This is a genomic window from Arthrobacter sp. Y3223065, from assembly GCF_059090885.1.
Genome location: NZ_JBNHGC010000006.1, coordinates 168,070 through 224,379, shown reverse-complemented (window position 1 = coordinate 224,379; position 56,310 = coordinate 168,070). Strand labels below are relative to the sequence as shown.

Sequence of the window (56,310 nt, the reverse complement as noted above, 5' to 3'; positions counted from 1 at the left end):
GCGAACACCGGTCTTTCGCCGTGTTCTACCTGCCGCCGGGCGGTGGCATCTGGGCGCTGCGGCCGGGCTTCACGAACTACACGGAGAGCGTCAACGGCGGCCCGGAACAGGCGGCCTTGCGCAACGACTCGTTCAAGAAGGCCGTGGCCCACGCCGAAGAGTTCATCTACGGGACTGGCGGGACTGGGACCTAAAGCCGCGACGCGCGTGCCGGAAGGGGACATCAAGCCTAAGTCCGGCAGCAACAATGCCATGCCCACATCGGAGAAAGACCTGGACATCCGGGTTGCCCTTCAAGGATCCGAGCCGGAAATCCGGCGGACGCTGCGCCTGCCGATCGCCCCATTGAACACCCTGCACGAGGCGATCCGGCGGGCGTTTGTTTGGCTGGGAGGACCGGCACTGTACCTGTTCCATCCGGGTGGTCTACGGCACCGTCGGCAGACCCGTCCGGCACTGGTCTGTGAAAAGGCGAATCAGCGCGGCGAACTGCCCCGAGGTGGTCCCGGGGTCTTCGGGGTGCCACTGGACTCCCAGGATCCAGTGTTCCTGGTGTTCGATGGCTTCAATTACCCCGTCCGGGGCCTCCGCGGCGGCGAGCATCCCGGCGCCGAGATCCTGAACTGCCTGATGATGGCCGGAGCGGACCCGTAGGCTTTCCGCGCCCAATGCCGTGGCGAGCAGGGTATCCGGCTTGACCTTGACGTCATGGTCGATCATGCCTGGCGCTTCCGTGTGAACCTGATGAATGGAATCCGGGCCCAAATCCTGAATCAAACTCCCGCCGAAGGCGACGTTGATGACCTGCAGGCCGCGGCAAATTCCCATCACCGGCCGGCCCGAAGCAGCCGCGCTTCGAACCAGCGCAATCTCAACCTCGTCGACGCGTGCATCCACCCCATATCCGGGTGCTGCCGCCGGCTGCTGTCCGTAGAGGGAGGGGTGAATATCCCCGCCTCCTAGAACCAGCAGGCCATCGAACCCGTCGAGACTGGCTGCCGCGTCCATCTCCTGCGAAACAGGAGCCCCGACGTCGAGGAGCAGGAAGTCTGCCTCCTGCATGTTCAGCTCGTGACCGACGTTTCGGGCGTAGTCGGTCAACGATTCGGTCAACCATTGGTCGTTCTTAGGTCCGCTGAGGGAGCAACTGACAAGAATTCGGGGCCGGGCGGATGGCTGGGCAGTCTCGGCATCGGCGGCAGGCTGGGGCACCATGTACTCACGATCTCTGATGAATAAACGTTAAAGCCATATGTTTTTAGATGTTACGTCGGACACATCGGTCTCCGCACTACCGCCTCCCGGTTGTCGGCCGTGTCGTCAAGCTCGGGATACATGCTGCGGCCGAATGTATTGCTTTGAGGCTCTTCTAGAGCAGATTTTGCCGTGCTGATATGGGTGATTGCCCAAGGAAGCGCGCTTTCTCTGCGTGGGCCGGCGCTGGGTGCGGCGTCGATTTCGCTGAAGTGCTTGCCAAACAAATCATTCATTTGTAGGGTTTTTGTGATCGCCCTCACTGTGACGTCGATCACCGCGGGGCGGCAGCTCTTACGGCCCGTTCACCGCACTGACCATTCGTTTTGAAGGAGCGCAATGTCAGCCGAAATGACGAGACCCGCTGGAGGTCCGGACGTCGATGAAGACGCAGAGCACCTTGCCAGCCTTGGCTACTCGTACGAAAAGCAATTCAAGCGCGAAATGACGTTCTGGGGGAACGTCTCCCTTGGGTTCACCTACCTGTCCCCTGTGGTGGGTATTTACTCACTGTTCGCGGCATCGTTGGGAATGGCCGGACCGCCGATGTTCTGGTCCCTGGTGATTGTTGGGATCGGCCAACTGCTGGTTGCCACGGTTTTTGGGGAAGTGGTTTCCAATTACCCCGTGGCCGGCGGCGTCTATCCGTGGTCCCGCCGTCTGTGGGGGCGCAAGTGGGGCTGGATGAACGGGTGGGTCTACCTCTGCGCTTTGCTGGCCACCATTGCCGGCGTTTCCTACGGTGCCGGACCCTTCCTCAGCCTGTTGCTGGGGATGGAAAGCACTGTCGACTCGGTGATCATCTCGGCGCTGGCGGTCATTGCCCTGGCTACCGTATTGAACCTCGGCGGCACCAAGGTGTTGAGCAAGGTCGCCATGCTGGGTTTGCTGGCGGAACTCGGCGGGGCTCTCATCGTCGGCGTCTGGCTGCTGGTCACCGCCCGCGAGCACGACCTCAGCGTGCTGTTCCAGAGCTTCGGGGCGGGTGAAGGCAGCAACTACTTCATCGCCTTTGCCGCTGCCGGCTTGATCGGCATCTACCAGTACTACGGTTTCGAAGCCTGCGGCGACGTGGCCGAAGAGGTTCCGAACCCGGGGCGCCGGATCCCCAAGGCCATGCGGATGACCATCTACATTGGCGGTTTCGCTGCGATGTTCGTGTGCCTGTCGCTGATTTTGGCCGTGCCCGACTTCGGCGCCGTGATCTCCGGGGAGAATTCCGACCCCATCGGCAGCGCCCTGTTGGGTGCCTTCGGACCGTTTGGGTTCAAGGTGGTGCTCGCCGTCGTGCTGATCTCCTTTGTCTCCTGTGCACTGAGCCTGCAGGCGGCGTCCTCTCGGCTGGCCTACTCGATGGCCCGCGACGGGATCCTGCCGGGCAGCAAACTGCTCAGTAAGTTCAGCGAAACCCGTCATGTGCCGCCCTACGCCCTGCTGCTGGCCGGCTTGGTCCCGGCGATCATCGTGGTTGGGTCCAAGGTCTCCGAAGACGCCCTGGTCACCATCATCTCTTTCGCCGCGATGGGCATGTACATGGGCTTCCAGATGGTCGTCCTGGCCTCGTTGCGGGCCCACCTGAAGGGTTGGAAGCCCAAGGGGGCATTCCGGCTCGGGGTCTGGAGCATTCCGGTCAACATCGCAGCTCTCGTGTGGGGCGTGCTGGGCATGGTCAACATGGCTTGGCCGCGGACTCCGGAAGCGGGCTGGTTCGCCAACCACATTGTGCTGATCTCCGCCGTCGGGGTCGTGGTTATCGGCCTGATCTACATGACGTGGAAGAAGCCCTATCTGAAGGGCGACGCACCCGCAGGAGATGCCATACCGTCCGCGTCCCTGTCCGCCTAGCACTACAGTCCGAGCCTTCCAGCCCAGCAATTCACCGATAGCAAGATGAGGAAAAGGTTCCACCCATGAGTACGCCCACTGTTGACATTCCGTACCTGAACATTTCGGATCCGTCGTTCGCTATGCAGTCCGAAGAGCTGCGCAACGCACGCCAGACCAGTTGGTACGCGAGGACCAATTACGGCATCGCCGTGCTGCGGTACGACGAGGTGAGCAAGCTGCTCAAGAGCCCCAAGCTGAAGCAGGGCAGTGCCCAGTGGCCAGCGCACAACGGGGTCCACGGCGGCTTGTTCTACGACTGGTGGACCAAGAATCTGCTGGTGCTGGAAGGCGAAGACCACCACCGCATCCGCCGACTGCTTAACCCGGCATTCTCGCCCCGGTTGATCAAGGACCTGGTGCCCCGGTTCCAAGCCCTGGCCAACGAGTTGATCGACGCATTTATCGACAAGGGTGAGTGTGAGTTCATCCGCGACTTCGCCGAGCCCTATGCCACCCGCGTACTCACCATCCTGTTGGGCATTCCGGAAAGTGAGTGGCCGACGATCGCCAGGCTGGCCTCCACAGTGGGACTGGCCCTCGGCGTGACGTTCAAGCGGGACCTGGACAAGGTGGAGGCGGCAGTCGCGGAGCTCTACGAATACGCCGACGAGCTGATCAAGGACCGCCAGTCAAACCCGGGCGAGGACTTCGTCAGCCGTTTGGTGCTGGCCAGCCGCGACGGAGACCGGCTCAGCGACGAAGAGCTGCGTAACGCCTTGGTGCTGCTGATTTTCGGCGGCATGGACACCACCCGCAATCAGCTGGGGCTGGCGATGCAGTCCTTCATCCGCAACCCGGAGCAGTGGGAGCTGCTAGCGGAGCGCCCGGAACTGGGTGCCAAGGCCGTCGAAGAGGTCATGCGGATTAACCCGACGGTTACCTGGGTCACCCGGGAAGCGGTGGAGGACTTCACCTATCAGGACCTCTTCATCGAAAAGGGCACGACGGTGCACCTTTTCACCCAGTCTTCCGGCACTGACCCGAAGGCCTTCCCCAACCCGGAGATGGATCTGCTCGGCGAGCACGCGCCGCACTACGGCTTCGGCGGCGGTGTGCACCACTGCCTGGGCCACTTCGTCGCACGAGCGGACATGAGCGAGGCCCTGCCGCTGCTGGCCAGCCGCATCGCTGCCCCGTACTTGGCCGGGGGAGACGAGTGGCTGCCCGATTCCGGCAACACCGGGCCCATACGCCTTCCGATCGGCTTCGCCAAGCGCACCTGAACCGCAGACAGCACCACCCAGCACTACAGCAACAACAGAAAGCAGGACCACCATGAAGACCGTTGATGTCGACCGCAGCTTGTGTGACAACCATGGCCAGTGCGCCATCGCCGCGCCGGAAGTCTTCCGTATGAACCCGGACGGAGTCCTCGAATACGAGCCGGCGTTCGACGACTCTCTCCTCGACGAGGTCGAGGAAGCCATCGACGTTTGTCCTGTCCAAGCGATCTTCCTCAAGGACTGATCATGGCCCGCAGAATCGCCATCGCCGGAGCCTCGATGGGAGGTTTGCGCGCCGCTGAACAATTACGGTCGGCCGGCTGGGAGGAGGAGATCCTCGTTATAGGCGGGGAAATCCATCCTCCCTACAACCGGCCGCCGCTCTCGAAGGAACTGCTGAAGTCTCCCGGCTCGATCCAAGAAGCTCTGGCGTCGGTGGCGCTGCGGCAGCGCCGCACCGCCACCGACATCGACTGGAAGCTCGGGGCACCGGTTACTCGCGCAAACCTTGCGCACCGCACCTTGACCCTCGCTACTGGCGAGCAGTTGGGCTACGACGGACTGGTGGTCGCAACCGGGCTGCGGCCGGCGCGCGTCAGGGTTCCCGGGCCATTGCATGGCCGATACGTCATCCGCACTTTGGAGGACACGCTGGGCCTGCACCGGGAATTACGGCCGGATGCCCGGATCGTGGTGGTCGGTGCAGGATTCATCGGCTGTGAGGCAGCTGCCACGGCGACGCTGCTGGGCTGTCGCGTGACGTTGATCGAGGGGAGCAGCGGGCCCATGCAGCACACGCTCGGCCGCGAACTGAGCGACGGCATGCGCAACTTCCTGACCGAACGCGGTGTCGAGTGCATCTCAGGTGAACGCGTCACCTCATTCACCTGGCACGACGACGGCGCTGCCGGGCCGCAGCGATGCACCGGGGTCCGCCTGGCGGGTGGACGCGAGGTGCCGGCCGATGCCGTTATTGAGGCTGTCGGTTCAAAGCCGAACGTCGAGTGGTTGGCCGGCAACGGCCTGGATCTGACTGACGGCGTGCTCTGCGACGCGCACCTGCGCGTGCTCGGGACGGAGCATGTGGTCGCGGTCGGCGATGTGGCCCGCTACCCGGACCGCCGCGCCGGCACCGGACCACGACGCGTTGAGCACTGGGCCACACCTGCCGACACTGCCAAGATCGCAGCCCCGGCCCTGGTCGGCGGACTGAACGGAACCGAAACCCCGGCACCGGCCGCGCCGATGCCCTCCTTCTGGACGGACATTTTCGGTATCCGAGTTCAGGGCGTGGGCAGCCCGGCCGTCGCAGACCGGATCGAGGTCCTGGAAGGGGACCCGTCCCGGCCTTCCGACGGTGCCGCCCTTGCCTACTACCTCGGCGGTCGGCTGATCGGCGCCGTAACCTCCGCACTGCCTGCCGACCGCCAGTTGCATTACCGAAAGCTCGTGACCGAGGCCGGGCTGCCCGCCAGCTCCCAGCTGGCCGCCGTCTGAAAAGAACGGCTCGGCCCTCAAACCGAAGGAAGACTGAGATGACACTAACCCCCGTACGGCCCGATGCGGCCGCCACCGATATGCTGCCGGTATTGAGCGACCGCGATGCCTTCGCCCGCCACCAAGAGCGCAACCTGCGCCCCGAAACGGTGCGCGAACTTGGCCGCAAGATCGAAGAAGCCGGCGTTGAATACGTTTACTATGCGCTGCCTACCATCGGCTCGCGCATGGTGGCGAAGATGGTTCCCGCCAACCACTTCCGCCGCAACCTGGAGAAGGGCATCTGCTTCCACCGCACCGCGCTGTCGGACCTGCAGAACGACCGCCACGGCAACCTGATCGGCGGCGGCATCGAGGCCCGGGAGTTCTGGGCACTACCGGAGCCGGACACTTTCGTGGTCCTGCCTTGGGACACCTCGGTCGCCCGGATTTTTTGTACTGCCTACGAGCCCCCGCACCTGCCGGACGTAGGTGGCCGCCTGCTGCCGATCGACACCCGGTCGCTGCTGATCCGCTCACACGAAGCGTTCACCGCCCACACCGGCTTCGAGGTGCGCTCCGGCACCGAACCGGAGATGACGTGGGAGGGACCCGGCTTGGATGTTGTCAAGAAGCCCGGCACCAGCCCCGCCTATCAGGTGGAGAACCTGGAGCGGATGCGCCCCATCTACAAGCAGTTGGTCACCTACGCCAAGGCCATGGGCCTGGACATGATTGAAGGCGACTACGAGGACGACGGCCAGCTTGAGCTGAACTGGATGTACGACCGCGTGGAAAACACCGCAGACCGGTTGGTGACCTACCGGCAGATCTGCAAGCAGGTGGCCCGGGAATTCGGCGTCACCGCCAGCTTTATGCCCAAGCCATATAACGGCCAGATGGGCAATGGATGTCATCACAACCTGAGCCTTTGGGACGGCGACACTAACGTCACCGAGGACGCCGGCCGGGTGGAACTGCACGTCTCACAGACCGCCAAGTACGCCATCGGGGGCATGCTGGCCCATGCGCCGGGGTCGATGGCCGTGATGGCCTCCACCGTAAACTCCTACAAGCGGTTCTGGGATGCCGGCCAGTTCGCCCCGAGCCTGGCCAACTGGGGGTTGGACAGCCGCGGCTGCCTGATCCGCATCTCTTCGAATGGCCGGATGGAGTACCGCGTGCCGGATGCCGCGGTGAACCCTTACCTATCCCACACATTGCTGATTGCGGCCATGCAGGACGGACTGGACCGGCAGCTTGATCCCGGTATGCCCGACGGCGGTGCTGACGGCCCGGTCGGCGGGCAACTGCCGCTCACACTGGGTGACGCCATCGACGCGTTCGTGTCGGACACTCACCTGACCTCAGCGTTGCCCGAGGACCTGGTGGCGATCTACACGCAGCTGAAGCAGGAGGAGTGGGCCCGCTACTGTGGAGCCATCACCGAATGGGATCGTGAGATGTACTGGGAGACCATCCCGTGAGCGCCGTGAACACTTTGACCCCGGGGATCCTGCGCTTGGCGTGCATCGACTCTGACGCGCCGCCGCTGTTCAATATGGCCGACTCCGGTGGCAACCGCCGCGGATACGAACCGGCGGCCGCCGAACTGGTCGCTTCCGCCATGGGCCTGCGCCTTGAGTGGGCGTGCATGCCCTGGGACGACATGCTCCCGGCAGTACGGGACCACCGGGTCGACGCCGTATGGTGCGGCCAGGGCATCATCCCCGAGCGCCAAGCGTTAGTGGACTTCACCGCGCCGTACGCGGTGTTCGATGAAACCGTCCTGGTCCGGAAGGGCGACCCGGCGCGTTCGCCGCAGGACCTCTCCGGATACCGGGTGGCGGCCATTGAGGGCAGTGCAAATATGCGTCTTGCATCCACTTTTCCCGGGATTATTCCGGTGGCTTTCGGTGCCAGCGACGACGTCTTCGGTGACATGCTCGCGGCGCTGCGCAACGGCGAGGTGGACGCCATGGTGGACGACGACGTCGTGACCGCTCCGCTGGGGGAGGACCCGGCATACGACGTGGCCTTCACCGCCCGGACCGGCAACCGCTGGGGCATCGGCGTGGCGAAGGACAACCCGCAACTGCTCGCCGAGCTCAACGGCGCCCTGGGTGCCGTCGTCGCCGACGGCCAGCTGGAGGCCGTGTGGGCCGAGTGGATGCCGCACCTGCCGTTCCCGCTGACCACGGAGGTCTCGGCATGAGACGACCTTTGATTGGAGTGCCGGGGATGTGGTCCAGCTCCGTCCACGGACTGCGCTACGACGGCGTCGCCGTGGCCGCCGCGGTGTTGCGCTGCATTGTCCGTGCCGGCGGCGAACCTGTGATCATGTTTCCGGGTACCGGCGAGAGCCCGGCGGAACAGCTCGCCCGGCTGGACGGTGTCGTGCTGCCCGGCGGAGCAGACGTGGCGCCGTCCCTGTACGGAGCCGACCCTGACGAGCACTACTGGCCCACCGACTATGACGGACAGGACGCCTACGAGACCGGGATTATTGAAGGCTGCCTTGCCGGGGACGTGCCGTTGCTAGCCATCTGCCGCGGCCTTCAGCTTTTAAACGTCGGTCGGGGCGGAACCCTGATCCAGCATCTAGGGCCCGGGGAGGTGCAGCACAAGGGCACGGTCCATCCGGTCCGGGTCGCCACACGTTCGCTGCTGGCCGAGGTCGTCGGGAGCGAGACGGTCGATGTCTCCTCCTACCACCATCAGGCGATTGGAGTACTGGGCGAAGGCCTGACGGTCACAGCAAGGGCCGCGGACGGCGTGGTGGAAGCGGTGGAAGTTGCAGCAGCGCCGATGCTGGCGGTCCAGTGGCATCCGGAGGACACCGCGGAGACCAATGCCAGCGACCACGCATTGTTCCAGTGGGTGGTCGAAGCAGCGATTCGGCGCCGCGCTGCCGTGAGCGGACTGACCGGGGCGGGTGCTTGGTGACCGGGGAGGGCCTGCGCGTACAGCCCGCAGCCGTGCTGCCAGCCGGGTTTGCCAACCTGCCGGCGGACGCGCCGCGCATCGCCGTCGTCGTTTCCCTCACCTTTCCCGGAATGACGGATCAGACGCTGGCACTCATGGAGCGGTTTACTCGGACAGCATTTGAGACGCTGCTGGCCGTCGGTGCGCGGGGTGAACTGGTGGACAGCGCGGCGACAGAACTGTTGCCGGCCGGGGAGCTTGCCGGCTACGACGGCGTGCTCTTCCTGGGCGGCGGTGACGTGGACGGCAAGCTGTACGGCCACCATGATCCGGTGCCGAACTCCTACGGCGTGGACCGCCGAGCGGACGAGTACTGCTTGGAGCTGATCGAGGGAGTTCTTGAGAGGGACCAGCCGATGCTGGCCATTTGCCGCGGTTCGCAACTGTTGAACGTGGCCTGCGGCGGCACCTTGATTCCGGATCTTGACCCGTGGCACCTGCACCGCGGGGCTCCCGGGCAACCGCTGTTTTTGGACGAATCCATCAGTCTGCTCCCGGGCTCGAAGGTGGCTTCGATCATGGGCTGCGAACGGCTGACAGTGCGGTCGGGCCATCACCAGGCTGTAGGACAGGTGGCCGCCGAACTGACGGTGACAGCCGTTGCCGACGACGGAGTTGTGGAAGGAACCGAGCATCCGGACAAGACCTGGGTGGTCGGCGTGCAGTGGCACCCGGAGGATTCGGGCGGGAATGCGGATGACCGGATGGCGTTGTTTGCCGAGTTCGTCCGCCAAGGCAGAGACGGACAGAACAGGAAGGGAGGAGGCAGGGACACCGGGCGAATGGCTGATCCCGTGAACGCCTGAAGTTGGTCTGCGCGGCTACTCGGTCGCGCAGATCAACCGCAAGTTCAGGTTGGGTACCTCCAACGGAAGGAACCCGAACCCTGCGGGCGCGGACTTGATCCGTTCACCGACGATGAAGCGTCCCGAATTGCCCAGAATCACCCGGTTCTGGTCGTTGAGGAGGGCGGCATCGCCTGGTATGCGGCGGACGATCGGGATCAGCTTGTTTTCCAGGTCCCGGACCCGGATGTCGCATCCCGTGACACCGATGAACGCGCCATGGACATAGGTGGGAACGGCACAGGTGACGATGTATTCGTCGAACCCCAGATAGTCGACATAGGGTCCGGCGATCGATTGCTGTCCTGTTTTAGCGGCAATGGAAAACCAGGGTAGCTTCTCGTAATCGTAGAAACGGTCACCTTCAGGGGCTAGGTCAAAACCGAACTTTTCAATATTTCCGGAATTGTTTCGAATCCACCATTCCAAGACGCCTTGGGCATCCTTGATAGCGGACAGGGAGAATATTTCGCCGGCCCCCACAGCAATGTCGTGCGAATGCAAAAAAGATTCCGCCATTTCGCCGATGCCCACTATCTCGGTGGGCGACATTTTGCTGCCTGGGGAGACACTTTCCTCGAGGCGCTGTCCCACCTTCTTGGACGATGTATGGAGGTCCTGGTAAAGCCCGTTCAGCCATGCCTCGATGGCGGCGGCACTCTCGGCGGCCTGTGAAGTTGCTGGCGCGGTCATGAAATCTCCTGTTCTTCGCCGGCATGGGTGAGGGTCAGCTTGGTGTCGATCAAGTGGTAGGTGTTACGGCGGATGTGTTCCAAGACCAAGCGCTGCGCCCTGTCGGGGTCGTCCTCCCGCACAGCGGACACAATTCCCAAGTGCTCACGCGCCGCGGCCTGAGCGTCGAACACGCCTGCCATCGGAGTCCACAGTAGTTGCCCGACTTCCGATTGCAGCCTGATCTCCTGGCTGGTCAACCGCGGCGACTGGGCTACCACCGCCAATTCGATGTGAAAGCGGCTGTCAGCCCGTGCTTGGACCTCGGGGGTAGCCGCCTGCTCGAGCCCGCGGGCCAGTCGTTCCAACCGGTCCAAGTCCTTGGGATCTGCTCGGTCGCAGGCCAGGCGGGCGGCGGCGGCGGCAACGGCTGTTTGTTCGTCGCCCAGATCGCGAAGGTCGGCGATGGAGGTCTCGCGCAGGTACTGGCGCAGGTTCTCCTCCTGTGTGGCAGGGAACTTCACCACAAAAGTGCCGCCGTTGCGCCCCCGCCTGGTTTCGACCACACCTTGGTCCCGCAGCTCTGCCAAGGCATCCCGAAGCGTTGCGCCAGCGACGCCGAACATTTCTGACAGCTCAGCCTCAACCGGAAGGCGTTCCCCGACCCGCAGCATGCCTAAGGAGATTGCTGTAGAGATCCGGCGGACGATGGCCTCCGAGCGTTCCATGTCCGGCAGCGATCGATAGATTTGAGACTGCAGCGCCATCGGTGAAGCCACGGGTTCTTCTCCTAGGGATTTAATCAAGACGCCGGGATCTCCGGTCTGATCTCGAACATTGATATTCTACCCGCTCGACTCAGGAATGACATTAATTGGTGGCGGTAATGATCGACCGTTGGTCGTGGCGGGGAGTGCTGGAAAACCGAAGTCGATGACGGGTATGCTCAATCTTTATGAGCTACTACAGGACAATTAATCCGGCCACGGGCGAAGTTCTATTCGAAATGCCGGCTGCAAGTGATGAGGATGTCGCCGAGGCAGTGAAGAGTGCTCACGTCGCCTTCGAATCATGGCGCAATACGATGGTGCAGGAACGCGCCGGCGTCCTGCTTCGGGTGGCAGGACTGTACCGGGAGCGCAAAGAAGAGCTCGCACGGATCATCAGCCAGGAGATGGGCAAACCCGTCAGCCAGGCGCGGGGAGAAGTCGGACTCGTGGCAGACATCTACGAGTATTACGCCGTCGAAGGTCCCGGGTTCATGGCCGACGAGCGGCTGACCGTCAAGGGCGGCGGCGAAGCTGTTGTCCGCAGTGCGCCGATCGGAGTGCTGCTGGGCATCATGCCGTGGAATTACCCGTACTATCAAGTGGCTCGCTTTGCCGCGCCGAACCTGATGCTCGGGAACACCATCCTGCTCAAGCATGCCCGGCAGTGCCTGAAGTCCGCAATGGCCATGGAGCAGATCTTCCAGGATGCGGGATTGTTGGACGGCGGCTACATCAACATCTTCGCCACCAACGAACAGATCGCCGAGATCATCGCAGATCCCCGTGTGCAGGGAGTCTCCCTGACTGGCAGCGAGCGCGCCGGTGCCGCCGTCGCCGAAGTCGCCGGCCGAAACCTGAAGAAGTATGTCCTCGAGCTGGGCGGAAGCGACCCCTTCATCGTCCTCGACAGCGACGACCTGGACCAAACAGTGAAGGCGGCCGTTGCCGGCCGGATGAGCAATGCAGGGCAGGCCTGCACTGCATCCAAGCGGTTTTTCGTCGTGGAGGACCTTTACGACGAATTCGTGGAAAAATTCACCACCCGCATGGCGCGGATTAAGCCGGGGGATCCGCTCCAGCCCGAGACGCGGTTCGGGCCGGTGTCTTCAGAGGCCGCTGCCGACGAACTCATCGAGCAGGTCAAGGATGCGGTGTCCAAGGGGGCCAAGCTGCACACCGGAGGCAAGCACGTGGACGGGCCCGGCGCGTTCGTCGAGCCTACGGTTCTGACTGACGTGAAGCCCGGCATGCGGGCGCACCTCGAGGAACTCTTCGGACCCGTTGCTGTTATCTACAAGGTCGCCGATGCGGAGGAAGCCATCGAACTGGCTAATAGTTCACCCTATGGATTAGGCGGCGCGGTCTTCAGCGCGGACGTAGAGAAGGCCAAAGCAGTCGCTGACCGCCTGGACACCGGCATGGTGTTCATCAACTCCACTCCGGACTCTCAAGCCGACTTGCCCTTCGGCGGGGTCAAGCGCTCCGGCGTCGGCCGCGAGCTTGCTCGTTTCGGCATGGACGAATTCGTTAACAAGAAGCTGATCAGGACACCGCTCCAGTAGCAGCACAGGGCAACGGCCGGCAGCGATAGGCCAAACCGCGCCGGCCGTTGCGCTCAGTCGTGGCCCGGGTGCTCGTGCTCCAGGTGGCCGGCCGGTTTCCAGCTGGAAGGTGGAGGGGCTTTGTCAGGACCAAGCGACGACGAGGCGGGCGGCTTGTTGGGGGATGGTCACGTCGATGCCGACTAATTCCGTGAAGCGACGCAGCCGGTTCATCAGGGTGTTGCGGTGGCAGAAGAGCTGGTCTGCGGACTGGGCGATGCTGCCCGTGGAAAGGTAGGACCGTACCGCTTCCACCAGCCGGGCCCGTTCCACCGTTCCGCACCGGGCCAGCGCGGCGTCCACGTCGGCGACAATGGGAACCCCGGTTTCCGAGAGGCGGTGCCGAGCCAGTCTGGCCCAGGCGTTTTGCATGGTGAGGGCCTGCTGATCACTGTCCTCGGCCAAGGACGCCAGGGCGCGGGCGGCTTGGGCGGCGACGCGCAAGTCTGTGAGGCCGCCAACCTGGACGACCAAGCCGCATCGGATGTTCTTGATTTGCTCGGTGGCTTCGCGGGCGGCGCTGCCCGGGCGGTCATCGGCTGCCCAGAAGGCGACCAGTCCGTCGGGCAGGGGGTGGGTGAATATTTCTGTGCCACGGCGGGAAGCCGAGGCAACCTCCACACGAAGCGCGGCGGCGTCGTCAGTTGTGGCTGCCGCGACAACGAGGGGAGCAGATTCGTCGATGCCGAGCTCGTCGGCGATGCGGGTGAGCATTTCGGGCGGAGGGTCGACCTGCCCAAACATTGTGGCGACATGTCCTTGCCGCACCGAAGATTCTTCCTGGGCCATGCGCTGGCGCTCGGCCATATAGATGGCTTGGGTTTGCGCCGCGTAGGAGTCCACCACCTGCCACACCGTTTCGGCCCGGCGCACCAGTAGCTCGGCATCGCCCGGATCCGCCAGTGCCATGAGTTCGCCCCAGATCACGGTGAAGTCGATTCGGATTGCGGTCATCAGGGACTCCACGGGGACGCCGGTCCTCGCACGGGAGACGCCAACGTCCAATGAAATGCCTTGCCGTTCGGCTATGAGGCGTTCACTGTCTTCGCCGGGGCGCAGGCTTTCAATCAGCGCCTGGAACGAGGCCGCCCCTGTGCGGCGGATCTCGCTGGCCGGCAGCACCCCGTCCCGGTAGTCGTCGAGTTGGAGGATGCGTTCGATGAAGAGGTCCGTCAGCTTGTCCACGGACAGCTGGTCCAGCAGGAGGTTCCAACGGGCTGCGGAGGCATCATCGTCGTGCGTTTCCATGAGCGGTGCTTCCATGGCGTTTGTTGACCCCTATCGTGTGCTTTTGCACATCCTAGCCGCGAAAAGCCGCAACGTTTCGTGCGGGTGTGACGCGGCACACTCTGGAATGCTGGTGTGCATATCAGTGCGTTGTGGCGTCCGGCACAACGGAACACCTGAACACTAAACACGGAGGAACCATGTCAGAAACCTTGAATCTCGAGGCCGGGGCTACCCGGCAGATCACGGACAAGGAGGCGATGAAGGTTTCCATCGGTGCCCTCATTGGCACTGCCATGGAGTGGTACGACTTCTTCCTGTTCAGCGCGGCGGCGGCGCTGGTGTTCAATGTCCAGTACTTCGCCAATGAGAACGCAACGGCAGCGGCGCTGGCGTCCTTCGCGACCTTCGGCGTCGGCCTGGTGGCACGTCCGCTGGGTGGCATGTTCTTCGGGGCCATGGGCGACAGGATCGGCCGCCGCAAGACCTTGATGGTCACCATTGTGGGCATCGGTGTGGTGACCGGCCTCATCGGCCTGCTGCCTACGTACGCCGCCATTGGCATGGCCGCTCCGGTGCTGCTGGTGCTGCTGCGCGTGGCCCAAGGGCTGTTTGTGGGCGGCGAGTGGTCCGGTGCAATGACGATTGTGGTGGAGAACGCCCCGCTGGAGCGCCGTGCCCGCTACGCGGCGCTGCCGCAGATCGGTTCACCGATCGGCACCATCCTCTCCTCCGGTGGCTTCTTCTTGATGACATTGTTCTTCTCGCAGGAAACCTTTAACTCCTTTGGCTGGCGCATCCCCTTCCTCGCCGCTATCCCGATGCTGCTGATCGCGCTCTACATTCGCAGCAGGCTGGAAGAGTCCCCGGTCTTCGCCGAGTTGTTGGAGCACGACCAGGTGGAGAAGGCCCCGATCCGCACTACCCTGAGGGAGTCCTGGAAGCACATCATCATCGGCATGGCCGCGGCCCTGCTCGGTGTTGGCGGCTTCTATCTGGTCACCGCGTTTGTGGTCTACTACGGCGTGAATATCCTGGGCTACCCTGCCCGGCTGATGCTGCTGGGCGGCATCATCGCGGCCATCGTCGAAATTCCCGTGCTTATCCTGGGCGGCCGACTGGGCGAGCGGTTCGGCGCCAGCCGCGTAATCCTGGTGGGGGGCATCGCCTCCGCCGTGGCCGCGGTGCCGTCCTTCCTGCTGGTGGACAGCGGCAACCCCGTACTTGTGGTCACCGGCATGGTGCTCGCAGTGGCGACGCTCTCATTCCCGTACGCGGCTTCCGGTACGGTGCTAACCGGTCTGTTCCCGGCACGCACCCGCTACACCGGAGTGGGTTTCGCCTCCAACACTGCCGGCATGCTCTCCGGCTTCGTTCCGCTGCTGGCCACCGGTACCGTGGCCGCCGCCGGAAACCACTGGTGGCCGGCCGCCGCATTGCTGGTGTTCCTCAGCCTGTTCACCGCCGTGGCCGGTGTCGTGGCTCCGCGCATGAGCGTGAACCTGCCCGGCTTCAAGCACTGATCCCAACTTCCGACGACGAATTTCCTGACGAAGGAGCACCACACTATGGCCCAGTCCGCAGGCCACCTGATTGTCCGCCAGTTGGAGGCGCACGGCGTCCGGCGCGTGTATTCGGTACCGGGCGAAAGCTTCCTCGATGTCTTGGACGGGCTGCACGACTCGCCGGTGTCAACGGTGGTTTGCCGCCAGGAGGGCGGCGCCGGGTTCATGGCGCTGGCGGAGGGGCGCAAGACCGGCATCCCGGGCATCGCGATGGTGACCCGGGGGCCGGGCGCGGCGAACGCGATGATTGCCGTGCATACCGCATGGCAGGACGCGACGCCGATGGTGCTCTTTGTCGGCCTGATCCCGGTGGCGGACCGGGGGCGGGACTCGTTCCAAGAGTTCAGCCTTGAGGGCTGGTTCTCGACGACCGCTAAACGCGTGGCGGTGCTCGACGACGAGCACCGCGCCGCGGAAACGGTGGCCGAGGCGATGCAGCTGGCTGTGTCCGGCCGGCCCGGTCCAGTGGTGATCGGCCTGCCTGAGGACGTGCTGGTCCGGGCAACCAACACGGGGGTAGTTCAGCCGCGTGCGTTGGCAGCAGCCGTCCCGTCTCCGGCCGCGATGGAGGAACTGGCCGCCCGGCTGGCCGCTGCCGTCCGTCCGCTGATCATTGCCGGCGGCGAGGGCTGGGGCGACGACGGAGGGAAGCTCGCTGCCTGGGCGGCCCAGGCGCAGGTGCCGGTGGCCGCCGACTGGCGGGCTTACGATGTGGTTCCGCACCGTTCGCCGGCGTGGTCCGGCTGGCTCGGCTACGGCCGGGCGGATACCCTTGCCGCCAGACTGGACGAGGCTGACCTGCTGGTGTTCATCGGCTGCGGTCGGAGCGATGTGCTCAGCGACGGTTACACCAAGGGCTTCGATGCCACGACAGTGCTGGTGCTGCCGGATCCGGATGCAGCCATGCACTCCGGCCGGATTGACCAGCATCTGGCGGTTTCGCCGTCGGCCTTCGTTGACGCACTTCCTTTTGCCGCAGAAGTTCGCGGCACCCGGGGCAGCGGCTGGATGGACGCGCTCGCTGCAGACCAGCGCCGGTACGCCACGCCGCGGCCGGACCACCGCCCCGGGGTTGACCTGGGGGTGGCCTTCGGCGTGCTGGAAGACCGACTTCCCGCGGACAAGGTGGTGACGTACGGCGCCGGTAACGCGACGCTCTGGGGCCACCGCTACCTGACCCACCACGGCACCGGTTCGCTGATCGGGCCGCGGAACGGCGCCATGGGGCTGGCCGTTCCGGCTGCCGTCGCCGCGTCGCTGATAGAACCGAACCGGCAGGTGGTGGCGGTCTGCGGCGACGGCGACTTCATGATGAATGCGCAGGAACTCGCCGTGGCGGCGGCGCACGGCGCTGCTCCGCTGGTGATCGTGGTGGACAACGGCATTTACGGGACCATCGTTCAACACCAGCGCAGGCATTACCCCGACCGGCCGTCCGGCACCTCCATGGTCAACCCTGACTTCGCTGACTGGATCCGCAGCTTCGGCGGGCACGGGGAACGCGTCGAAGCGACCTCCGAGTTTGGGCCGGCGCTGGAGCGTGCCCTGACCAGCGGGCGGCTGGCGCTGCTGCACCTGGTCACGGATCCGCAGACGATGCCGCCAGGGACAGCCAATGCGCCGGAGGAAATCGTATCCCTGGCTTCGGCCGGGCTGGCTGCGCATGAGGCCGGCAACTCTCTGGCGGCGGCAGGGGAGGGGACACGATGAAACTGGACCTCATCCTGCGCGACGCCGAAATCCTCACCCTGGAATCAGAGCGTCCCCGCGCCCAAGCCGTCGGCGTTATAAATGGACGGATTGTTGGCTTCGATGAGGAGCTTGAGGGCTGCACCGCTGCCCGCGAAGTATCGCTGGACGGTGCCGCCGTGGTGCCCGGCTTCATTGACGCGCACTGCCACACCACTTGGTGGGGACTGGGCTTGGGCGCCGTCGAGCTGGAACAGGCGCGCAGCCTTGAGGAACTGTACGCGCTGCTGGACGCCGAGGTCCGGCGGCTGGAGGACCGGCCGGGCGCCTGGGTCAACGGCACCGGCTTTAACCACAAGCACCACAGCGGGGCCTTTCCGGACATCCGCCGACTGGACGAGATTACGGGCGACCGGCCGCTGTACCTGCGGCACGTCTCGGGGCACCTGTCCATCACCAACTCCGCCACCTTGCGCTTGGCTGGCGTCTTCGAGCCCGGCTTCAGCGACCCCACCGGCGGCGCCGTGCTCCGCGGCCCTGACGGATACCCGACCGGCGTTGTTGAAGAATCAGCGCAGCAGCTGATCCAGAACCTGCTGCTGCCGTATCCGGTGGAGCGCATCGTCGAGGCATTGGACGCGGCGACCACGCGTTACGCGGCCGAAGGGATCACCAGTTTCACCGAGGCAGGCATCGGGGGCGGCTGGATAGGGCACAGCCCGGTGGAAGTGCAGGCGTACCTGAAGGCTAAGCAGGCCGGCAAGCTCCACGCCCGCGCCCAGTTGATGCCCGCGCTCGACTCGCTGCGGCCGCTTGAGGCCAACGCCGCCGACATGCATGGCACCGGCAACGGACGGGGCCTGGACCTCGGGGCGGTTGCGGGCTTCGGCGACGAATGGGTGTCCTTGGGGCCGGTAAAGGTCTTCATGGACGGCTCATTGCTGGGCGTCACGGCGGCCGTGACCGAGGACTACTGCGGCCACCAGCACACCAGGGGCTACCTGCTGGATTCACCCGAGGCCTACCGTGAACGCGTGGACGCGGCCTACCGGGCCGGCTGGCCGATCGCGCTTCATGCCATCGGTGACGCGGCCATTGATCTGGCGACCGACATCATTGTCGGCTGCCAAGAGCGCTACGGCCGAAACCATCTGCCCAACCGGATTGAGCACTTCGGCATTTCGCGGCCAGATCAGCTGGCGCCCGTCGCCGCGGCCGGGATCGCTGTCACCCCGCAGGCCGCTTTCATTGGCCCGTTGGGCGACCAGTTCGCCATTTTGGTGGGTGCGGAGCGCGAGGGCTGGCTATACCGAGGACGCTCGCTGGTGGACGCCGGCATCTTGGTGGCTGGCAGCTCCGACCTGCCGGTGGCCGATAACAACGTGCTCCGCGCGATGCAGTCCTGGGTGGACCGGCGCACCGAACAAGGACGGATCCTCGGCGGGGCATCCGAGGGCCTCACCGCCGAAGAAGCGCTGCGGACTTACACCGATTGGGCCGCCCGGGCCACGGGCGCGGCCTGCGAGAAGGGCACGTTACGCAGGGGTAAGTTCGCGGACTTCGCTGTGCTGTCCGGCTCACCGCTGGACGCTGCCGACATCTCCGCCCTCGAGGTCCTTGCCACGATCGTTGGCGGCGAATTTACCTACAACCAGTTGAAGGCCGGCACGGCTCCCAGCGCAGGCGCAGGCAACGCCTCGCTTCGTGCCCCGAGCCGGGCGCCGGCGTCGTCCGCAGAGTACCTTCTGAACGATCAGAACCTAGGAGTGCAATCATGACTATCACTGCCTCGCAGCAAGCCAGCAAGTCCAGCGACGAAGCCGGGTCCTTCCTGCACGACTTCCGCTCCATGAGTACGCACGGTGCCACGGCCGGCGGGGGAGTGGACCGTCAGGCCGGGACCGTTGCGGACGGGCAGACCCGGAACTGGTTCCGCGGGTTGGTCGAGGGGCACGGTTTCGAGGTCCGCTACGACGCAGTGGGGAACCAATTCGCGCTGCTCGAGCTGGTGCCGGGTGCTCCGTATATCGGAGTCGGCTCGCATCTGGACTCGCAGCCACTCGGCGGGCGCTTCGACGGCGCCTACGGCGTACTGGCCGGAGCCCACGCGGCGATCCGGCTCAAGCAGCGGATGGTGGCCGAGGGCATCAAACCGGCGTTCAACATCGCCGTCATCAACTGGTTCAACGAGGAAGGGTGCCGGTTCAAGCCCTCCATGATGGGCAGCTCCGTGTTCACTGGCAAGCTGCCCGCAGAGAAGGTCCTTGCCACCACCGATCCGCACGGCACCACCGTCCGCGAGGCGCTGGAAGCAATCGGCACCATCGGCGACTTTTCCCTGAATGTCTCAGCCTACGTGGAAATCCATATTGAGCAGGGCCGGTCGCTGGATGACGCCGGGCTGACCATCGGCTTGGTTGAATCGACCTGGGGTGCGAACAAATACGAGTTCATCGTGCACGGAGAGCAGGCGCACACCGGCGCTACAGTGATTGCCGACCGGCACGACGCGCTGCTCGGCGCCTCCTCGCTTGTGGTCGCTGCGCGGGAGATTGCAGACGAGTTCAGCACGGAGGAGCATTCCGTCATCACCTCCTGCGGGGAGTTCACGGTGTACCCGAACTCGCCCGTAGTAGTGGCCAGCCGGGTGGAGCTGCTCGTGGACGTGCGCAGCACGGACCCCGATGTGCTGGCCGCCGCCGATGCCGAACTGCACCGCCGGGTCGCTGAGATCGAGCGAAGGGCAAGTGTGCGGATCGAACGCGGCGCCGAACATGTCTGGGCAGCGAAGTCCTACGATGAGGCGGGCATGCGTCTGGCCGCCAAGTGCGCGGAGGCGTTGGACCTGACGTACGGAACGGTCCGCACGCTCGCGGGGCACGATTCGACCAACCTGAAGGACGTCGTCCCCACCATCATGCTGTTTGTGCCCAGCGTGGACGGCATCTCCCACAATGAGAAGGAGCTAACCCACGACGACGACATGCTCGCCGGCGTGGATCTCCTCACGGAGCTCATGGGCCGTGTGGTAGCAGGGGACTTCGTTCCGGCGCAGTAGCTTTCCTCGTCCGGCAAGGCATGGCCGGGGCTCGGGGCCCATGCTGCCCCGGCCGTTCCGCTAGTCGTGGCCCGGGTGCTCGTGCTCCACGTGGCCTGCGGGCTCCAGTTGGAAGGTGGAGTGTTCCACGCTCAGCTCGAAGTGTTCGGCCACGCACTGCTGGAGATGGTCCAGAACCTGCGGGGCGTGACCGTCCACAAAGCAGGAATCCTCGATGACCACGTGCGCGCTCAGTACCGGGATGTTGGAGGAGATCCGGGAGGCGTGCAGGTCGTGGACCGACAGCACGTGCGGCACTTCCAATATGTGTTGTCGGACGTCCTCGAGATCCAGGCCCTTCGGCACGGTTTCCAGCAGAATGCTGCCCGCCTCGCGGAGGATCTTGATGGTGCGCGGGACGATCAGGATGGCGATCAGCATCGCGGCCAGCGCGTCGGCCTGGGTCCAGCCGGTGGTGGCGATGACGACGGCGCTAGCGATCACGGCGACGGAGCCGAGGGCGTCATTGACCACCTCGAGGAAAGCCGCCCGCAAGTTGAGGTTCGCGTTCCGGCCCGCGCTGAGCACCAGCATGGCGGCGATGTTCCCCAGCAGGCCGATGATGCCGAAGACCAGCAGGCCACTCGAACTGACTTCGGGTGGGTGGAACAGCCGCTGGACACCTTCGACCAGCGCGTAGATCCCGACCGCGAGCAGGACCGCGGCCTGGGCTCCCGCAGCCAGGACTTCCATCCGGAGGTATCCCCAGGTGCGGCGCGGGGTGTGTGGGCGGGCCATGAGCGAAGCGGCGATCAGGGCGATCAGCAGCCCGCCGGCATCGGTGAGCATGTGCCCGGCGTCCACCAGCAGTGCAAGGCTCCCGGTCACGAAGGCGCCGACCACCATGGCGACCAGGATGGAGGCGGTGATGGCGAAGGCTATGGCCAGCCGGCCGCGGTGCGTCGGACCGGCATGGTGGTGGTGGTGTCCGCTCACGCCGACGCCTCGGATGAGGGCGCCGCACCTGGCAGCGACTCCGCGACAGCCCGGCTCCCGGAGACCGTCGGGCACAGCTCGACGGCGTAGCCGGTTGCCTTGAGTAGTTGCTCGGCCGCGGCAAGGGCGGCGAGCAGTTCCGGTTCGGTGGTCAGTGAGTACATCGACGCCCGCCCCACCGGCCTTGAGGCAACCAGCCCGCAGTCGTTCAGGCAGGCCAAGTGCGCGCTCACCGTGGACTGGGCCAGGCCGAGGTGCTCCGTCAGTTCCCGTACCTTGTGCTCGCCCGTGGTCAGGTGCTGCAGGATTGCTAGCCGGGTAGGGTCCGAGAGGCTGTGGAACAAAGCGGCAGCCGGTGCCAAGTCGCCGGTGCGGCCCACAGAGCGTTCGCGCTGCATCGTCATATGGCGATGATATCGGTGAAGATCGGGTTTTCCTACCGCTGCCCCACAGCACTCTGGGTACATGACGGGTCAGCACGCGAACGGGCGGTCCCGTGCGCGTGCCGAGCACCGCCATCGTTCTGTGCTGCCTCAAATCTGGTCGTCGGGAACGTCAACCTCGATTTGCTCGAGGCCGTCGCCGACCGTGATCTGGCAGCCGAGCCGGCTGCGCGTTTCGTCGCGGGGGCCGGCGGTGCAGTCGAGCATCTCGTCTTCGTCGTCGCCGATTTCGGGCAGGCCGTCGAGGTATTCGGGCCGGACGTAGACGTGGCACGTGGCGCACATGGCCTGGCCGCCGCATTCGCCGACGATGCCGGCGACGCCGTTGGTGACGGCGGCGCGCATCAGTGAGGTGCCGGGGTCGACGTCGAGCACGTCAACGTTGCCGTCGGAGTGGTGGAAGCTGATCTTTGCCATGGTCCTTCTTTCCTAGTTCCAGGTGACGGGGAGGCTGGTCAGGCCGCGGAACACCCAGCCGTCCCAGGTCTCGGCGCGGCTTTCGTCCGTGCGGAGACCGGGGAAGCGCTCATAGGCCAGCGGCACGGCGAGTTGTCCGATGGCGGACTTCGCGGCCCAGTGTCCGGCACACAGGTGAACCCCGCTGCCGAAAGCCAGGTGGGAGGTTTTCGGCCGGAAAATGTCGAAGTCTTCGGCGCTGGGACCGAAATGCGCCGTGTCGCGGTTGGCGGAGGCCACGACGACGCCGATGCCGGCGCCAGCGGGCAGCTCGACACCGCACAGGATGGTGTCCCGGGTGGTTTGGCGCGGGTACATGCCGATGGGGGAGAGCCACCGGACGGCTTCGTCGAAGACGGCAGGCCACAGCGATGAATCCTGCAGTACGGCCTGGCGCTGCTCGGGATGCCGGCTCAACGCCCACACCATGTTGGTCACCATGTGCTGCGGCTCGTTCATGCCGCCGGAGATCGTGAGCTTGACGTTGGCGGCGACGTTCTCGAAGGGCAGTCCGCTGTTGGCAAGGGCGGACGTCATCGATGCGTCCGGATGCCGCTGGTAAAACGGGATGAGCTCGTCGAGGATTTCATCCAATTCGGCTCGCGAAGCCTCACACCGGTCCCAGATGCTCTGGTCGTCGAGGACGTTCCCGGCTCCCGAGATGAAATCGTGCGACCAGCGGCGCATCTGGTCAACCGCCACGTCCTTGAGGCCGAGCAGGTCGATGAGGTTTTTCGAGGCGACCGGGGCCGCGTAGTCCCGGTTGAGGTCGGCACGGTCGGGGCCGGCTTCCTCTACTTGGTCCAGGAACAGGCGGGCGTTGCGTTCGAAGACCGGCGCCCACGCATCCTTGATGTTCTTGGGGCGCAGCACCGGATTGATCGCGGCCCTGTCGGCGGCATGTTCCGGATCGTCTTTGCGCAGCATCGGCTGACCGCCGAGGGCACGGTTCATGGTGGCGCCGCTGACGTTGGCGCTGAAAATCTCCTGGTCCATCTCCACCGCATGGCATCCGGCGTAGCTCGTCACCAGGAACCGGTTGAGCGACGGCACCCACGCAACAGGTGCCTCTTCCCGGAGGCGGCGGTACGTGGGGTAGGGATCCGCCATCAGGTCCGCCGGCCGCACCCAGTCCGCCGAGGTGTACGGCCGGCTTTCAAGAGCCGACGTCCCTGCGCGGACGGCTCCGGGAGCGGCCCGTGTCGCGGCAAAGGGTGCTGCGGCGGGAACGGAAGATGGGGCTGGAACAGAAGGTGGGGCGGGAACACTCGGTGATGCCGCAACCGCAGCGGGAGAGGGCAGGACCCCTTCCGATGTGCTGGTGCCAAACCCGAACGGGCACTGTCCGACGCCGGTAGTCATTGCTTGCTCCTTTGAACTCCGTGGATGTGTCCAGTGTCACCTCTCGGGTATCTGCTAGTAAACTGCGGATATCAGCACAACTTCTTCGATCGTTTAGGAATACGGTTCTTGCCCAAGTTCACCCTGCGTCAGCTGGAACTCTTTGCGGCCCTGCCCGATCATCCGACGCTCAGCTCCGCGGCGGCCGCCCTGCATATTTCGGAGTCGGCGCTCTCGCACGCGTTGAGCGAACTGGAGGCAGCGGTGGGCGAGCAGCTGTGCGTGCGCCGGAAGGCCAAGGGCATGTGGCTCACGCCTGCGGGGCAGTACCTCGCCGGCCGGGCCCGGAGCATCCTGAAGGAAACCGATGGGCTGGCCAGCGAACTGGCCGGCGTCGACGGACAGTTGCGGGGACCGGTGGCGCTCGGCTGTTACATCGGACTGGCCAGCAACGTACTGCCCTCGGTGCTGGAGGGCTTCGGCAAGCAGCATCCGGGAGTGGAGATCGGCATTACGGTGGGCGATCACGGCGACCTGTTGCCGTCGCTGACGACCGGCGCCTTGGACGCCGCCATCGTCTATGACATCGGCCTGCCCGCGGGACTGCAGCGAAAGATCATTTATCGCACCGAGGTCATGGCCGTTTTGGCCCAGTCCCACCCGCTGGCCGGCAAGGCCGAACTGGATCTGGCCGAACTCGCTCCGGAGCCGCTGATCATGCTCGAATCGGTGCCCAGCAGCGGTTATACGCAGCTAATGTTCAGCGAACGGGGCCTCACGCCGACGCTGGCGGCCCAGGTGCCGCAAATCGATCTGGTCAGGGCGTTGGTGGGACGCGGCCTCGGCTACAGCCTGCTGATGTCACGACCCAACCAGATCCCCGTTACTACCGAAGGTTTGCCGATCGTCTCGAGGCCTCTGGTGCCCCGGGCGGGCGGGACCTCGGTGGTGGCCGTTTGGCCCGTAGGCGTGGCCCTGAGCGCACGGGCACGGGCCGTGATGGATTACGCCTCCGAGGTGCTGCACGGGGTCGAAACCGTCTGAGCGGAGCGACCAAGCCGCCGGTTCAAACGCGGCAGCACCAGTGGGGCCGGCCCGGCTCAGACGGAAGCCGTGGAGCGATTCGTCAGTAGCTGTACCAGCCCCGGCTGGTCTTGCGTCCGAGCCGGTTTTGCTCGACAAGATCCGTGATGGCCGGATGCGGCAGGTCCGCCTCGTCGCCGGTTTCGGCATAGGTGGCACGGGCGATGAAGTCGATGACGTCCAGGCCGACCATGTCCATGAGCTCGAAGGGGCCCATCGGGTGCCCGAGGGCGGTCTTGGCGGTGCTGTCGATGTCCTCGAGGCTGGCAACGCCGGCGGCGTGCAGGGCCAGCGCTTCCTTCTGGAGGGCACCCATCAGCCGGTTGGCAACGAAGCCCGGGACCTCCCGATTGATCAGGACGGGTTCCTTGCCGAAACGCCGCGCCAGTTCCATCGTGACGTCCACGGTGGCCTGCGACGTCGACTCGTGTCGCACCACCTCCACGCACTTCATCACCAAGGCCGGGTTGAAGAAGTGCATGTTGCAGACCTGCTCCGGCCGGCCGGTCACCGCGGCGACCTTGGATGAGCCGAGGGTGGAGGAGTTGGTGGCCAGGATGGCGTGCGGTGGTGTCACCTCGCCGAGCCGGGCGAAGATCTGCTGCTTGACCTCGAGCCGCTCGGTGGCGGCTTCAATGACGAAGTCGGCGTCCTCCGCTGCGGCCGCGAGGTCCGTGGCGAAGGCCAGTCGGCCCAACGCGCTGTCGGCGTCCCCATGGCTGATCCGTCCCTTGGCTGCACTGGCCTGCATGCGCGCGGTCAGCTGCTCCTTGGCCTGGGCGAGCATGTCTTCGGCGATGTCCTGGACGGTGACCCGGTACCCGGCCAGGGCGGCGACCATGCCGATTTGTGAGCCCATGGCGCCGGAACCCACGACCAGGATGTGCTTGATGTTATCGATGGAGGCAGTCATGTGTCCCTCAGAGTCCGGCGGTCCCGCCGCGGAGATAAACGGTGGTCGTATGGGTGAAAAACTCCTTGGCCGCGGCGCCCTGTTCCTTGGGTCCGTACCCGGACTTCTTTGCGCCGCCGAACGGTACGTGCGGGTCGGCGCCTGCGGATTCGGAGTTGACGTGCAGGATGCCGACGTCGACGTCGTCGATGGCGTCCAGGGCGCGGGTGACGTCCTGGGTGAACAGGGCGGCGGAGAGCCCGAATTCACTGTCGTTCGCCAGCTCGAAGGCCTGCTCCACGGTGGCAGCCCGGCGAACGGCCAGCACGGGTCCGAAGAGTTCCTCGCGCCACAGGTCGAGCTCCCGGTCATCGGGGAGCTCCAGGATGGTCGGCGGGACGAAGTAGCCGCCGGCGAGGAAGCCATCCTCGTACCTCTGGCCTCCGGCGATCCGCCGCGCGCCCTGCGCGAGGGCGGCATCGATGCCGTCGTGGATGGATTTTAGGGCGGCGTCGTTGACAACCGGTCCCATCTGCACCGCGGGGTCGGCCGGATTCCCGACCGCCAGGGCGTGGGCGCGCTCGGTGAGCGCGGCGAGAAATTCGTCGGCGACGGCTTCGGCCAGGATGAGCCGTGACGTGGCGGTGCACTTTTGCCCGGTGGAGCGGAAGGCTCCGAGCATGACTTGTTCGGCGGCAAGCTGCAGGTCGGCGTCGGCCAGGACGATCGCGGCGTTCTTGCCGCCCATCTCGGCCTGCACGGGCACCCCGCGTCCGGCCGCCTCGGCGGCGAGGCGGCGGCCCACGCCGGTGGAGCCCGTGAAGGTCAAGCCGTCCAGCGCCGGGTGCTCCACTATGTCGTTGCCCATTGCGCCCGGGCCGATCAGCAGGTTCAGCGCGCCGGCGGGCAGCCCGGCGGCGTCCAGCGCCTGGGCCAGCCGCAGCGCAAGCAGCGGCACGGTGCTCGCCGGCTTCCAGACCACGGTGTTCCCGTACGCCAGGGCCGGAGCGATCTTCCACGCCGGGATGGCGATGGGGAAATTGAACGGGGTGATCACGCCGACCACGCCGAGCGGCTTGCGGGTCACGAGGATCTTCTCGCCGCGCCGCGGGGAGGAGAAGATCTCCCCGGCCGCGCGGTCGCCGTCGTTCCCGTAGTAACGGAAAATCTGCGCCGCCCGCAGCACCTCGCCGTGGCCTTCCGCCCGGGTCTTGCCCTCTTCCCGGGCCAGCTCCAGCCCCCAGGCTTCAGCGTTCTCTTCAAGCACGACGGCGGCGCGCAGCAGCACGGCGCCGCGCTCGTGCGCCGGGGTGCGGGCCCACGCCCGCTGGGCGGCGACGGCGGCGGCCATGGCCTGTTGCACCTCGGCGGGACCGGCCTGCAGGCCCTGGGCGACAACTTCGTCGGGCTGCGCCGGGTTGTGGCTGGCGATGGGGGAGCCGGAACCGGGAACCCAGGTGCCGTCGATGTAGTGCTGCAGCTGTACCGGAGAGGTCATGCGTGCTCCTTGGCGTTCAGACAGGGGGTCAGCGGAAGGCGGGGATGCCGGTGATCTTCTGGCCGAGGATCAGGGTGTGGACCTCGTCGGTGCCCTCGTAGGTGCGCACGGATTCGAGGTTGTTGGCGTGGCGCAGCGGCGAGTAGTCCAGCGTGATGCCGTTGCCGCCGAGGATGGTGCGGCATTCGCGGGCGATCTCGATGGCTTCGCGGCAGTTGTTGAGTTTGCCGACGGAGATCTGGTGCGGGGCCAGCTGCCCGGCGTCCTTGAGCCGGCCCAGGTGCAGGGCGAGCAGGAAGCCCTTGTTGATTTCCAGGGCCATGTTGACCAGCTTTTCCTGGGTGAGCTGGTAACCGGCCAGCGGCTTGTCGAACTGCATCCGCTCCTTGGAATAGTCGACCGCGGCCTGCCATGCATCGCGGGCGGCTCCCATGGCGCCCCAGATGATGCCGTAGCGGGCTTCGTTCAGGCATTCGAACGGGCCGCGCAGGCCCTTGGCCTTCGGCAGCAGCGCCCCGGCGGGCAGGCGGACGTCGGTGAGTTCGATGTCGCACTGGATGGACGCGCGCATGGAGAGCTTCGCTTCGATCGGCGTGGCCTTGAAGCCGGCGGTGTCGGTCGGGACCACGAAGCCGCGGACGCCGTCGTCGGTCTGGGCCCAAATCACGGCGACCTTCGCGACCGAGGCTAGACCGATCCAGCGCTTGGAACCATTGAGCACCCAGTCGTCCCCGTCGCGGCGGGCGAAGGTCTTCATGCTGGCCGGGTCGGAACCGGCGCTGGGTTCGGTCAGGCCGAAGCAACCGATGGCTTCGCCGGCGGCCATCTTCGGCAGCCACTCTTGTTTCTGTTCCTCGGAGCCGTGCTTGTGGATCGCGGACATGGCCAGCGATCCCTGCACGGAGACGAAGGTGCGCAGGCCGGAATCGCCGGCTTCCAGCTCGGCGCCGGCGAGCCCGTATTCGACGGCGGAGCGGCCCGCGCAGCCGTACCCGTCCAGGTGCATGCCGAGCAGGCCGAGCTTGGCCAGCTCGGGCACGATCTCCAGCGGGAACACCGCGTTTTCGTACCAGCCGGCGATGTTCGGCTTGATCGCGCTGTCCACAAAGGAGCGGACGTTCTTCTGCAGTTGCCGTTCCTCCTCGGTGAGCAGGGATTCGAACGAAATCAGGTCATGGTCCAAAGACATGGGGCGTTCCTTCTGGGGAGTTCGGGGGATGGTGTTGAGGTGTGTGGGGCTGCGGGAGGAAGATTCGCAGCAGGCGGGTCAGGCCGATGCCGGGGCGGCCGCCGTCGGCTTCCCGTTGGCCGCAACATCGAGGACGGCCTGCCGCAGCACCTGCAGGCCGTCGGCGAGCAGGTCCTCGCCGATGACCAGCGGGGGCAACAAGCGGATGACGTTGCCATGGGTGCCGCACGTCAGGGTCAGCACGCCCTGCGCGTGGCACCGGGCAGAAACTTCCTTGGCCAGGTCGGCCCGCGGGGCCAGTGTGTCCTGGTCGGCGAACTCCAAGGCCAGCATGGCGCCGCGGCCGCGGAATTCGGCCACGACGTCGGTCTCCGCAACCAGCGGCTCCAACACCCGGCGCGCCGCGGCTTCGATGGCGCGGGCGTTGGCCAGCAGGCTGCCGTCCTCAAACGCTTCGAATACGGCCAGCGCGGCCTCGCAGGCCAGCGGGTTGCCGGCGTAGGTGCCGCCCAGGCCGCCTGCGTGCACGGCGTTCATCAGGTCGGCGCGGCCGGTCACGGCGCTGAGCGGCAACCCGTCGGCCAGCGCCTTGGCCGTGAGCGTGATGTCGCCGGCCACTCCTTCGTGCTCGCTGGCGAAGAGTGTCCCGGTGCGTCCCATCCCGGCCTGGATCTCGTCGACCACCAGCACGATGCCGTGCCGGTCGGCGATCCGGCGCAGCCCGGCGAGGAAGCCGGGGGCCGGAACAACAAAGCCGCCCTCGCCCTGGATGGGTTCGATGACCATGGCGGCGAAGCTGTCGGGGTCGTGCTCGGCGAGGGCGGCCTCGACCGAGGCAAGCGCCGCCGCGGTGACGTCCGCGGCCGAGGCGGGGACCCCGTCGTCGTGCTGTGACGCGGGGCGCAGGGGATTGGCCGAGGCGGCGCGGACGATCTCTGCCGGGAAGGGGCCGAAGTTCAGCCGGTACGGGTTCTCCTTGGCGGTCATCGCCATGGTCAGCAGGGAGCGGCCGTGGTACGCCTCGTCAAAGACCAGCACCCTGCTGCGGCCGGTGGCCGAACGGGCGATCTTGACCGCGTTCTCCACCGCCTCGGCCCCGGTGGAGAACAGGGCGGTGCGCTTCTCGAAGTCGCCCGGCGTGTGCTCGTTGAGCCACTTGGCCACCTCGGTGAAGGACTGGTACTCGGTGACCATGAAGCAGGTGTGGGTGAACCTCTCCAGCTGCGCGGCCACCCGCTCACGGACCCGGCGGTGGCTGGCGCCGATGCTGGTGACGGCGATGCCGGAAGCGAAGTCGATCAGGCGGTTTCCGTCCACATCCTGCAGGATGCCGCCGTCCGCCTTCTCGATGAAGACCGGCAGGACGATGCCGAAGCCGTCGCTGACGTGGGCAAGCCGGTCCCGGTGCAACGCTTGGGAACGGGGGCCGGGGATGGCCGTCGCCAAGTGGCGGGACTGGGGGAGCGTGGCGGCGGCCGCGCCGGTCGCGGAGGTGAGCACATCGGTCATAGGGCAACGCTAACCGCGCGATGGGCACGAGGTCATCGGATGTTCTGCCTAAAAGCTCCGGCCGTGTTGGATAATCAGTCCATGGTTTCCCTCGCCCAGCTCAGCCATGAACTCGGAGCATCGCTCAGGCCGGCGGTTCCCGGACCGGTGCCGGGGATCCAGCTCTCTGGTGTCCATGTTTCCGAGCTGGCAGACCCGGGTGCCTACCTGGAGGGCGGCGAGCTGCTGCTGACCACCGGTATCCCGCTGAGCGGAAGTGCCGCTGCCGTGGACGGATACGTGCGGCGGCTGGCAGCCAAAGGGGTCGCTGCCCTTGGCCTGGGGCTGGGTGAAGGGCTGGACAGCGTGCCGCCGGAGCTGGTCCGGGCCTGCTCCGCGGAGGGCGTGGAGCTGTTGGTGGTCCCCGACGGCGTCCCGTTCCTGGACGTCTCGCGGATGTTCTGGGAATTGGCCTCGCGGAGTGATCAAGCAGACCTGATAGCCAACCTGGGAACGCAGACAGCTCTGGCCCGGGCGACGATGCGTCCGGATGCCCTGCCATCGGTCGTGCAGGGGCTGGCCCAGGCGCTGGGCGGCTGGGCGGCCTACCTGCCCGCAGACGCCGGGACGGAGGCCACTGTCTGGCCGGCCAGTGCGCTGCCGTTGCTGCCGCACCTCAGACTGGAAACCACACGACTCAACGTTGCCGGCACCCATTCCGCCGCTACCTTCTGGCTGCACGGCGCTCCAGTCGTCGAGTATCCCATCCTCGTCGGACGGCGGATCGACGGCTTCCTGGCCATCGGCCCGGGCCGGACCCTGACCAAGGCCGATCGGCAGATCATCACGACGGTCTGCGTCCTGCTGGCTCTGAAGGCCCAGCAGCGCGAGGAGCTGCTGGGGACGACGACGGTGCTGGGCTCCGTCGTCGCCAAGCTGATAGCCCGCGGCCAGGTGGAGGCCGCCGGATTGGTAGCCGCCGACGGAAACCTGGGACAGCTGCCGGAACGGGTCCGCGTGCTGGCCGCCAAGATGGGGACGGCGGATTCCCTCGCGGCGCTCGCCGGCGCGGTGTCCCGGCTCCGACCGGCCGAGGGCGACGGCTCGCCGGCGACGGCGCTGGCCAGTTGTGCGCTGCGCTTTGCCGACGACGGGGTGGCCTACTTCCTGCTGGATGCCGGGCTCGCGGAACAGGCGGCGGCAGACCGGCCGGCAGACGGGGAAGCCGACGCGGAACTTCTGGCCTGGACGGGAGTCGACGCGGGCACCGAGGCAGTCAAGGTTGCGTCAACGTCAACGCCAGCAGCTGCCTCCGGCGCCGCGGAGACAGGTGCTGCCTGGACGGAATCCCTCGCGTTGGCGGAGGTGGCGGGGGCGATGGCAGCTGTGCACCGTGCCGCGGTCGCGGCGCCTGCGGGCAAGCTCGTGGAACTGGCTGCCGACGATGAAGCCCGCGCCGATGCGTGGGTCGAGGCGCTGGCGGGGTATCGCCGCGCCGAGCTGCTGGAGACCGTGGCCGCCTACCTGCGCCACCGGGGCCACTGGGAGGACACGGCCCGCCAACTCAACGTCCACCGGAATTCGCTGCGACATCGAATGGCGGTGGCCGAGCGGCTGCTCGGGGTCAGCGTCGACGATCCGGACGTCGCCGCGCATCTGTGGCTGGCCTTCCGCCGGCGCGGCCTCTGACGTCAGTCCAGGGTGCGCAGCCACTCCAGCACCGATGTGGTGTGTTCGCCGAGCGCGGGCGGGGCAGCGGTGCGGGGTTCGAACGCCGGGCTCCAGGAGATCGGGTGGCGAACCTGGCGGCCGGCGGGCTCCCCGGCGGCATCGCGGACCTCGATGGTCGGGGCCAGCCCCAGTGATTCGGCATACCTGATGCCCTCGTCGATGCCCGCCACGGGGCCGGCGGGAACGCCGACGCCGGTGAGCTTGCCCTGCCACACCGAGGCGGAGGCGGCGGACAGGGCCTCCTCCAGCAGCGGGATGAGCTCGTGGCGGTGCTGCACCCGGGCGCTGTTGGTGGCGAAACGTTCGTCGTCCGCGAGCTGCGGCTCTCCCAGGACGGTGGCCAGCTGTCGGAACTGCCCGTCGTTGCCGCAGGCGACGGCCAGCGGACCATCGGAGCATTCCAGCAGCTGATAGGGAACGATGGACGGGTGCTCGTTGCCCATCCGTTGGGGGACCTTGCCTGCTCCCAGATAGGCCTGGGCCTGGTTGGCCAGGGCGCCCTGCAGGCTGGACAGCAGGTTGACCTCGAGCCGGCTGCCCCGGCCGGTGGCGGCGCGCGCGTTGAGCGCGGCGAGGATCCCAATGGTCGCGTCCTTCGCGGTCAGCACGTCCACCAGGGCGACACCCGCCTTGTAGGGGGAACCGTCCGCCTCGCCGGTGATGCTCATCAGGCCGCCGACCGCCTGCACGATGAAGTCGTAGCCGGGCAGGGACGCACCTTCGGCTGAACCGAAACCGGAAATCGAGGCGTAGACCAGGCCCGGATTCCCGGCCGAGAGCTCCGCATACCCGAGCCCGAGCCTGTCCATCCCGCCGGGTTTGAAATTCTCCACGACGACGTCGGCAGCCAGCGCCAGCGTCCGGGCCAACCGCCGGTCGCCGGGATCCGCCAGGTCCAGGCAGATCGATTCCTTGTTGCGGTTCACGCTCTCGAAGTAGGTCGCTCCGGTCGGGGAATACGGCGGACCCCAGCTGCGGGTGTCGTCCCCCGTGCCAGGGCGCTCCACCTTGATGACCCGTGCACCCAGGTCGGCCAGCGTCATGGTGGCCAGCGGGCCGGCGAGCACCCTGGAGAAGTCGGCCACCAGCAGGCCTTCCAAGGGCCTTGTTGCTGGAGCCGGGGCAGCGGTAGTGGGAGAGTCAGGCACGATCCGTCCTTCCGAACAAGCATGAAGTGGCGTCGAGTCTACGGCAGGGCGGCCGGCGCGGGATCGGATGTCTTGGCCATGGGGTGGTCGTTTCGTCCAAGAGGCGTGCTGTTCAACCCCATCAGCGTGATGAGTTCCCATGCGGTGTGAGCGGCGGCCAAGCCTGTGATGCCGGCATGGTCATACGCCGGTGCCACTTCGACGACGTCGCACCCGACGATGTTCAGCCCTTGCAGGCCCCGGAGGACGGTAAAGAGCTCCCGGGTCGTGATCCCCGCAACCTCCGGTGTTCCGGTTCCCGGAGCCTGGGCCGGGTCCAGTACGTCAATGTCGACAGAAATATAGACGGGTGAGTCTCCGAGCCGGCGACGGATCTGGTCAGTGATCTCTGGCAGGGGACGCTCCTGGAAGTCCTGGCTGCTGATGATCGCGAACCCCGCACGTCGGTCGTCCTCGAGCTCTTCGGGACCGTAGATGCCGCCTCGGATTCCGACGTGCTGGCAATGGGCGAGGTCCATGAGCCCCTCTTCCGCCGCGCGGCGGAACGGTGAACCATGCCAAATGGACGCACCGTGGAGGAGATCCCAGGTGTCGAGGTGCGCGTCAAAGTGGAGGACCGCGAGGGGGCCGTGTACCGCGCTTGCCGCACGGAGGAGGGGGAGCGCGATGGTGTGGTCGCCGCCCAGCGCGACAATCCTGGTGCCCTGCGCCAGCAGGCGTTCCGCACCGGCCTCGATGGTGCCTACGGCTCGTTCGATGTTGTAGGGCTCTACCGGAAAGTCGCCGGCATCCACAACCTGCTGATCGCGGAAGGGGTAGGCGTCCAGAACCTGGTGATACGGGTGCAGCTGCCGCGACTGTTCCCGAATGTGCGCGGGTCCAAAGCGGGCTCCCGGCCGGAAGCTGGTTCCGGAATCAAACGGAACGCCTACCACCGCGATGTCGGCACGCTCGACTTCTTCCAAGCGGGGGAGCAGCGCATACGTTGCAATTCCTGCGTAGCGAGGCCCTTCGGACCCCTCCCGTTGGCCGACCGGTTTGTGTGCTGGCATGTCCTCTTCCTCCTGTTGATTCACCGACCCGCATTCGTGTCCGGATGACCGCTCAGTCGGCGAGCCTGCGCGTTGCGCTTGCTGTCGAAGTCTTGACGACCATACGCTCGCCATGGATAGTGTTGCATGACTTGCGTCACGTATTGCAAAACCGTGCCCACTCTCGACAGGAGTAAGGAATACCGTTGACCCCTTTGCCAGTGCACACCACATCCCGCAACGAACAGGGCGAACCCGTCGTCGAGCAGGTCGACTTCGCGGCCGTTCCACGATTCGCGTCGGCACCTACGTTCGCCGGGCTTCCCCGCCTGGATCAGGTCAGCGACTATCAGGTAGGCCTCGTCGGCATTCCCTTCGACTCGGGGGTGACCTTCAGACCGGGGGCTCGCTTCGGGCCCGAGGCGATTCGCAGCGCAAGCCGCCTGATTCGTCCCTACCACGTCGAACTCGGCTCCCATCCCTTCAGGCAGCATCAGGTTGCGGACCTGGGCAACATCCCGGTCACCCCGTTCAATATTCAGACTGCCGTGGAGACCATGATTCGAGGCCTTGACGAGGCATCGGAGCGGAGCCAGCGCCTCGTCGTGCTCGGGGGCGACCACACGATCGCTTACCCGGCGCTGAAGTCACTGCACCGCATTCATGGTCAGGTCGCGGTGGTTCACTTCGACGCGCACCTCGACACCTGGGGCCCGTATTTCGGCGCCAATCTCCACCATGGAGCACCATTCCGCCGGGCGTTTGAAGAAGGCCTGATCGACACAGAGGGGTGCCTCCATGTTGGTGTTCGCGGATCGGTTTACGGGCCGGAAGACCAGGACAACGATGATGCGACCGGCTTTCAACGCATTCGTGCCAGCGAGTTCATCGGCACCGGACTTGACGGCATCGTCGAACAGATCAGACATCGTGTGGGAACGCGTCCGCTCTACGTCTCCGTCGACATCGATGTGCTTGATCCGGCCTTCGCCCCTGGCACCGGTACACCTGAGCCCGGCGGTCTCGCTAGCCGGGACCTCCTGCACCTTTTGCGGGGCCTTGCGGATCTGAACCTTGTGGGGGCCGACATCGTGGAGGTCGCGCCCGCATACGACCATGCCGACATCACCTCAATGGCCGCCGCACAGATTGCCTACGAGTACTTGAGTATCTGGGCCAAGCCCTAAAGCGGCTGCCTCACCGACTCAGCGTGCGGGCTGACGGCCCGTCATACTGACGCATGTGGAGTCAGGACCCACAGGACCCGCGCATGCTGGGTTTTCGAGGGGTTCCGCCAGACATGGGGGAGTGAGGCACGAAAGGTCAGGGAATCACCCTCCTGGAGCTCGAGCTGGTGCCCTTCGACGGTGATGTGCAGTTCGCCCTGCAGAACAGTGACGAACTCCCGATCGACGGGGAGCCGGTACGGTTCGGGGTCGCTTCCTCCGCCAGGTTGAATGACCGTTTCGATAACTTGCACGCCTCCCTGGCCAGGCGGCGTCAGGATCGAATCGGCGACTTTGCGGCCGAGGAAGCGCGCCGGTTCGCGGGCGTCCGCCCTGACGAGGTGAACAGCCGGCGGCTCGAAGAGGGCCGAGAGCGGAAGATTCAGCGCATCACAGATCGAGGCGAGTGACGCGACGGAGGCCGATGTTTTTCCCAGCTCCACCTGGGAAATGAAGCCCTTGGTCAGCCCGGTGTGGTTTGCGGTCTCAAGGATGGTTAGCCCGCGGTCCTCCCGCGCCCGCCGCAGCCGCTCCCCGATGAGTTTGACCTGTTTCGTCGCCGGCCTTTCGTCGGTTCGCTCCGCGTCATCCTTCATGCTCTTATATTGCCTTACCGGCCGGTGATGCCGGTCCACCCCTGCACCCTTGCAGGCGCGCTCGTGTGCTCACAAATGCTGCCGGGGTTCTCCCACCCGCCCATACAATGGCTGGTATGAACTTCACTGACCGCTGGGCGCGCTCCCGGCAACGGCAGCTGCCCGGGTCCGGACCGACATGACGGCAGAATCACCCGAGCAGGTAGTGCTGCTGGACGAGAACCTGAAGCCCGCCGGCGTTGCCGACAAGGCCGACATCCACACGGGCGAGACGCCGCTGCACCTGGCGTTTTCCTGCCATATTTCCGACGCCGAGGGCCGCGTGCTGGTGACCAGGCGCGCACTGAACAAGCTGACCTGGCCGGGTGTCTGGACCAACTCCGCGTGCGGCCATCCGGCCCCGGGGGAGGAGATGGCCGACGCGGTGCGGCGACGGGTGCGCTACGAGCTGGGGCTTGGGCTGGAAGACCTGAAGCTGGTGCTGCCGGACTTCCGTTACCGCGCGGTGGACGCCTCCGGCATTGTGGAGAACGAGTTCTGCCCCGTCTACACGGCGCTGGCTGCCGGCGAACTGTCGCCGCGCGATGACGAGGTGGCCGAGTACCGTTGGGTGCGGCCCTCCGACCTGCGGACCGCGGCGACCGCCGCGCCGTGGGCCTTCAGCCCGTGGATCGTGCTGCAGCTCCAAGCCTTGGACCGCCTGGCCTAGCCGCCGCAGAGATAGATCCGGCGCCTCAGGTGGCAGACGAATGTTCGGGCGTCCGCTGGGTCATGGGTCGGCGGGAATCGCGGTGGGCGGGAGCCGGCAGCGCCGCCGTGCCGGAGGTGACCAGCCGGGCGATGAGTTCCTCAGGCCACATGGGCCGGCCGAAGTAGAAGCCCTGGGCGTTCAGATCCGGGCAGCCGGCCAGCCACTCCACGGTCTCGGCGGTCTCGATGCCCTCGATCACCACGTCCGCCTTCAGCGCGGTGAACATGGCGATCAAATGGCTGACCACGATGTTCCGGGCGTTTTCGTCGTCGTTCCGGGCGCTTCCGTCGTTGCCGCTGACCAGCGAGCGGTCCACCTTGACGATGTCGAAGGGGAACTCGGTCAGCGAGTTCATGGATGAGTAGCCGGAGCCGAAGTCGTCGATGGCGATCCTGAAGCCCTCGCTGCGCAACTGCACGAGGGCTGCCCGGGACTGCTCGGACATCTTGTCCAACGAGTTTTCGGTCAGCTCCACGATGATGTTCAGCTCCGGCCCTTCGGCGCGCATCCGCCGCAGCCGGTCCACGACGGGAGATCCGGCGGCGAGCTGGCCCAGCTCCACGTTGACGGAGATGGAGCGGACACTGGTGACTTCGCTGATTCGGGCCATCGCCGCCGCCGCTCCGTCGATCACCTGGATGGTCAGCTCGGTGAGCAGGCCCAGCCGGTTCGCTTCGGTGACCAGCCGGTCCGCCGGGATGTTACCGAGTTCGTCGTCCTCGTAGCGGGCCAGGGCCTCGAACCCGACGATCGCATCCAGGTCCAGGGAAACGATGGGCTGCAGCGCCACACGCAGTAGGTGCCGCCGGATGCCGCGTTCAACCGCAACAGCCAGGCAGGCTTCGGCCTCGGAGCCGTCGCGCTGTGCGTCGCGCAGGCGCTGCTGCAGCCGCTTGGAGCCGTACATGCCGGAATCGGCGTTGCGCAGCAGCTCCTCGATGTTGGGTGCCGGGTGGTCGGAGTACGCCACGCCAGTGCTGGCCCGCACCCGCAGCGTGTTGCCGCGGGCGCTGAGCGGGCGCGCGATCGCGGCGGCTATGCGGTCGGCGGCGGCGCGGGCGTCGGCTTCGCTGGTGACATCGCGGAGGACGACCACGAATTCGTCGCCGCCGATGCGAGCGGCCACGTCGTCCTCGCGGATTTCCGAGCGTATCCGCTGCGCGGTGGCGGTCAGCAGCAGGTCGCCGACGTCGTGGCCGTGCCTGTCATTGACGGCCTTGAATTCGTCCAGGTCAAGATAGACGACGGCGATGGCCTCGCCGGGGCGGCGGCCGGCATTGATCTCGGCCAGCCGATGCCAGAGGGTGCGGCGGTTGCCCAGCCCGGTCAGGGCATCGGTGTCCGCCTGCAGCCGCAGTTCGTGCACCAGCTCATCGTGCCGGACCATGATGCTGCCGACGTGTGCCAGCGCGTCCAGCACCTGCTCGTCTTCTTCGGTGAACTGTGCGCCGCCGTTTCGCGAAGCCACCAGGTAGTTGTCGCCGTGGTCCCAGCGACGCATCCGGACGCCGATTTCCCTTTCTTTCGGCGCTTCCGGACGCAGGGACACGCGGTCCGCGCGCACCGAGGCGCTGGCGGCGGCGAGGAGGGTCCTGTCAAGCCCGTCCGGGCTCCACGGCAGCTCGAGCGAGGCGTCGACCAGGCCGGTGAGGCGGCGGCGCAGTTCGCGGTTGCGCAGCCAGCCGGTGACCGCCAGCGCCAGCACGGATGCGAAGACCAGGAGCAACGACTGGACGCCGTCGTGGCTAAACCGCAGGGCGGCGTACTGGGCGGCCAAGCACAGGAGCAGGTTGATGCCCAGCGTGCACAGTGCCGGCGCCCAACCGATGCCGTTGCGGAAGGTGCTGCTCCGTGTGGCCGTGGTGGCGAAGGCACCCTCGACGGCAATCGCCGTCAGGAAGAAGGCCAGCCAGCCAGCCAGCAGGGCGACAGGCCACGCAATACCGGCGGCGTGGAGGGCTTGGAACACCGCTACCAGCACGGCGGAGGCGAGCAGCCGGCTGATAAACCAGTACACCTCTCCCCAGCGGAAGCGCCGGAAAACCACGCGGGTGGCCAGCAGCCCCACTCCCACCACCGCCACCGTTTCGTGCAGCGGTGCGGTGAGATCGTTGCAGACGATCACGGCGGCGGTCATCGCGGCGGTGGTCTGGCGCCGCATGAGCGGCGTATCCACGCGCAGGTGCCAGGCCAGCACCAGCATCAGCACGGAGAGGACGGCCACCAGGTCGAACCGTGGCGGAGCGACGATCGAAGCCGCGATGACCTGGCCCAACACCAGCAGCCCGGCGGCCGAAATGCCGGCGATGGCAGCCCACGCCAAGGCGGCCGCCGCTTTGGTCGCCGTCATGATGCTGCCGGCATGCCCGTTCCCCACTCTGCCGTCTGATGTTAACGTTTCAACAATCGTAACCGTGCAGCGCGCTCAGCCGGTGCAGCCGGTGGTGGACCAGCCCGGCCGACGCGGGGTGGGATGCAGAATCTCCGCGACGGGCCGCGTAATTCTGCTAATCCGGGCCGACGCGCGTCGGGGCGTCCTCAGCGGACAGCCCCGACGACGCGACTGACCGGAGCCGCACCGGGTGAACCTCACCTTCAGTGCTTGAGCAGCCCCTCCAAGAAGGTGGCGGGCCGCTGCATTTCGCCGTGCTTGGCACCGAGCACGATGACCGTGCCGGCGAAGGCCGGGATGGTCCACTGCAGCAGCTTGAGTTGCTTCTGCGCGGACTTAAGCTCCGGTGACGCCATCGGTGACGGCTCGGTGGCGCCCTCTGCACCCTGTTCAGCCATCTTCTCCACCTTCTTGCCCAGCATGCCGGCGTAGAGCGTGACGGCCGCGCCGGCCAGGGTGACAACGGTCTTGATGACGGTATTCCGCGTAACCCCTTCCTGCTTGACCATCCTGCCCTTGTTGCCCGCCAGCAGCGGCAAGCCGGAGGCAAGGTGCGATACGAAAGCCACGGCCTGGACCGGCGCCCATTTCATCCAGCCGACGCTGGACAAACGAGTCCGCTCGCGCGGATCCTGGGCGGCTGCGGCCGCACCGTTAAGGCCGATGGCGCCCATCAGGGACCCGCCAAACCAGGCGGCGGCAGTAAGGTCGTGCACAGAACGGGCCAAAAGATTTCCGGACATTGCTGACTCCTTAAGTGCGTGCTGTGTTGCCGATCGGCAGATGCCTCCGGCTAAAGGTTGACGACGTCGTTCTTGCCGACGTCGTCTGCTTGCTTCCCGGTGACCATTCCCTTGGCCAGCTTGAACAGCGTGGCCACCTTGGGGGAATCCGGCTTCCAGTATTCGGCGGTGTGGGCCTCGACCCGGAGCAAAGCCACCGTCGGGTCTTCCTTGCCGTTTTCAAACCACGGTTCCATCATGGGGCTCCACAGTTCGTCGATCTTCGCCTGGTCGCGGACGATTGTGGCGGTGCCCGAGATGGACAGGTAGCCGTCCGAACCGCTGACCGACACGTTGACGTGCGGATTGGCGCGGATTTCGCTGGCCTTGGGCGAGGGATCGTGCGTCACGAACCACAGGTCGCCGTCGAACTCTGCTTCCTGTAGCGCCAGCGGCCGACTGAACAGCTGGCCGCTGGCATTGACCGTGGTCAGGACGCCGATGTCAGCGTCCTTCAGGATCTTGGCTACTTCCTTGCGTCCTTCATCGTCGTTCGCCATGAAACCACCTTCCGTCTAGGGTTCAAGGAATCCTCAGCATACTTTCTAATTCCGAGGAGGCCAATGGTGGCTGCGGGCGGGAGCCCTCTGGACAGGGAAGTGCGCGGCCTGGGGCCGGGGCCTGGCAGGCTCCGGCCCCAGGCCGCGGCAGGGCCCCCTTTTTACGCGGTGCGGGCGCCGGCGAGCAGCTCGTCAAGCCGCTCATAGCCTTCGCTCATGCCGCTTTCCATGCCGGACTGGGCCATGCCGTCGCGTGCCTCCAGCGTGGGGTAGACGGAATGGCCGATCAGTTTGCAGCGTCCGTTGCCGAGGTCCTCGAAGGTCATGAACTCGATACTGACAACGTCCGGGTAACCGCCGAACTCGAACGTCTGGATGGCGAACTCGTTCTCGCGGACCGTGTGGAAAATGCCGGTGAAGGCGTACTGTTGGCCGTCGGGTCCCGTGTGGAGGTAGCGGTAGCTGCCGCCGGTGCGGAAGTCGTAATGATCAATGTCCATCTTCATGCCGCGTGGGCCCAGCCACTGCTTGAGGAGGTCGGGGTCTTTGTGGGCGCGGAAAACGTCGGCGACGGGATAGTCGAACTCGCGTTCCGTATCGATGAACGGAAGGCCCTGCGGGAGGGCGACTTGAAGTGAGTTGCTCATGGTTTGTCCTTGGATAGTTGGCCGAGCACGGCGTCCAGTCCGCGGTACTGCGCCTCCCGAACCAGCCGGTACTGGTCGATCCACGCAGTGAGCGCTTCGAGCCGTGCAGCGTTTAGGTGAACGGGCCGGCGCTGGGCATCCCTGGTGCGGGTGACCAAATGTGCCTGCTCGAGGACCTGGATGTGCTTCGAAACCGCCTGCTTGGAGATCTCGAAGGGCTCGGCCAGCTCGTTGACCGTTGCCGGTCCGCGGCTGAGCCGGGCGATGATGCGGCGGCGGGCTGGATCTGCCAGGGCCATGAACGCCCTGTCCAAGAGGGCCTCGTCGCTACTATCGGTCACGTTATTCAACTCTTCCCTTGATCAACCTTTCGGTTGAATAAGAACTTACTCCTGCGGCGTGGGCAGGTCAAGAGGTAGTCGACAATTGTGGCCCGGGCCACAATTCCTCCAATCCGTTTTCGGTGCCGTTCCGAAGTACTGGTGTCCCCTCTTTCGGGGCGCGAACATCACACCGACGTGTATGAGGAGATTTTTCCAATGAATAAGCCACTTCGCCTTCTGGCTGTCCCCACACTGGCCCTGGGCGCTCTTGCCCTGCAAAGTTCCCCTGCCATGGCCAATGACGGCGCCGACCACTACCAGTCAACCTTGGGCCAGATCAACGGCAGCTCCGCTTCCGGCACCATCACGGTTGATGTCACCGGCAACCAAGCCCACGCCGTCTTGAACGTCTCTGGCCTGGCTGCCACCTTCATGGACGCCCCCTACCCGCACGTGCAGCACATCCACGGCGGCGCCCAGGGCGTCTGCCCCGATCCTTCGGCCGATGCGGACGGCGACCAGGTCATCTCCACTACCGAAGGAGCCCCGTCCTACGGCGAAATCCTCACCACCCTGTCCACCAGCGGCGACACCAGCCCCGCAGCAGGCCTTGACCTCCAAGTCGCAGGCCAGGGAGCCGCCTACACCATTGACCGCACGTTCGATGTCAATGCCGAGACCAAGGCCGCCCTGGAAGCAGGCACCGCAGTGGTTGTGGTCCACGGCCTTGACCCCGCCACCCTCAGCGCGGCAGGCCAAGCCGCGAAGAGCGACCTTGCCCCCACCCTGCCGCTGGCCGCCACCTCTCCCGCCCTGTGCGGAACACTAACGGCCGGGCAGATGAAGATGCCCGCAGGCGGCGCTGACACCGGCAATGTTCAGGAAACCGGCACCGACACCGGAGCCCTCGTCCTCGGCGGTGGCCTGGTCCTCCTGGCCTTGGCCGGCGGGGCCTACGTGGTCCGCCGCCGCACCGCCGGCGCGGCAGCCTAAAGTCATAGCTGAACGGACCAATACTGTGAGAATCAGCAATTCCGGCCGCCGCGGGGGTCTTGGGGCCTCCACGGCGGCCGGGGTTCTGCTCCTGCTGACCCTGGCCGGCTGCGGCACAGCAGGAAACGGAACCCCCGACTCCCCGCCGGCCGCCGCCCCCTCGTCTCCGGCGGTGCCCGGCACGGCTGCGGCTCCATCGCCGGCTACAGCCGCACCGTCAGCCTCCGCACCGGCGGTGACCCCTCCGGCAGAACAGCTTCCGCGGGTGATGGGTGCTGCCGCTCCGGTCACCCTGAGCATTGCCTCGATCGGGGTCCGGACAAACCTCCTCCATCTGGGCTTGCGGGAAAACGGCTCCCTGGAGGTTCCCGAAGACACCGGCAGCGGCGCCCCCGCCGGCTGGTACAGCGGCTCTCCCACGCCCGGGGAACGCGGTCCTTCGGTCATGCTGGGCCACGTCAACGCACTCGGCGGCAACGCGGGAGTCTTCGCCGACCTGCGGAAACTCACACCAGGCAGCGAAATCAACGTCTCCCGCACCGATGGCAGCATCGCCGTGTTCACCGTTGACCGCGGCGCCCTCTACAGCAAAAACGAGTTCCCCACCCTCGAGGTCTACGGCAACACCCCCGGAGCTGAGCTACGGCTGATCACCTGCGACGGCTATGACCCGTCCACCGGGCTCTTCGACGACAACTACGTCATCTACGCAAAACTCAAAGCCTAAGAACGGCCGCCAACCCGATACAGTACGGCTGCCAGGACGGAAAAGCTGTGAAACACCCCGAGCCCTTACTGGCCTCCGTGGCCCTGTCCGCTCTGCTGCTTTCCGGTTGCACCGCGGCCGCAACCGTGTCACCGCCGATAAGCTCTCCCTCCGCCCCGCCCACAGCGTCAACAGAGCCCGGGCATGCCGGCAGCCACGGCGGTGGGCAGCACAGTCAGGATCCGGAGGCGCCGGGAGCGACGGCGGACGGGCCCAGCGACGCTGCCCTGATGGTGTGCGGGGACCAGCCGATGGACAGGCTCAGCGCCATCCTGGACCTGGACGAGGACCCGCACACCATCAGCGAGTGGGCCGACCCTACCTTCACCTGCACCTACCACCTGGCCGAAGGAGCTTTAAAAATTTCCGTTCGGGAAGCTGAGGACAAAGCATCCGCGCTGCAATATTTCGACGCGATGCAGGCTCGTGCGAAGGCTGCACACCCCATCGAGGGCCTCGCCAACCTCGGATTCCCGGCCTATGAAACGCCCGAGGGATCAGCCGTGTTCCAGAAAGACAGCTTCGTCCTGCACGTAGAAGCCTCCGGCCTGCCGGCCACCCTGGGGCCGGACAGCATCACCAGGAACGCTCTGGCTTACCAGCTCTCCACCACCATCCTGGCCTGCTGGATCGAGCACCCCTGACAGGTATCTGAGGCAGGCGTCCGTGCGGCGTTACGTCACGGTGACTTGGCCGGCGTCGACGGCCCAGCGGGTGTCCAGCCGGACGTTCTCCAGCAGCCGGCGGTCATGCGAGACCAGCAGCAGCGTGCCGTCGTAGCTGTCCAGCGCCTGCTCCAGTTGTTCGATGGCGGGCAGGTCCAAGTGGTTGGTGGGTTCGTCGAGGACCAGCAGGTTCACGCCGCGGGCCTGCAGCAGGGCGAGCGCGGCCCGGGTGCGCTCGCCGGGGGAGAGGGCGCCGACGGCGCTGGACACTTGGTCGGCCTTGAGCCCGAACTTTGCCAGCAGCGTGCGGACCTCGGCCTGGCTGTAGTCCGGTACCAGTTGCTCGAAAGCGGTCCCGAGCGGCTGGTCCTCCGCGAGCTGGCCGCGCGCCTGGTCGATCTCGCCGACGGCGACGCTGGCACCCAGCCCGGCGGCGCCGTCGTCGGGCTGCTGGTGTCCCAGCAGGAGTCGCAGCAGGGTGGACTTGCCCGCGCCGTTGGGGCCGGTGATGCCGATGCGCTCGCCGGCGTTGACCTGCAGCGAGACCGGGCCGAGCGTGAACCCGTCACGGCGGACGGTGGCCTGGTTCAAGGTGGCGACCACGGCGCTGGAGCGCGGGGCGGCGCCGATGCTGAACTGCAGCTGCCACTCCTTGCGGGGCTCCTCCACCTCGTCCAGCCGGGCGATGCGGGACTCCATTTGCCGCACCTTCTGGGCCTGCTTTTCGGAGGACTCCGTGCTGGCCTTGCGGCGGATCTTGTCGTTGTCCGGGTTCTTTTTCATGGCGTTGCGGACGCCTTGGGAGCTCCACTCGCGCTGGGTCCGCGCCCGGGACACGAGGTCCGCCTTCTTCTCGGCGAACTCGTCGTAGGCGTCGCGGGCGTGGCGGCGCGCCACGGCCCGCTCCTCCAGGAAGGCATCGTAGCCGCCGTCGTATACCGCCACCTTGTTCTGGGCCAGGTCCAACTCCACCACGGTGGTCACGCAGCGGGCCAGGAATTCGCGGTCGTGGGAGACCAGCACCACGCCGCCGCGCAGGCCCTGCACGAACGACTCCAGCCGGGCCAGTCCGGCCAGGTCCAGATCGTTGGTGGGCTCGTCCAGCAGGACCACGTCGAAGCGGCTCAGCAGCAGGGCCGCCAAGGCAGCGCGTGCGGCCTGGCCGCCGGAAAGCCCGGTCATCGGGGCGTCCGGACCAACGTCCAACCCGAGTTCGGCCAGTATGGGCGGGATCCTGTCCTCCAAGTCCGCGGCCCCGCTGGCCATCCAGTGGTCCAGGGCGGCGGCGTAGGCGTCGCCGGCCTGCTTGGAGCCGGAGCCCAGCGCCTCGGCCGCGGCTTCCATGGCGGCGGTGGCGGCAGCGGCACCGGTGCGGCGGTCAATGTAGGCGGCGATGGTCTCGCCGGGAATCCGTTCGTGTTCCTGCGGCAGCCAGCCGACAAAGGCGTCCGAGGGCGCGGTGCTCACCGACCCCGCCAGCGGTGCGTCCGCGCCGGCCAGGATCCGCAGCAGCGTGGTCTTGCCGGCACCGTTGGCACCGACCACCCCGACGACGTCGCCCGGAGCGACGGTCAGGTTCAGGTTGGAGAACAGAGTGCGGTGGCCGTGGCCGCCCGAGAGGTCCTTGGCCACCAGCGTTGCAGTCATGCCTACAAGTCTAAGGAGCGACGGCGAGTGGTCTGGACCGAGCCGGGGTGCGGTCAGGAACCGCGGAACCTCTCGGCCTGGTCCCTGACCGGGCGGGAGGGTGCGGGCTCGGCTGGCTATGCTGGAGAAGTCGCGTCGCAGCGCCTGGGACGGACGGAGCCCGGCCGCGTGCGGCGCCGGATTTTGTTGGACAAGCGCGAAGGCGGGATGCAGATGTCAGGGATAGTGGCTGCCCACGGGGAGTTCGATGCGACAGCGGGCGAACGGATGCTGGACCGGTTGGCACACCGTGGACCGGACGGGTCGGGGTCGCGCCGGGTGGGCAAATCCTGGCTCGGCAGCCGGCAGCTGGCCATCGTCGATCCGGAGAACGGGCAGCAACCCCTGGCCGGCCGCGACGGCGAGGCCTGGCTGGTGGGCGACGGCGAGATCTACAACTACCGCCGGATCCGCGACCGGCTCGGGCACGAGGGGTTCAGGACCCGCTCCGATCTGGAGGCCGCGCTGCAGCTGTACGAGGAGCTCGGCGTCGCCGCCTTCGAGAAGCTCTGGGGCCCGTTTGCCTTGGTGGTGGCAGGCGATGACGGGCGGTTCGTCGCGGCCAGGGACATGCTCGGATTGTCCCCGTTGTACTGGGCACGCCGCGACGAAACCGTGCTGTTTGCCTCCGAAATGAAGGCGTTCGACGACGAGTGGCGGCCCTTCGTGGAGCCTTTTCCGCCGGGCCATGCCTGGACACCTGAGGACGGCTTGATCGCCGGACCCGTTTTCCCGGCGGGCGCCCCGGTGTTGCTCAAGAGCCGGCGGCCGGAGGAGGATCCTCCGCAGTGGGTCTTTGATGCCCTGCGCGACACCTTGGTCCGGGCGGTGGAGCGCAGCCTGGACGCCGATGTGCCGGTGGGCGTCCTGTTGTCCGGCGGGGTGGACTCCAGCATCGTCACGGCCGTGGCGGCCCGCAAGGCCGCAGAGCGCGGGGAGGTTTTGAAGACGTTCGCCGTCGGGCTGGAAGGCAGCGCCGATCTGCTGGCCGCCCGGGTAATGGCGGCCGCCGCCGGTACCGATCACCATGAGCTGGTCTACACTGCCGAGGACGCGATCGCGCTGGTACCGCAGGTCATCGCGGAGCTGGAATCCTTTGACCCGACGCTGGTGCACAGCGCGGTGCCGAATTTCCTGGTGTCCCGGCTGGCCGCTGAACACGTCAAGATCGTGCTGGTGGGCGAGGGTGCCGACGAGCTGTTCGCCGGCTACTCGCATTACGGCCGCCATGACACCGGCGAGGCGCTGCACGAGGATCTGCTGGAGACACTCGAAGGCATGCCCATCGGCGGACTGCAGCGCGTGGACCGGGTGGCCGGTGCCCACGGGCTGGAACCGCGGCTGCCCTTCTTGGACCTGGACGTGGTGGAACTGGCCCTGGCCCTGCCGCCGGCGTGGAAACTGACGGGACCGGAGCGGCCGGCCAAATGGCTGCTGCGCAAGGCCTTCGATGGGATGGTTCCCCACGAGGTGCTTTGGCGGCCGAAGGAGCAATTCGGCGAAGGCACCGGCATGAACGATGTGCTCCGCGATCACTTCGAAGCGTCGGTCAGCGAAGCGGAGCTGGAACACGAGGCCGGCGTCCTGGATCCGCCGGTGCGGACCCGCGAGGAACTGGCTTACTACCGCATCTTCGCCGCCGCCCTTCCGGGGATCGATGCGCAGAAGACGGTGGGACGTTTCGCGGAGGCCTGAGAGGGCCGGACCGCTTCACGGAGGAATGAAACGGCCAGCGGCCGCCGGTCGTGGTGACCGGCGGCCGCTGGCCGTTGTGCGGTGCGGAGGTCCGGTGGCTAACCCACCAGGCCCTGCTCCGTCAGCCACTCTTCGGCGACATCGCGGGGATCCTCGCCGTCGTTGTCCACCCGGCCATTGAGCCCGGTGATGACTTCATTGGTCAGTGCGGCGCTGATCGGCGCCATGATCTCCGCAATGGCCGGGTACTCGTCCAGGGTTTCCTGGCGCAGGGTCATGGCGCCCTGGTACGGGACGAAGAATTCCTTGTCGTCCTCCAACACGGTCAGGTCGTTGGAGATGACCCGGGCATCGGTGGAGAAGACTTCACCGAACTGGCAGGATCCGCCGACCTGCGTGTAGATGAGGTTCAGGTCCAGCTCCACCACGTTGCTGAAGTCGAAACCGTACGCTTTCTCCAAGCCGGGGAGCCCGTCGTCGCGGTTGATGAACTCGCTGGCAGCACAGACGGTACCCTGGTCCGGGTTCTTCTGGATGAACGCGGCGGCTTCGCTCATGTTGGTGATGCCTTCGGCCTCCGCAAACTCCTTCTTTGCGGCGATACGGTAGGTGTTCTCGAACGGCGCCGGTTCCAGCCAGGCGACGCCGTTCTCGGCGTCTTCCTTCGCGACGGCGGCGTAGAGGTCTTCCGGCACGTCCTCGGTGGTGTGGCCGAGGACATTGACCCAGCCGGTTCCGGTGTAGTCCCAATAGAAGTCCACTTGGTTCGACTGCAGGGCTTCGCGCACGGTGGCGCTGCCGGAGATGCCTGTCTTGTCCTCGACGGTGGCACCGGCATCCTCGAGTGCGACGGCCGCGATCTGGGCCAGCAGGATGGATTCAGTGAATTCCTTGGAGCCCGCCGCGAAGTGCGCGCCCGCGAGCTCGCCGTCGCCTGTCGCCTCGGCGGCGTCGCCGCTGCCGCAGGCCGTCAGCAGCAAGGCCACTCCGGCGCCAAACGCGGCGAACGCCGTCTTCCGTGAACTATTCGCTTTCATCATTCCTCTTTCGTCATGCAGGGGATGGCCTAGAGCCCTTTCGGGCGCAGGAAGTCTTCGGCGATGCTCGCCAGATAGTCGATCAGCAATGCCAGCACCGCTGTGAGCGCGGCGCCGACAATCTGGACCAGCACGCGGTTGGTTGAGAGCCCGGCCACGATGATGTCCCCGAGTCCGCCCGCGTTGATGTAGGTCACCAGGGTGGCCGTACCCACGTTGATCACCAGCGCGGTGCGGACGCCGGCCAGGATGATGGGCACCGCGAGGGGCAGTTCGAGCCGGCGCAGGACACCGAACCTGGAGATGCCCATGCCTCGCCCGGCTTCCAGCACGGATTCGTCGACCTGCTCCAGGCCCACCATGGTGTTGAGCAGCACCGGGATGATGGCGTAAAGCACCAAGCCCACGATGGCGGCCTGGAAACCCAGGAACAGAAAAGCCACGGCCAACAGGACCAGCACGGCGATGGTCGGAACCGCCTGTCCCAAGGTCAGCAGGGTGATCAGGTAGGGGCGGACCCGGCGCATGGCCGGACGGGTGAACAGGATGCCCAACGGCACGGCGATGACCAGCGTCAGCAGCGTCGAGACCACGGTCAGCTGCAGATGCCGGCCCAGGGCGGCAGCCAGATTGGCCGGGGCCAGGACGCGCGCCTCGATGCTGTCCAGTTCCTGCGAGCCGACATACAGGTACAGCGAGAGGCAGGCCAGCGCCAGGATCGCCGGCACCAGCAGGTACCCGGTCAGGGTCCGGCGTCGCGTCCTGGCCGGTGGTTGGACGGCAACGTCTTGGTCGTGCACCGTGTGCTGTGGTGCGGCAGCGGCCACGTCAGCCACCCGCCTGTACGGCTTCGGCCACCTCGCCCAGCCCGGCCCGGGCTCGAGCGACCGCCGTGTCCCGCATGGCCCGGATGGCCTCGTTGATCTGTTCGATATCCACCACGCCCTGGTAGACACCGTGCGAGTCCACCACGATCGTCACGCTGTAGCGGGCGGTGATGAGTTCGTTCAGCGCATCGGACAGCGTAGCCCTTGGTTCCAGGATTGCTTCCGGCGGCAGTCCCACCTCATCCAGCGCGCGGCTGCCTGCGCGGTGCAGGTCGTCCGCACCTACCCAGCGGCGGGGCCGCCCGGCGTAGTCGAGAACCAGGAGCGCCGAGCGATCGGTGCGCCGCAACTGCTCCAGCGCATCCTCGGCCGGGGTGTCCAGCCGGACGGTCGGCCACTGGGTCAGCTCGATATCGGCCACGCGGCTGAGGTTCAGCCGCTTCAAGGAGGCGCCGTTGCCGATGAAGTCGGAGACGAAATCATTGGCGGGGGCGGTCAGGATCTGCTCCGGGGTGTCGTATTGGGCAATCGTGGAGCGGTCCTGCAGGATGGCGATCCGGTCGCCCATCTTGATTGCTTCATCGATGTCATGGGTGACGAACACGATGGTTTTGCGCACCTCCGACTGCAGGCGCAGGAATTCGTTCTGCAGCCGGTCCCGGGTGATCGGGTCTATGGCCCCGAACGGTTCGTCCATCAGCATCACTTCCGGGTCTGCGCCCAAAGCACGTGCCACACCTACCCGTTGCCGCTGTCCGCCTGAGAGTTCCTTGGGGTAGCGGTTGCGGTATGTCGACGGCGGCATGTTGACCATGTCCAGCAACTCGTCGACCCGGGCGGAAATCCGTTTGTTGTCCCAACCCAACAGCTTGGGCACGGTGGCCACGTTTTCGCCGATGGTCATGTGCGGGAACAGGCCGACTTGCTGAATGACGTAGCCGATGCGGCGGCGAAGCTGGTCCGGGTCGGTGGTGGTGACGTCCTCACCGTCCAGGATGATCCGGCCGGAGGTGGGCTCGATGATCCGGTTGATCATCTTCATGGTGGTGGTCTTGCCACATCCCGACGGGCCGACCAGCACCACGATCTCGCCCTCGTAGATGTCCAGTGTCAGGTCGTCGACCGCGTTGTCCTTCTGCCCGGGAAACCTCTTGGACAGGTTCTGTAGGCGGATCTTGACCGGCCTGGGCTGGGGGGTCTGATGGTCGGATACGGTCATCGGATTCCTTTGGAGGTAGTCAGCTTGCGGACGGTGTGGAAGAGCAGATCGAACAGGATGGCGAGGACAACCACTCCGAGGGTTCCGGCCAGAACCATGTTGACGGCCACCGGCGTGCCCACGCGGGCCAGGCCGGTAAAGATCAACTCTCCGTAGCCTGGGCCCAGTACGATCGCGCCGATGGCAGCGATGCCAAGCAGGATCAGGGTGGTGACGCGGATGCCGGTGATGATCACCGGCCACGCCAGGGGCAGTTCGATCTTCAGCAGCCGCTGGGTACGGCTCATGCCCATGCCCTTGGCCGATTCCACGATGGCAGGATCCACTTCGCGCAGGCCGGTGATGGTATTGCGGACGATGGGCAGCAGGCCATACATCGTGAGGGCGACGACCACGGGCAGGGCGCCAAGGCCCAGCGGGCCGATGAGGAGGATGAACAACGCGAAGGAGGGAATGGTCAGGAAAGCACCGGTGACCGCGAGGACTGTTTCGCGCGGTCGTTCATGCCGATAGGTCGCGATGCCCAGGCCGACCCCGATCACGGTGGCGAGCATGACCGAGACGCCCACGAGGACGGCATGTTCGATGCCCATTTCCAGCATGTCGTCGGCCCGTTTCGCGAGAAACTCGAAAAAGTTCACACGTTCCTTTCTGCAGCCTCTGCCGGGAACAAGACACAGAGAGACCGCGGCTGGTGTGGATTCTGGTGCCGATGTGGCAGATGCTACGACTGCCCGTAACTATAGTTGATGCCCGCGCGCGGATGCCCATCCGGCCGCCGGGAGCGGGCCGCCGCGGACGGTCAGTCGCGGATTCGGACGGCTGTTTCGCGCAGGAACTGGTCCACCCGTGTGTAGGCATCCCGGGTGAGCGCCTTCCACAGGCGCATCGCCAGCTTCGGGTCCTGCTCCTCCAGCTCCTCGATCGCCTCCGACGAAAGCACCATGAGTTCCACCGGGCCGTCCGCTTTCTCGGTGGTTTCCTGCCGGTCTTCGCTGCCCAGCGCGAGTTCGCCGAACGTCATGCCGGCGCTGAGCGTGCTCAGCTTGACCCGCCGTCCCTCCGAGTCGGCGGCGATGGTGCTGATCCGGCCGGAGACAATGAAGTACACCCCGCCAAACCGTTGGCCAACCCGCCGAACAATCTCCCCGTCTTCGTACTTCGCGGGCTCCATGCGTTCCACCAGTGCCACAATTTCATCCGGGTGCAGGGTGCCCAGGGCCAGCGACTGCTCCACCGGCACCGACGCGGGCACGCCCAGCGGATCTCCGTAGCGGGCAATGAGGCGGTTCTCGGAGAACTCGACGGCACCGGTGCGGGTATCGAAGACCGGCACGGGTCGCCCGGTGTCGACGAAGACGCCGGCGAGCGTGTCCTCCGGATCGATCAGCAGCAGTTCACGGTTGTTCGCGGCCAGGTTCTCCTCCAGGCGGGCGAACATGCGCAGGGCCACGCCGCCCACTTCGTCGACGCGGCGCAGGTCCAGTACCACCAGCTCAACATCGTCCGGGAGCGAGCTGATCTCCCGGACCATCGATTCCGTGCCGGCAAACAGCAGGTCGCCGTTGAGCTCGATCAGCTGCGCGCGATGGCCGTTCTCCCGCAGCACCTCGGCCGACTCATCCGTGCGGCGGATACCGGAAGGAACGACGGTGATGTCGTAGCTTGCCCGGATCGCGGAACGCCCCGCACGTGCCGAGCGGACAAAATGCATCTCCATGTCCTCGGAGAGCCGTCGGCTCACGGCGATCCCGCGGACCGACCCGCCGTGGTCGTCCAGCGGCGGCGAGAACACCGCCAGCCCTACCTGGCCGGGAAGCACCGCCAAGGTGCCGCCTCCCACCCCGGACTTGGCCGGCATCCCCACGTTGGTGACCCAGTCTCCGGCGTCGTCGTACATGCCCGAGGTCATCATGACCGACAACACCCGTTCCACCGGCCCGATGTCCATGACGTGGTTGCCGGTGACCGGATTGGTGCCGCCGTTGGCCAAGGTCGCGGCCATGATGGACAGGTCCCGGCAGGTCACCTGCACCGAGCACTGCCGCAGGTAGTTCTCCAACGCGGTGGTGGGGTTGTCCTCGATGACGCCAAACGAGCTCAGCAGGTAGGCCAGGGCGTGGTTGCGGTCGCTGTTGCGCAGCTCGGCTTCGAACACCCGCGGACTGCTCTTCAGCTTCCGGCCGGCGAACTCCGAATAGGTGTTGAGGATCCGCTTGATCGCGGACCTGCCGCCGGAGCCCTTGATCATCCCGGTGACCGCCAGCGCGCCCGCGTTGATCATCGCGTTGGCGGGCCGTCCGGTGCCGGCGGCGAGGGAGATCTCGTTGAACGGATCCCCGGACGGCTCCACGTCCACTTTTTCGTCCACCGCGTCGAACCCGAGCTCGGCCAGCGCGAGCGCGTAACTGAACGGCTTGGAGATCGACTGCAGCGTGAATTCCTTGCGCGTGGTCCCGACTTCGTAGACGTAGCCGTCCACCGTCGCCAGGCAGATCCCGAAGTCGTCCGGGTTGACCACCGCCGAGGCAGGACCAACCAGATACGGCGTGCCGTCGCGGAGCCCTGAGATCTCGGCGTGCAAGGCGTGCAAGTAGCTGTCGATCGGCGATTCCATATCACCAGCGTAATTGGGAGCAAGGCGCGCCCCGGACAGCCGCCGGCCCCGGCCGTACGCCTCCTCGCGCCATCGGACTATCGCGCGATCGGACTCTTTTGCGGCGCGATGGTCACGGAGGCGACCTCTTCCAGGCCTGGGTGCAGATCGTCGCCGTCGTGCACCACGCCCTTTTCCCACCAGATCCTCAGGCCGTCGGGGGAGTCCTCCAAGCTGGCCAGATTGTTGTCGAACCATGGCCGCCTGAGGCCCTTCCACGTGAACGGCGGGTTGGGAACCTTCGCGCCGCGGGCCACGAGGGCCCCGACCGGAGCGGCGATGCCATAGGACATGGCCGCGGTGAAATAGCGGAGGAAGCGGGGCAGCGGGTTGCGGACGGGGGAGCAGACGACCTGGACGATCCGGCTGCCCGAATCGCGCACCACCTCCGTCACGTACGAGAAGTGGACGTCGCCCGAGAGGAAGGTGACGGTCTCCGGCGCAGGTCCGCGCCTGCCGTCGGCCACCTCCTGCACCAAGGCTGCCACCTCGCGGAAGGTGCGCTGGAAGGCTGCCCAGTGCTCCAGGTCCACGGCCCGCCGCAGCATTTCGCCGGCGGCCGCCGGCAGCTTGCCCCAGGCGCCTTCGCTGAGGGCCTCGTTCCAGGACTCGATGTGGTGCAGGCCCGTGGGGAGCAGGAACGGCAACGAGGTCCCGATCAGCAGGTGCTTGAAGCCGCCCTGAAGTTGGCTGTCCAGCCAGGCCATTTCTTCCTCGTCCAGCAACGTCCGCCGTTCCGGTTGCAGGTCACGGGCCGCGCGGGAGTCGAGCACGACCAGCCGTGAACCGCCGATGTCGCGGGTGAAGCTCCACCGGTAGCTGTCCGGCTGCCGGTCCGTCCGCTCCGCGAAAGCCTCCAGCGCGTCGGTGAGGTCCGGTTCGCCCTCGCCCGGGTGGTTTACCACCTGCTGCCACAGTTCGTCCTCGGCACGCTGCTCCGGGGACAGGTTCCCCAGATGCTGGTAGACCCAGTAGGACGCGAGGCCGGCGACAATCCGGCCGTGCCACCAGGGCTTCTTCTCCATCTGCCGCCGCCAGGTCAGCGAGGCGTTCCAGTCGTCGCGGATGTCATGGTCGTCGAAGATCATCGCACTGGGCAGCGTGGAGAGCAGCCATCGGTTGGCGCTGTCCGACCACGCGAGCATGTACAGGTGGGCGTACTCAGCGTAGTCCTTCAGCTCTTTGCCGGGCGGTTCCTTGATGTTCCGGCGGGCGCGGATGAACTCCTGCATCGCCTCGGATGTCGCGTCCGCATAGACCTGGTCGCCCAAAAAGAGCAGCAGGTCCGGCCAGCCGGGTTCCGTCCCGTTCCCGTCGAGGGCACCGGGTTCTGTCCCGTCCGAGGTTCCGGCGCGGGCCCCGTCCCCGCCTCCGGCCCCGTCCCTGTCCCCGGGCGGGGCCGTGCCGTTGGCGCGGTGCAGCGCGTACGCCCGCAGCGCGTCCACGCCGTGCTGCCTGTTGCCGGTCGCGTCATGCTCGACGCTGGTGCGGCAGGAACCAAAGGCCAGCCGGAGCGGGCGTCCGGGCGTGAGTGTGCGGATAACGGGGTCCGGGTACGGCGACTCCGGCTCCGGCCAGGCCGGCACGCGGTCGACCTCCACCCGATAGGGGGTAACGCTCCCGGGCTCCAGCCCCTCCGCCTCGACCAGTGCGTAGTGGTGGCCGCGCACGGAGAACGTGCCCGCCTGCCAGCTGCGTCCCTGAACCACGACGGCGACGGTGGCGGCTTCGCGGGTCTCAACCCAGATGCTGGCCGACGTCTGGTCCACGTAGCGCAGCATCGGGCCAAGTACCAGCGGCGATGCGGTCATGAGTCCTCCTGCCGTCCCGACAGAACGGTGTCCCCTTGGCGCAACTCTGCCACTATCGCCCGATTGCGGAAAGAGGCCGCGGCGGGAGGATCCGTTACCGCCGCGAGCATCGCCGTCGTTATTCCCGTGCCGGGCGGCGGCCGGTTAGCGCTCCGGTGGCGGGAAGGCCGGCGGCGGCCGGGCGGTGGCCGGTTAGCGCTCCGGTGACGGGATGGCCGGCAGTGCCGGAAGGTGGCCGGAACCGGGGACGGGCAGGTCCTGGCCTTCCCGCGGGGTGCCCTTGCCGGGCTTGCCGTCCGGCTGGCCCAGGGATGGCTCGGGCAGCCCGCCCTCCAGCGGCGGCACCGCGGGGACCCCGTCGCTGGACGGCTTGCCCGGCGGTCGTTTCTCACCCTGCCTGCCGGCATCATCGGAGCCCTGGGTTTTCTCCGCCCGGGGCTCAGGCTGCGGCCCGGGGGCGGCAGGACTTGCCGGGACGGCGGGACCGGCAGGGGAGCCGGTTCCGGTGTCGGCCGAGCCGGAGCCGTCTAGTTCAACCGAAACCTCGCCAACGGCGGGGACATCGGCGGGGACTCCGGGCACGCCGTGGTCCAAGGGACCTTGCTGGCCGGTGTCGGACGGGGCCAAGAAGCCGACGACGTGCCGGACGGCCTGGTCCGCGGCTGCCCGGAAGTCAGGATTAGCGGCCGCAACGCCGGACACTCCCAGCCCGGTAGCGGCCACCGCAGCAGTGAGGACCAGGGCGCCGCGTACCGTGCGGCGACGCCGCAGCGGCACGACCTGCGCGCCCGCGGCCTGCACGTCGGCAGCCGGCGTCATGTAGGCCAGCACCTCGGGCGATGGAGCCGGGACGGGGGCTTCCCCGGCGGCCCGGAGGGCCAGCAACGAGGACTCCAGCGGGGCAGAAGGAGCCAGCCCGGATTCGTCCAGCAGCTGGCGGACGGCGTCGTCGTCGGACATCTCTGCGATGCTCATACCAGGGCCTCCTTCCTTTCCAGAACGGATTTGAGTTTAAGCAGGGCACGCCGCTGCAATTGTTTGATGGAGCCGGTGGTCCGGCCCATGATCTCGGCAACCTGTTCGATCGACAGGTCGGCGACCACGCGCAGCAACAGCACTTCCTGCTGTTCCGGTTTCAGCTCTTTGAGCTGGCGTCCGACATCGCTCTCGGCGAGCGTAGCCAGGACAGTTGTTTCGGCGGAGGCCACCGCGCGGGCATCGGCATCCGGGTCGTAAGGCGAGAGCACTGGCTGGCGGGCCCGGCGCCGGACATCGTCTACGTAGCGGGCATGGGCGATGGAGAAGGCCAGCGTCCGCAGCCCCTGGAATCCGCCCTTCACCGACTGGATCCGGGAGAAGAGGGCGAGGAATACTTCCTGCACGGCGCCTTCGTGGTCTTCCAAGCCGCGCACCTTCAGGTAACCATGCAGCCCGGGAGCCAAGGCGGCGTAGATCTCGCTGAACGCATCTGCATTTCCGGACTGCGCCGCGAGCACGATGTCGTCGGAGAGTGATTGGGGCAAGTCGACGTTCTTTCAGACAGCGGGCGACGGGTGCGGCGCCACCAGTGTAGGCGCCGCACCCGGTACTGCGGGAATTACTGTCCGGCTTCTACCTTGACTGAAGCCGCACCACGGAGCTCGGCGCGGGTTTCCGCGGCTTCCGTGCGGGCGTCGATGGCGGCCTGGGCCTCCGCGTTGGCGGTGACGGGCAGTTCCGGGACGGCAGGGACGGCCGGTGTAGCAGGCACGCCGTCGGCACCCGGGAGGGCCGGGGTTGCCGGGACAGCCGGAGCCACGGCGGCACCCGAACGCAGCTCGGCGGCTGCACCGTTCTCCTCGGTGCCGGCCTCGGCCTCTGCGCCCAGCGCTGCGTCAGCCTCTGCTCCGTCTACGCCGGCGGTGATGTCGGCCTCGGCGTCGCCTGCGGCTGCGGACCGGACTTCCGGCACAGCGGGGGTGGCCGGGATGGCCGGGACTGCGATCTCACCCTCGTTGGCGGGGACGGCCGGGGTGGCCGGGACTGCGTCAGTGGTGACCGCGGTCTCCGAACCGCCGACGGCGGTCAAGGCGGGTGCTGCCACGGCTGCTCCGGCGCCTCCGACGGCGAGGACGGCGGCCAGGGCGGCTCCCTTGGCGGGCAGGCTCAGGGTGCGGAAACGGTTCGACATGGATCTCCTCAAAAGGTTGCTCGGCACGGCTGCGGTGCTGC

Annotated in this window: 53 protein-coding genes (1 of these 53 only partly in view); 22 read left to right on the top strand and 31 right to left on the bottom strand. The window is 66.5% G+C overall.

The genetic code is table 11. The annotated features are described in order from the left end of the window. A protein-coding gene (locus AC5RUK_RS16060) for a hypothetical protein (protein ID WP_494152787.1) crosses the window boundary here: on the top strand, positions 1-194 show its 3' end. 205 nt of this gene lie to the left of the window's left edge; 194 of the gene's 399 nt are visible here — the last part of the coding sequence; the start codon falls outside the window, past its left edge; it ends in the stop codon at positions 192-194. A gap of 232 nt (positions 195-426) precedes the next feature. Here AC5RUK_RS16060 and AC5RUK_RS16055 read toward each other — a convergent pair whose 3' ends face one another. Both AC5RUK_RS16055 and AC5RUK_RS16050 read right to left on the bottom strand, forming a co-directional pair. Further along, positions 427-1,215: a gamma-glutamyl-gamma-aminobutyrate hydrolase family protein gene (locus tag AC5RUK_RS16055; protein WP_494152786.1), complete on the bottom strand. Its 789-nt coding sequence runs from the start codon at positions 1,213-1,215 to the stop codon at positions 427-429. A gap of 50 nt (positions 1,216-1,265) precedes the next feature. Further along, the gene (locus AC5RUK_RS16050; RefSeq protein WP_494152785.1) at positions 1,266-1,490 is read right to left on the bottom strand and encodes a hypothetical protein; all 225 of its coding nucleotides are present in this window, start codon (positions 1,488-1,490) and stop codon (positions 1,266-1,268) included. Between the two features lie 103 nt (positions 1,491-1,593). On the opposite strand from AC5RUK_RS16050, the gene AC5RUK_RS16045 reads away from it, so the two are divergent. The 8 genes from AC5RUK_RS16045 to AC5RUK_RS16010 all read left to right on the top strand — a co-directional run bounded on the left by AC5RUK_RS16045 (position 1,594) and on the right by AC5RUK_RS16010 (position 9,631). Next, the gene (locus tag AC5RUK_RS16045) at positions 1,594-3,099 is read left to right on the top strand and encodes an APC family permease (protein WP_494152784.1); all 1,506 of its coding nucleotides are present in this window, start codon (positions 1,594-1,596) and stop codon (positions 3,097-3,099) included. Between the two features lie 65 nt (positions 3,100-3,164). Continuing rightward, a complete protein-coding gene (locus tag AC5RUK_RS16040) occupies positions 3,165-4,364 on the top strand; it encodes a cytochrome P450 (protein ID WP_494152783.1) in 1,200 nt (399 codons plus the stop codon). Positions 4,365-4,416: 52 nt separating this feature from the next. Further along, positions 4,417-4,608 (top strand): ferredoxin, encoded by a 192-nt coding sequence (locus AC5RUK_RS16035; RefSeq protein WP_494152782.1) that lies wholly within the window; start codon positions 4,417-4,419, stop codon positions 4,606-4,608. A gap of 2 nt (positions 4,609-4,610) precedes the next feature. After that, positions 4,611-5,861: an NAD(P)/FAD-dependent oxidoreductase gene (locus tag AC5RUK_RS16030; RefSeq protein WP_494152781.1), complete on the top strand. Its 1,251-nt coding sequence runs from the start codon at positions 4,611-4,613 to the stop codon at positions 5,859-5,861. Between the two features lie 38 nt (positions 5,862-5,899). Then, positions 5,900-7,327: a glutamine synthetase family protein gene (locus tag AC5RUK_RS16025; protein WP_494152780.1), complete on the top strand. Its 1,428-nt coding sequence runs from the start codon at positions 5,900-5,902 to the stop codon at positions 7,325-7,327. A gap of 5 nt (positions 7,328-7,332) precedes the next feature. Further along, a complete protein-coding gene (locus AC5RUK_RS16020; protein ID WP_494152779.1) occupies positions 7,333-8,055 on the top strand; it encodes a substrate-binding periplasmic protein in 723 nt (240 codons plus the stop codon). Continuing rightward, the gene (locus AC5RUK_RS16015; RefSeq protein WP_494152778.1) at positions 8,052-8,786 is read left to right on the top strand and encodes a gamma-glutamyl-gamma-aminobutyrate hydrolase family protein; all 735 of its coding nucleotides are present in this window, start codon (positions 8,052-8,054) and stop codon (positions 8,784-8,786) included. Before AC5RUK_RS16020 ends, AC5RUK_RS16015 begins: the two co-directional genes overlap by 4 nt. Next, entirely contained in the window at positions 8,783-9,631 is an 849-nt protein-coding gene (locus tag AC5RUK_RS16010; RefSeq protein WP_494152777.1) for a gamma-glutamyl-gamma-aminobutyrate hydrolase family protein, read from the top strand. The genes AC5RUK_RS16015 and AC5RUK_RS16010 overlap by 4 nt, the downstream gene beginning before the upstream one ends. A gap of 15 nt (positions 9,632-9,646) precedes the next feature. Here AC5RUK_RS16010 and AC5RUK_RS16005 read toward each other — a convergent pair whose 3' ends face one another. Both AC5RUK_RS16005 and AC5RUK_RS16000 read right to left on the bottom strand, forming a co-directional pair. Continuing rightward, positions 9,647-10,363 (bottom strand): cache domain-containing protein, encoded by a 717-nt coding sequence (locus AC5RUK_RS16005; RefSeq protein WP_494152776.1) that lies wholly within the window; start codon positions 10,361-10,363, stop codon positions 9,647-9,649. Beyond that, on the bottom strand, positions 10,360-11,121 hold the full coding sequence (locus tag AC5RUK_RS16000; protein WP_494152775.1) for a FadR/GntR family transcriptional regulator: 762 nt from the start codon (positions 11,119-11,121) through the stop codon (positions 10,360-10,362). The genes AC5RUK_RS16005 and AC5RUK_RS16000 overlap by 4 nt, the downstream gene beginning before the upstream one ends. A gap of 176 nt (positions 11,122-11,297) precedes the next feature. Here AC5RUK_RS16000 and AC5RUK_RS15995 point away from each other — a divergent pair, with 176 nt between their 5' ends. Next, a complete protein-coding gene (locus AC5RUK_RS15995; RefSeq protein WP_494152774.1) occupies positions 11,298-12,674 on the top strand; it encodes an NAD-dependent succinate-semialdehyde dehydrogenase in 1,377 nt (458 codons plus the stop codon). A gap of 123 nt (positions 12,675-12,797) precedes the next feature. Here AC5RUK_RS15995 and AC5RUK_RS15990 read toward each other — a convergent pair whose 3' ends face one another. Continuing rightward, positions 12,798-13,976: a helix-turn-helix domain-containing protein gene (locus tag AC5RUK_RS15990; RefSeq protein WP_494152773.1), complete on the bottom strand. Its 1,179-nt coding sequence runs from the start codon at positions 13,974-13,976 to the stop codon at positions 12,798-12,800. A 164-nt stretch (positions 13,977-14,140) separates the two neighbouring features. Here AC5RUK_RS15990 and AC5RUK_RS15985 point away from each other — a divergent pair, with 164 nt between their 5' ends. Genes AC5RUK_RS15985 through AC5RUK_RS15970 form a run of 4 tightly spaced genes read left to right on the top strand, consistent with a single transcriptional unit; the run spans position 14,141 to position 20,252 of the window. Beyond that, complete coding sequence (locus AC5RUK_RS15985; RefSeq protein ID WP_494152772.1) at positions 14,141-15,463, top strand: MFS transporter; 1,323 nt, start codon at positions 14,141-14,143, stop codon at positions 15,461-15,463. Positions 15,464-15,508: 45 nt separating this feature from the next. Next, positions 15,509-17,215 carry a thiamine pyrophosphate-dependent enzyme gene (locus AC5RUK_RS15980; RefSeq protein WP_494152771.1) on the top strand — a complete coding sequence of 569 codons (1,707 nt, stop codon included), beginning with the start codon at positions 15,509-15,511 and terminating at the stop codon, positions 17,213-17,215. Further along, positions 17,212-18,972, top strand: coding sequence for an amidohydrolase (locus AC5RUK_RS15975; protein ID WP_494152770.1), 1,761 nt, complete (start codon positions 17,212-17,214; stop codon positions 18,970-18,972). Before AC5RUK_RS15980 ends, AC5RUK_RS15975 begins: the two co-directional genes overlap by 4 nt. Continuing rightward, positions 18,969-20,252 carry a M20 family metallo-hydrolase gene (locus AC5RUK_RS15970; protein WP_494152769.1) on the top strand — a complete coding sequence of 428 codons (1,284 nt, stop codon included), beginning with the start codon at positions 18,969-18,971 and terminating at the stop codon, positions 20,250-20,252. Before AC5RUK_RS15975 ends, AC5RUK_RS15970 begins: the two co-directional genes overlap by 4 nt. Before the next feature lie 60 nt (positions 20,253-20,312). Here the strand turns inward: AC5RUK_RS15970 and AC5RUK_RS15965 are convergent, their stop codons facing one another. From AC5RUK_RS15965 to AC5RUK_RS15950, 4 genes are all read right to left on the bottom strand, one after another. Then, positions 20,313-21,227 (bottom strand): cation diffusion facilitator family transporter, encoded by a 915-nt coding sequence (locus AC5RUK_RS15965; protein ID WP_494152768.1) that lies wholly within the window; start codon positions 21,225-21,227, stop codon positions 20,313-20,315. Then, on the bottom strand, positions 21,224-21,631 hold the full coding sequence (locus tag AC5RUK_RS15960; RefSeq protein ID WP_494152767.1) for an ArsR/SmtB family transcription factor: 408 nt from the start codon (positions 21,629-21,631) through the stop codon (positions 21,224-21,226). The genes AC5RUK_RS15965 and AC5RUK_RS15960 overlap by 4 nt, the downstream gene beginning before the upstream one ends. Positions 21,632-21,760: 129 nt before the next feature. Then, entirely contained in the window at positions 21,761-22,087 is a 327-nt protein-coding gene (locus AC5RUK_RS15955; protein WP_493978588.1) for a 2Fe-2S iron-sulfur cluster-binding protein, read from the bottom strand. Between the two features lie 12 nt (positions 22,088-22,099). Further along, a complete protein-coding gene (locus AC5RUK_RS15950; protein ID WP_494152766.1) occupies positions 22,100-23,236 on the bottom strand; it encodes a cytochrome P450 in 1,137 nt (378 codons plus the stop codon). A gap of 360 nt (positions 23,237-23,596) precedes the next feature. On the opposite strand from AC5RUK_RS15950, the gene AC5RUK_RS15945 reads away from it, so the two are divergent. After that, entirely contained in the window at positions 23,597-24,511 is a 915-nt protein-coding gene (locus tag AC5RUK_RS15945; RefSeq protein ID WP_494152765.1) for a LysR family transcriptional regulator, read from the top strand. Positions 24,512-24,593: 82 nt separating this feature from the next. On the opposite strand, the gene AC5RUK_RS15940 is transcribed toward AC5RUK_RS15945, so the two are convergent. The 4 genes from AC5RUK_RS15940 to AC5RUK_RS15925 form a co-directional block, all read right to left on the bottom strand. Beyond that, on the bottom strand, positions 24,594-25,463 hold the full coding sequence (locus AC5RUK_RS15940) for a 3-hydroxyacyl-CoA dehydrogenase family protein (RefSeq protein WP_494152764.1): 870 nt from the start codon (positions 25,461-25,463) through the stop codon (positions 24,594-24,596). A gap of 7 nt (positions 25,464-25,470) precedes the next feature. Then, entirely contained in the window at positions 25,471-26,940 is a 1,470-nt protein-coding gene (locus tag AC5RUK_RS15935; RefSeq protein ID WP_494152763.1) for an aldehyde dehydrogenase family protein, read from the bottom strand. A gap of 28 nt (positions 26,941-26,968) precedes the next feature. After that, positions 26,969-28,129, bottom strand: a complete 1,161-nt coding sequence (locus AC5RUK_RS15930; RefSeq protein ID WP_494152762.1) for an acyl-CoA dehydrogenase family protein — start codon at positions 28,127-28,129, stop codon at positions 26,969-26,971. 78 nt (positions 28,130-28,207) lie between these two features. Then, positions 28,208-29,638, bottom strand: a complete 1,431-nt coding sequence (locus tag AC5RUK_RS15925; protein ID WP_494152761.1) for an aminotransferase class III-fold pyridoxal phosphate-dependent enzyme — start codon at positions 29,636-29,638, stop codon at positions 28,208-28,210. An 81-nt stretch (positions 29,639-29,719) separates the two neighbouring features. Between AC5RUK_RS15925 and AC5RUK_RS15920 the strand changes: the two genes are divergently transcribed. Further along, entirely contained in the window at positions 29,720-31,306 is a 1,587-nt protein-coding gene (locus AC5RUK_RS15920; RefSeq protein ID WP_494152760.1) for a PucR family transcriptional regulator ligand-binding domain-containing protein, read from the top strand. Between the two features lie 2 nt (positions 31,307-31,308). Here the strand turns inward: AC5RUK_RS15920 and AC5RUK_RS15915 are convergent, their stop codons facing one another. Then, the gene (locus AC5RUK_RS15915) at positions 31,309-32,496 is read right to left on the bottom strand and encodes a CaiB/BaiF CoA transferase family protein (RefSeq protein WP_494152759.1); all 1,188 of its coding nucleotides are present in this window, start codon (positions 32,494-32,496) and stop codon (positions 31,309-31,311) included. 38 nt (positions 32,497-32,534) lie between these two features. Beyond that, positions 32,535-33,548: an agmatinase gene (speB, locus tag AC5RUK_RS15910; protein ID WP_494152758.1), complete on the bottom strand. Its 1,014-nt coding sequence runs from the start codon at positions 33,546-33,548 to the stop codon at positions 32,535-32,537. A gap of 185 nt (positions 33,549-33,733) precedes the next feature. On the opposite strand from speB (AC5RUK_RS15910), the gene speB (AC5RUK_RS15905) reads away from it, so the two are divergent. Next, entirely contained in the window at positions 33,734-34,714 is a 981-nt protein-coding gene (gene speB / locus AC5RUK_RS15905) for an agmatinase (RefSeq protein WP_494152757.1), read from the top strand. A gap of 41 nt (positions 34,715-34,755) precedes the next feature. Here the strand turns inward: speB (AC5RUK_RS15905) and AC5RUK_RS15900 are convergent, their stop codons facing one another. Beyond that, positions 34,756-35,349, bottom strand: coding sequence for a helix-turn-helix domain-containing protein (locus AC5RUK_RS15900; RefSeq protein ID WP_494152756.1), 594 nt, complete (start codon positions 35,347-35,349; stop codon positions 34,756-34,758). A 178-nt stretch (positions 35,350-35,527) separates the two neighbouring features. On the opposite strand from AC5RUK_RS15900, the gene idi reads away from it, so the two are divergent. Further along, on the top strand, positions 35,528-36,058 hold the full coding sequence (idi, locus tag AC5RUK_RS15895) for an isopentenyl-diphosphate Delta-isomerase (protein ID WP_493987778.1): 531 nt from the start codon (positions 35,528-35,530) through the stop codon (positions 36,056-36,058). Positions 36,059-36,083: 25 nt separating this feature from the next. Here the strand turns inward: idi and AC5RUK_RS15890 are convergent, their stop codons facing one another. The 5 genes from AC5RUK_RS15890 to AC5RUK_RS15870 all read right to left on the bottom strand — a co-directional run bounded on the left by AC5RUK_RS15890 (position 36,084) and on the right by AC5RUK_RS15870 (position 40,720). Further along, positions 36,084-38,450 (bottom strand): putative bifunctional diguanylate cyclase/phosphodiesterase, encoded by a 2,367-nt coding sequence (locus AC5RUK_RS15890; protein ID WP_494152755.1) that lies wholly within the window; start codon positions 38,448-38,450, stop codon positions 36,084-36,086. Positions 38,451-38,695: 245 nt separating this feature from the next. Further along, complete coding sequence (locus tag AC5RUK_RS15885; RefSeq protein WP_494152754.1) at positions 38,696-39,235, bottom strand: hypothetical protein; 540 nt, start codon at positions 39,233-39,235, stop codon at positions 38,696-38,698. 50 nt (positions 39,236-39,285) lie between these two features. After that, a complete protein-coding gene (locus AC5RUK_RS15880) occupies positions 39,286-39,774 on the bottom strand; it encodes a pyridoxamine 5'-phosphate oxidase family protein (protein ID WP_494152753.1) in 489 nt (162 codons plus the stop codon). A gap of 161 nt (positions 39,775-39,935) precedes the next feature. Continuing rightward, a complete protein-coding gene (locus AC5RUK_RS15875; RefSeq protein WP_494152752.1) occupies positions 39,936-40,421 on the bottom strand; it encodes an SRPBCC family protein in 486 nt (161 codons plus the stop codon). Continuing rightward, positions 40,418-40,720, bottom strand: coding sequence for an ArsR/SmtB family transcription factor (locus AC5RUK_RS15870; RefSeq protein WP_493988232.1), 303 nt, complete (start codon positions 40,718-40,720; stop codon positions 40,418-40,420). The genes AC5RUK_RS15875 and AC5RUK_RS15870 overlap by 4 nt, the downstream gene beginning before the upstream one ends. Positions 40,721-40,960: 240 nt before the next feature. Between AC5RUK_RS15870 and AC5RUK_RS15865 the strand changes: the two genes are divergently transcribed. From AC5RUK_RS15865 to AC5RUK_RS15855, 3 genes are all read left to right on the top strand, one after another. Beyond that, positions 40,961-41,737, top strand: a complete 777-nt coding sequence (locus tag AC5RUK_RS15865) for a hypothetical protein (protein WP_494152751.1) — start codon at positions 40,961-40,963, stop codon at positions 41,735-41,737. 235 nt (positions 41,738-41,972) lie between these two features. After that, positions 41,973-42,464: a class F sortase gene (locus AC5RUK_RS15860; protein WP_494152750.1), complete on the top strand. Its 492-nt coding sequence runs from the start codon at positions 41,973-41,975 to the stop codon at positions 42,462-42,464. Positions 42,465-42,733: 269 nt separating this feature from the next. After that, positions 42,734-43,147 carry a hypothetical protein gene (locus AC5RUK_RS15855; protein WP_494152749.1) on the top strand — a complete coding sequence of 138 codons (414 nt, stop codon included), beginning with the start codon at positions 42,734-42,736 and terminating at the stop codon, positions 43,145-43,147. A 30-nt stretch (positions 43,148-43,177) separates the two neighbouring features. On the opposite strand, the gene abc-f is transcribed toward AC5RUK_RS15855, so the two are convergent. After that, positions 43,178-44,815: a ribosomal protection-like ABC-F family protein gene (abc-f, locus tag AC5RUK_RS15850; protein WP_494152748.1), complete on the bottom strand. Its 1,638-nt coding sequence runs from the start codon at positions 44,813-44,815 to the stop codon at positions 43,178-43,180. 213 nt (positions 44,816-45,028) lie between these two features. Here abc-f and asnB point away from each other — a divergent pair, with 213 nt between their 5' ends. Continuing rightward, on the top strand, positions 45,029-46,549 hold the full coding sequence (gene asnB / locus AC5RUK_RS15845; RefSeq protein WP_494152747.1) for an asparagine synthase (glutamine-hydrolyzing): 1,521 nt from the start codon (positions 45,029-45,031) through the stop codon (positions 46,547-46,549). A gap of 98 nt (positions 46,550-46,647) precedes the next feature. Here asnB and AC5RUK_RS15840 read toward each other — a convergent pair whose 3' ends face one another. From AC5RUK_RS15840 to AC5RUK_RS15800, 9 genes are all read right to left on the bottom strand, one after another. Further along, positions 46,648-47,589, bottom strand: coding sequence for a glycine betaine ABC transporter substrate-binding protein (locus tag AC5RUK_RS15840; protein ID WP_494152746.1), 942 nt, complete (start codon positions 47,587-47,589; stop codon positions 46,648-46,650). Between the two features lie 26 nt (positions 47,590-47,615). Continuing rightward, on the bottom strand, positions 47,616-48,413 hold the full coding sequence (locus AC5RUK_RS15835; protein WP_494152745.1) for an ABC transporter permease: 798 nt from the start codon (positions 48,411-48,413) through the stop codon (positions 47,616-47,618). A gap of 1 nt (position 48,414) precedes the next feature. Beyond that, a complete protein-coding gene (locus AC5RUK_RS15830) occupies positions 48,415-49,632 on the bottom strand; it encodes an ABC transporter ATP-binding protein (RefSeq protein ID WP_493987789.1) in 1,218 nt (405 codons plus the stop codon). After that, the gene (locus AC5RUK_RS15825) at positions 49,629-50,273 is read right to left on the bottom strand and encodes an ABC transporter permease (protein ID WP_494111709.1); all 645 of its coding nucleotides are present in this window, start codon (positions 50,271-50,273) and stop codon (positions 49,629-49,631) included. Before AC5RUK_RS15825 ends, AC5RUK_RS15830 begins: the two co-directional genes overlap by 4 nt. A 161-nt stretch (positions 50,274-50,434) precedes the next feature. Further along, positions 50,435-52,249, bottom strand: a complete 1,815-nt coding sequence (glsA, locus tag AC5RUK_RS15820) for a glutaminase A (protein ID WP_493987791.1) — start codon at positions 52,247-52,249, stop codon at positions 50,435-50,437. 77 nt (positions 52,250-52,326) lie between these two features. Beyond that, entirely contained in the window at positions 52,327-54,099 is a 1,773-nt protein-coding gene (locus tag AC5RUK_RS15815) for an alkaline phosphatase D family protein (RefSeq protein ID WP_494152744.1), read from the bottom strand. Positions 54,100-54,291: 192 nt separating this feature from the next. Further along, entirely contained in the window at positions 54,292-55,074 is a 783-nt protein-coding gene (locus AC5RUK_RS15810) for a hypothetical protein (protein WP_494152743.1), read from the bottom strand. After that, positions 55,071-55,622 carry an RNA polymerase sigma factor gene (locus AC5RUK_RS15805; RefSeq protein ID WP_494152742.1) on the bottom strand — a complete coding sequence of 184 codons (552 nt, stop codon included), beginning with the start codon at positions 55,620-55,622 and terminating at the stop codon, positions 55,071-55,073. The genes AC5RUK_RS15810 and AC5RUK_RS15805 overlap by 4 nt, the downstream gene beginning before the upstream one ends. A gap of 74 nt (positions 55,623-55,696) precedes the next feature. Then, positions 55,697-56,269 (bottom strand): hypothetical protein, encoded by a 573-nt coding sequence (locus AC5RUK_RS15800; RefSeq protein ID WP_494152741.1) that lies wholly within the window; start codon positions 56,267-56,269, stop codon positions 55,697-55,699. Positions 56,270-56,310 lie beyond the last annotated feature (41 nt).

Coding starts and splice junctions, on each gene's coding strand:
- AC5RUK_RS15875 (WP_494152752.1), bottom strand. CDS start 40,421: ATGAGCAACTCACTTCAAGTCGCCCTCCCGCAGGGCCTTCCGTTCATC.
- AC5RUK_RS15990 (WP_494152773.1), bottom strand. CDS start 13,976: ATGGAAGCACCGCTCATGGAAACGCACGACGATGATGCCTCCGCAGCC.
- AC5RUK_RS15810 (WP_494152743.1), bottom strand. CDS start 55,074: ATGAGCATCGCAGAGATGTCCGACGACGACGCCGTCCGCCAGCTGCTG.
- AC5RUK_RS16040 (WP_494152783.1), top strand. CDS start 3,165: ATGAGTACGCCCACTGTTGACATTCCGTACCTGAACATTTCGGATCCG.
- AC5RUK_RS15870 (WP_493988232.1), bottom strand. CDS start 40,720: ATGGCCCTGGCAGATCCAGCCCGCCGCCGCATCATCGCCCGGCTCAGC.
- AC5RUK_RS15935 (WP_494152763.1), bottom strand. CDS start 26,940: ATGACCTCTCCGGTACAGCTGCAGCACTACATCGACGGCACCTGGGTT.
- abc-f (WP_494152748.1), bottom strand. CDS start 44,815: ATGACTGCAACGCTGGTGGCCAAGGACCTCTCGGGCGGCCACGGCCAC.
- AC5RUK_RS15890 (WP_494152755.1), bottom strand. CDS start 38,450: ATGACGGCGACCAAAGCGGCGGCCGCCTTGGCGTGGGCTGCCATCGCC.
- speB (WP_494152758.1), bottom strand. CDS start 33,548: ATGCCAGCACACAAACCGGTCGGCCAACGGGAGGGGTCCGAAGGGCCT.
- AC5RUK_RS15970 (WP_494152769.1), top strand. CDS start 18,969: ATGACTATCACTGCCTCGCAGCAAGCCAGCAAGTCCAGCGACGAAGCC.
- AC5RUK_RS15885 (WP_494152754.1), bottom strand. CDS start 39,235: ATGTCCGGAAATCTTTTGGCCCGTTCTGTGCACGACCTTACTGCCGCC.
- AC5RUK_RS16050 (WP_494152785.1), bottom strand. CDS start 1,490: ATGAATGATTTGTTTGGCAAGCACTTCAGCGAAATCGACGCCGCACCC.
- AC5RUK_RS15865 (WP_494152751.1), top strand. CDS start 40,961: ATGAATAAGCCACTTCGCCTTCTGGCTGTCCCCACACTGGCCCTGGGC.
- idi (WP_493987778.1), top strand. CDS start 35,528: ATGACGGCAGAATCACCCGAGCAGGTAGTGCTGCTGGACGAGAACCTG.
- AC5RUK_RS15950 (WP_494152766.1), bottom strand. CDS start 23,236: ATGGCGGATCCCTACCCCACGTACCGCCGCCTCCGGGAAGAGGCACCT.
- AC5RUK_RS16035 (WP_494152782.1), top strand. CDS start 4,417: ATGAAGACCGTTGATGTCGACCGCAGCTTGTGTGACAACCATGGCCAG.
- AC5RUK_RS16045 (WP_494152784.1), top strand. CDS start 1,594: ATGTCAGCCGAAATGACGAGACCCGCTGGAGGTCCGGACGTCGATGAA.
- AC5RUK_RS16030 (WP_494152781.1), top strand. CDS start 4,611: ATGGCCCGCAGAATCGCCATCGCCGGAGCCTCGATGGGAGGTTTGCGC.
- glsA (WP_493987791.1), bottom strand. CDS start 52,249: ATGGAATCGCCGATCGACAGCTACTTGCACGCCTTGCACGCCGAGATC.
- AC5RUK_RS15955 (WP_493978588.1), bottom strand. CDS start 22,087: ATGGCAAAGATCAGCTTCCACCACTCCGACGGCAACGTTGACGTGCTC.
- AC5RUK_RS15920 (WP_494152760.1), top strand. CDS start 29,720: ATGGTTTCCCTCGCCCAGCTCAGCCATGAACTCGGAGCATCGCTCAGG.
- AC5RUK_RS16005 (WP_494152776.1), bottom strand. CDS start 10,363: ATGACCGCGCCAGCAACTTCACAGGCCGCCGAGAGTGCCGCCGCCATC.
- AC5RUK_RS15975 (WP_494152770.1), top strand. CDS start 17,212: ATGAAACTGGACCTCATCCTGCGCGACGCCGAAATCCTCACCCTGGAA.
- AC5RUK_RS15995 (WP_494152774.1), top strand. CDS start 11,298: ATGAGCTACTACAGGACAATTAATCCGGCCACGGGCGAAGTTCTATTC.
- AC5RUK_RS16055 (WP_494152786.1), bottom strand. CDS start 1,215: ATGGTGCCCCAGCCTGCCGCCGATGCCGAGACTGCCCAGCCATCCGCC.
- AC5RUK_RS15855 (WP_494152749.1), top strand. CDS start 42,734: ATGGTGTGCGGGGACCAGCCGATGGACAGGCTCAGCGCCATCCTGGAC.
- AC5RUK_RS15960 (WP_494152767.1), bottom strand. CDS start 21,631: ATGACGATGCAGCGCGAACGCTCTGTGGGCCGCACCGGCGACTTGGCA.
- AC5RUK_RS15925 (WP_494152761.1), bottom strand. CDS start 29,638: ATGACCGATGTGCTCACCTCCGCGACCGGCGCGGCCGCCGCCACGCTC.
- asnB (WP_494152747.1), top strand. CDS start 45,029: ATGTCAGGGATAGTGGCTGCCCACGGGGAGTTCGATGCGACAGCGGGC.
- AC5RUK_RS15800 (WP_494152741.1), bottom strand. CDS start 56,269: ATGTCGAACCGTTTCCGCACCCTGAGCCTGCCCGCCAAGGGAGCCGCC.
- AC5RUK_RS16025 (WP_494152780.1), top strand. CDS start 5,900: ATGACACTAACCCCCGTACGGCCCGATGCGGCCGCCACCGATATGCTG.
- AC5RUK_RS15900 (WP_494152756.1), bottom strand. CDS start 35,349: ATGAAGGATGACGCGGAGCGAACCGACGAAAGGCCGGCGACGAAACAG.
- AC5RUK_RS15985 (WP_494152772.1), top strand. CDS start 14,141: ATGTCAGAAACCTTGAATCTCGAGGCCGGGGCTACCCGGCAGATCACG.
- AC5RUK_RS15830 (WP_493987789.1), bottom strand. CDS start 49,632: ATGACCGTATCCGACCATCAGACCCCCCAGCCCAGGCCGGTCAAGATC.
- AC5RUK_RS16015 (WP_494152778.1), top strand. CDS start 8,052: ATGAGACGACCTTTGATTGGAGTGCCGGGGATGTGGTCCAGCTCCGTC.
- AC5RUK_RS15815 (WP_494152744.1), bottom strand. CDS start 54,099: ATGACCGCATCGCCGCTGGTACTTGGCCCGATGCTGCGCTACGTGGAC.
- AC5RUK_RS15880 (WP_494152753.1), bottom strand. CDS start 39,774: ATGGCGAACGACGATGAAGGACGCAAGGAAGTAGCCAAGATCCTGAAG.
- AC5RUK_RS15980 (WP_494152771.1), top strand. CDS start 15,509: ATGGCCCAGTCCGCAGGCCACCTGATTGTCCGCCAGTTGGAGGCGCAC.
- AC5RUK_RS15840 (WP_494152746.1), bottom strand. CDS start 47,589: ATGATGAAAGCGAATAGTTCACGGAAGACGGCGTTCGCCGCGTTTGGC.
- AC5RUK_RS15940 (WP_494152764.1), bottom strand. CDS start 25,463: ATGACTGCCTCCATCGATAACATCAAGCACATCCTGGTCGTGGGTTCC.
- AC5RUK_RS15930 (WP_494152762.1), bottom strand. CDS start 28,129: ATGTCTTTGGACCATGACCTGATTTCGTTCGAATCCCTGCTCACCGAG.